Below are 55,424 nucleotides of genomic sequence, written 5' to 3'. Positions count from 1 at the left end.
GCACCCCGGGCTCGCTTTCGCTCTGCCGAAAGTAGGCCTGCAGGGCTGCGGCGTCGTTGGCTTGGAAGGCGGCGGCCGTCTGCGGGTCGATGGGCCGGCCGGAGGCCTCACCCCAGCGCCGCACGAATTCAGCCATGCCGCCGTCGCTGATCGCCTGGTCGTAGCCGGGGAAGAACACCCGCTCGATCTGGCCGGCCAACGGGCGGTGCGTCCCTCCGGCGGAGACAAAGGAGAGCATCCGCTCCGGATGGCTGTCAGCCAAGGAGAAGCCCACCCTTGCCCCGAAGGAGTACCCCAGGAGGTGGGCGGCGTCGACGCCGGCGGCATCCAGCACGGCGAGCAGGTCCCCGACCACCAGCTCCATCCGGTAGTCCTGCTCCCGGTGCGGCTTGTCGCTGCGGCCGTGGCCGCGCAGGTCGACGGTGATGACCCGGTAACTGCCGCGCAGCGCCTTCACATAACCGAAGCCGCGCCAGATCGCGCGGGACAGCCCCGAGCCATGGACCAGCAGCACGGCCGGACCCTCCCCCGCTTCTTCGAACGAAATCCGGGTCCCGTCCGCCGCATTGAACGCATCAGCCATGGCTCCAACATAACCCGGGCCACCCGACGTTGCCGCATACCCCAGGGGGTATTACACTGGAAGCACCACGACGGTCCTTGCGGCCGTCCCACGCTGAGACGAAAGAGAGCACCATGCTCATCGAGCGCATCTACGACGAGGATCTCGCCCAGGCCAGTTACTTCATCGGCTGCCAGGCCAAGGGTGAAGCGATCGTCGTCGACGCCCGCCGCGACATCGAAACGTACCGCTCCCTCGCAGCGGCCAACGGCATGAGGATCGTGGCGGTGACCGAGACCCACATCCACGCCGATTACCTCTCCGGCACGCGCGAGCTGGCCGCTGCCACCGGCGCGACGATCTACGTTTCCGGCGAGGGCGGCCCGGACTGGCAGTACGAGTTCGCCGGCGAACTCCTTTACGACGGCGACACAGTCAGCCTCGGCAACATCACCGTGAAGGCCGTCCACACCCCCGGGCACACCCCGGAGCACCTGTCCTTCCTCATCACCGACGGAGCCTTCAGCGACCAGCCTGGATACCTGCTTTCAGGCGACTTCGTCTTCTCCGGCGACCTGGGCCGTCCGGACCTGCTCGACGAGGCGGCCGGCGGCGTCAACACCCGGTTCGAAGGCGCCCGCCAGCTGTTCTCCAGCCTGCGGGACAAGTTCCTGACCCTCCCCGACTACGTCCAGGTGCATCCCGGCCACGGCGCGGGCAGCGCCTGCGGGAAGGCCTTGGGCGCCATCCCGTCCTCCACGGTGGGCTACGAGCGGCTGTACGCCTGGTGGGGACCCTACCTGGCGGCCAATGACGAGCAGGGCTTCATCAATGAACTGCTCGACGGCCAGCCGGACGCCCATGCCTACTTCGCGCGGATGAAGCGGGAGAACCGCCAGGGCCCTGCAGTGATGGGCGAACGCGCTCCGCTGGCAGAGCTCGACCCGGCCGCCGTCGCCGCGGACCTGGCCGCGGACACGGTGACCTTCGTGGACACCCGGCCGCACACCCAGGTCCATGAAGGCACCGTCGCCGGCTCGCTCAACATCCCCGACGGCAAGTCCGTGGCCAGCTTCGGCGCCTGGGTGGTCAACCCTGAGACCGACAAGAATCCGCTCGTCCTGCTGGCCGGAAGCGCGGCCCAGGCCGAGCGCATGCGGGACCACCTGGTCCGCGTGGGCATCGACTCGGTAGCCGGCTACGTCACGAGCCTCGCGGGCCTGCCCACGGCCACCCCGAAGCTGATCCAGCCCGAGGAGCTGGAAGGCTTCGACGCGGCGCTGGTGCTCGACGTGCGCAACCGCACCGAACACACCGCAGGCCACATTCCCGGCTCCGGCCAGCTCAGCGGCGGCCGGGTCATGTGGCACCTCGACGAACTTCCCGCCGAGGGCACCATCGTGACCTACTGCCAGAGCGGCGTGCGCAACTCGGTTGCGGCGAGCGCCCTGCGCCGGGCCGGGTACGACATCGTCGAGCTCGACGGCAGCTACGCCGGCTGGTCGGCGCGGAAGGCCGCCGTCGCGGCCACGCGCTGACCAGGAGGCTTCCCGCGGTCCCCGGCAGGGACCGCGGGAAGCCTAGCCCGCGCGGGTCTGGTACAGCTTGATCGCGTCACGCATCGACGAGCGGGCGCGTTTGCGGTCCCCCGCGGCGTCATAGGCGCAGGAAAGCCGGAACCAGGACCGCCAGTCCGCCGGGGCCGCCTCCGCCTCGGCCTTGTACTTCTGGAACTCCCGGTCCGCCGCCTCCCGCACGATCCGTCCGCCCGGTGTGCGGGGGAGGTTGTCTTCCGGCAGGCCGCCCTCGGCTTCGAGCTCCTTGGCCAGCCGCTCGGTCCGGGCGCCGAAGAGAATCTCGCGCACCAGCGCCCACGCGCCGACGACCGGCAGCACCAGGTACGCTGCGCCGAGGCCCTTCGCGGTCCAGTTCGGGTCCGCGAGCAGCCAGAAGGCCTGCTGGACCATGACGACGAGGTAGAACACGAGCAGCAGGGCGATGAGGCCCACCCAGATCTTGGTGCGCATCGGGGCCTACGCGTCCAGGTCCAGGTAGCCGTCGAGCCCGACCGTCAGTCCGGGCCGGCCCCCGACCTGGCGCACGCCCAGCAGCACGCCGGGCATGAAGGACTCCCGGGTGAACGAGTCGTGCCGGATGGTCAGCTGCTCCCCCGGCGCGCCGAACAGCACTTCCTGGTGCGCCACCAGCCCGCTGAGCCGCACGCTGTGCACCGGGATCCCCTCCACACTGGCACCGCGGGCGCCGTCGAGCTGCGTCTCGGTGGCGTCCGGGGCCGCGGCCACCCCGGCATGCCGGCGTGCTTCGGCAATCAGCTGGGCGGTGCGCACCGCTGTGCCGGAAGGGGCGTCAACCTTGCGCGGGTGGTGCAGTTCGATGATCTCGACGGATTCGAAGTACTTCGCGGCCTTCGCGGCGAAGGCGGTGGCGAGCACGGAGCCGAGGGCGAAGTTGGGCGCGATCAGCACACCGACGCCCGGGTGGGACTGCAGCAGGTGGCGCAGCTCGGCCAGCGCGGTCTTGTCCCACCCTGTGGTGCCGACAACGGCGTGGATGCCGTGCTCGACGGCGAAGCGCACATTGGCCTGGGTGCTGTCCGGCACGGTCAGGTCCACAGCGACCTGAGCCCCCGAGGACAGCAGGGTGGTGAGGGGGTCACCGCGACCCAGGGCTGCGACCAGCTCAAGGTCTTCGGCAGCTTTCACGGCCTGGACCGCCGCGGTCCCCATCCGGCCCTGTGCGCCCAGCACGGCCACTTTCAACGTTGCGCTCATGGCTCCAAGCTTAACGGCAGCCCCGGTGCGGGGTTACGCGCCGACCCATTCGACGCTGCCGTCGGCAAAGAACTGTTCCTTCCAGATGGGCACCTCCGCCTTGATCCGGTCCACGAGTTCGGAGCAGGCGGCGAACGCCTGGCCGCGGTGGGCGGCCGCCACGGCGCACACCAGGGCGGCGTCGCCGATCTGCAGCGGGCCGACCCTGTGCGCGGCCCAGATCCTGACCCCGTCATGGGCGGCTGCCAGCTCCTGCACCACCGCGCTCATGACCTTGGCCGCGGTCGGGTGCGAGCTGTAGCTCAGTGAGTTCACCGCCCTGCCGCCGTCGTGGTCGCGCACCACGCCGCTGAAGCTCACCACCGCGCCGCAGTCGGCGCTTTCGACCGCGTCGATGGCTTCCTGCACGGTGATCGGGGTTTCGCTCAGCCGTGCCTCGAGGATGTCAGTGCTCATGGCTGCCTTCCAGTTGGTCGCAAAGATGGCCCAGGACGGGCCCGAGCACGGCGAGGCCATCCCTGACGCCGCCCGGCGAACCGGGGAGGTTGATGATGAAGGTCTTTCCGGCGACGCCGGCGTGGCCGCGGCTGAGGATTGCCGTGGGGGTGTTCCCGGCGCCAGCGTGCCGGATGGCTTCCATTATTCCGGGCACCTCGATGTCCAGCAGCGCCTTGGTTTGCTCCGGCGTCCTGTCATCCGGGCTCAGCCCGGTTCCCCCGCTGGTGACGACGACGGCGCAGCCGCCGCGGACGAGTTCCCGGAGCGTGTCCCCCACTGCGTCGCCGTCGGCCACGACGGCGACGGCCTCGACGTCGAAGCCGTTGCCGCGCAGCCACTCCTGGATGACCGGGCCGGTACGGTCCTCGTAGACGCCGGCGGCAGCACGGGTGGACGCAACGACGACGGCGGCGCGCCGGGATGCCCCCGCCAGGGACCCGCCGGCGGGCCTGGCGCCGTTCACAGCGCCCAGTCCCCGCTCTTGCCGCCGCTCTTGGCGAGTACCTTGATGTCGCTGAGCACCGCGTGCTTGTCCACGGCCTTGATCATGTCGTAGGCGGTCAGCGCCGCCACCGAGGCAGCCGTGAGGGCTTCCATTTCGACACCGGTCAGGCCCTTGGTCTTGACGGTGGCACGCACCAGCACCTCGCTCGCGCCGAGCTCGAAGTCGATGGTCACCTTGGAAATGGGCAGCGGGTGGCAGAGCGGAATCAGCGTCGACGTCTGCTTGGCCGCCATGATGCCGGCTACCCGGGACACGGCCAGTGCGTCGCCCTTGGGCAGGCCGCCCGAGGTGAGCAGCCCCATCACCTCCGCGGTGGTCCGGAGCACCGCCTGCGCGGTTGCCTCCCGGCTGGTTTCCGGCTTTCCCGAAACATCCACCATCTGGGCGGTGCCGTCGGCCCGCAGGTGGGTAAGCGCAGGCGCCTCTTCGTGTGCACGCTCGTCAGTCATAGCAACCATGCTGTCACGTCTTCGCCGGCCTCGACGGCGCCCCGGCCCTCGGGAATGTGCACGAGCGCATTCGAGGCGGCGAGGGCACTGACCAGGTGCGAACCGGGGCCGCCGACCAGCCGTACCGTCCCTTCCGCGTACACGCCGCGCCGGACCTGGTGCTTGTTCGGGGGCGAGTCCGTGCGTTCCGCGAGCCGGGCGCGGACCACAGGACGCGGTTGGGGCAGCCCCCTGAGTTCGCTCAGCGCCGGGCGCAGGAACATCTCGAAGGACACCAGCGCACTGACGGGGTTCCCGGGAAAGCCGAGGAAGGCCGTGCCGTCGACGGTCCCGATCCCCTGCGGGCCCCCCGGCTGCATGGCCACGGAGAGGAAGTCGACCGGTTGGTCCGCCATGGCCTGCCGGACCACCTCGTAGGCGCCCATGCTCACCCCGCCGGTGGTGAGGACCAGGTCCACCGAGGGTGCGTATTCCCTGATCAGCTGCCTGAGCACGCCGGGGTCATCGGGCACGAGGCCGCCGTCGACGACCTCGACGCCTGCTTCGGCCAGGGCGGCGTGCAGGATTGTGCCGTTCGCGTCGAAGATCTTGCCCTCCGGCAGCGCGGTGCCGGGGGCGACCACTTCGTCGCCGGTGGCCACCAGCAGCACCCGGGGCGCCGGGGCGTCGCGCACCGGGGCCGTGGTGAGACCGAGGGCCGCCAGCAGGCCCAGCTGGGCGGGGCCGAGGACCGTGCCGGCGGGCAGGGCCCGTGCGCCGGCGGCAATGTCGCTGCCCGGCTCCCGGACGTAGGTTCCCGGCGCCGTCTGCGGCAGCAGCACCTCCGCCGCGGCGGAAGCGTCAGGGAACCGCGGCGGGTCGGCGCGCTCGACCGGGACGACGGCGTCCGCCCCGGCAGGCATCTTGGCTCCGGTCATCACCGGCGCGGCCCAGCCGGGCCGCAGCGGCCCCGGGTCCGCGCCCGCCGGCACGGGTTCGGCAACGGGCAGGGGCCGGCCGGCGGCCAGGTCCGCCGAACGGACGGCGAACCCGTCCATCTGCGAATTGGCGAACGGCGGCAGGCTCACCGGCGCGGTGACGTCGCGGGCCAGGACGAGACCCCTGGCCCGGGCCAGCGGGAGCTCAGCAGCCGGCCCGGCAGCCGACAGTGGCGCCTGAAGCAGGCTGCGCACGGCCTCCTGGTGGGCGCTGACAGACCTGGGCACGGTGCTCCTCTCCCGCGTCGCCCGGCCCCGGCCACGGGATGGCGGCGGCAAAGACGACTGCATGACTGATTGTAGGGAACGCGGGCGGCTGCGAACGGGTGATGCCCAAACGCTCGACGGTGGCGTAGCGTGGACGCATGACTGTTCCCCTCGGCATGCCGCGCCCGGACGCAGGGCTGGTGGACCGTTTCGGCCGCCGGGCCACCGATCTGCGCATCTCGCTGACGGACAAATGCAACCTGCGCTGCACCTACTGCATGCCCGCGGAGGGCCTCGACTGGCTTGCGCGCGACCAGGTCCTCACGGCCGGGGAAATCGCCCGGCTCGTGCGCATCGGCGTGGACAGTCTGGGGGTGCGCGAGCTGCGCCTGACCGGAGGCGAGCCGCTGGTCAGGGCGGACCTGGTCGAGATCATTGCCGCACTGCGCAGCGAGCACCCGGACCTGCCGATCTCCCTGACGACCAACGGCGTCGGCCTGGACAAGAAAGCCGCCGCGCTCCGGGAGGCGGGCCTGACCCGCATCAACGTCTCCATGGACTCGCTGCATCCCGGCACCTTCGCCCAGCTCACCCGCCGCCCGTTCCTGGACCGCGTGCTCAAGGGCATCGAGGCCGCCGCCGAGGCGGGCCTGGGCCTGGTGAAGATCAACGCCGTGCTGATGCGCGGCATCAACGACCATGAGGCTCCCGCACTGCTCGAGTGGGCCGTCGCCCGGGGCTTCGAACTGCGTTTCATTGAACAGATGCCGCTGGACGCCGACCACGGCTGGACGCGCGAGGGCATGATCACCGCGCGGGAGATCCGCGAGTTGCTCGGCCGCAGCTTTGTGCTCACCCCGGACCCGAGAAGCCGCGACGGAGCCCCGGCCGAGCGCTTCGAGGTCCGGCGTGCCGGGTCCCCCGACGTCGTGGCAGGAACCGTGGGCATCATTGCCTCCGTCACGGAGCCTTTCTGCGCCGACTGCACCCGCACCCGGATCACGGCGGAGGGAAAGGTGCGCAGCTGCCTGTTCAGCCACGAGGAAACCGACCTGCTCGCGACCCTGCGCGGGGGTGCCTCGGACGCCGACATCGCCGCTGTCTGGCAGCAGGCCATGTGGGCCAAGCCCCGCGCGCACGGCATGGACCATGTGGGGCTCGGCGCGCCGGACTTCGTGCAGCCCGACCGCTCGATGAGCGCCATCGGAGGCTGAACCGGTGCTGATCCGCTATTACGGTGCCGCGCGTGCCGCAACGGGCCGCGACGAGGAAACCGTCGACCTCGCCGCCCCCACGCTTTCTTCGCTGCTGCAGGACCTGGTGACACGCCATCCGGACGGTTCGCCCACGCTGGAGTCAGTGATCCGGCGCAGCAGCTTCCTGCTCAACGAGACAGCACTGCGGGACCACGGGCGGGTGCTCGCACCCGACGACGTCGTGGACATCCTGCCGCCCTTCGCCGGCGGCTGAGGGACCGCAGGAAGGGCCGCACGACCGCACCGAAGGGCCGCGGCAGCGTCAGAGGCTGAAGTCGGCGTCTTCCTCGAAGGGTCCGACGACGGTGACGGTGCGGGGCGCCGCGGCGAGCTCGGCCGCCAGCTCACGGACCTCCTCCACCGTGACTGCCTTGATCCGGGCGAGCGTCTCGTCGATGTCGAGGAACTCCCCCGAGACCAGCTCGGATCGGCCCAGCCGGGACATCCGCGAGCCGGTGTCCTCCAGCGCCAGCACGATGCCGCCGGAGAGCTGGCCGACGGCCTTGCCCAGTTCGTCCTCGGTGATGCCCTCGGCTGCGAGCTTATCCAGTTCCGCCGCGAGCAGGGCGATGACCTGCTTCACCTTCGAGGGCGTGCAGCCGGCGTACATCCCGAAGTACCCCGCGTCCGCGTAGGCGGAAGCGAACGAGTAGGTCGAGTAAACCAGCCCGCGCTTTTCCCTGATCTCCTGGAACAGGCGCGAAGACATGCCGCCGCCGAGCACCGCGTTCAGCACGCTCATCACGAACCGGCGTTCGTCCGTGGCCACCAGCGACGGGCAGCCCAGGATGATGTTCGCCTGTTCCACCGGCCGTTTGACCACATGGGTGCCCGCGGTTCCGCGGATCTCGGCCGGGGCGGTGCCCCGCCGGGCCACCGGGGAGGCACCCTCGGCCATCTGCCAGCCGGCACCGCGCAGGGCGTCGAGCACCTGCGCGCAGACTTCGTCGTGGTCAAGGCCACCGGCCGCCGTGATGACGAGCTCGTCGGGACGGTAGTAGCGCTGGTAGTGGGCCCACACCGAGTCCCGGGAGACGGCGCGGATGGCGTCCGGCGTCCCGCCGATCGGGCGGCCCAACGGATGCTCGCCAAGAACGGCAGCGACGAACTTCTCGTGCGCGACGTCGGTCGGGTCATCGCTGTCCATGGCGATTTCCTCGAGGATGACGTCCCGTTCCTGCTCGAGCTCGTCCGGGTCGAGCACGGCGGAGGTGACCATGTCCGCGATCACGTCGATCGCCATCGGCAGGTCCGTGTCGAGCACCCTAGCGTAGTAGCAGGTGCTCTCCTTCGCGGTCGCAGCGTTGGATTCGCCGCCGACCTCGTCGAACGCCGAGGCGATCTCCAGCGCAGTGCGGCGCTTGGTGCCCTTGAACAGCAGATGCTCAAGGAAGTGGGTGGAGCCGTGCTGGCCGGGCGCTTCGTCCCGTGAGCCGACCCCCACCCAGAAGCCGATGGTGGCCGAACGCTGGCCCGGCATCGACTCGGTGAGCACGCGGACGCCTCCGGGGAGGACGGAACGGCGCACCACGGCGCCGCCCGCCTCCCCGGAGATCAGCGAAGGATCATTGCCGCCGTTCAGCGGCAAGGACACAACTGCCATTTACTCTGCTGAACCCTCGGCGGGCTCCTGCGCGTGAGCCTCTTCGGACCCGCCCGCGGCAGCGTTCTCATCCTCGGCCACGACCGGGGCGAGGGAGAGCTTTCCACGGTCGTCGATCTTGGTGATTTCCACCTGGATCTTCTGGCCCACGGAGACGACGTCGTCGACGTTGTCAACCCGCTTGCCGCCGGCGAGCTTGCGCAGCTCGGAGATGTGCAGCAGGCCGTCCTTGCCCGGGGTCAGCGACACGAAGGCGCCGAACGTGGTGGTCTTCACCACGGTGCCCAGGTAGCGTTCGCCAATTTCGGGGATCTGCGGGTTGGCGATCGCGTTGATCGCCGAACGCGCAGCTTCCGCCGAGGGGCCGTCCGTCGCGCCGATGTAGACGGTGCCGTCGTCCTCGATGGAGATGTCCGCTCCGGTGTCTTCCTGGATCTGGTTGATCATCTTGCCCTTCGGGCCGATGACCTCGCCGATCTTGTCCACCGGGATCTTCACCGCGATGACGCGCGGGGCAAACTCGGACATTTCATCCGGGCGGTCGATCGCGGCGTTGATGACGCCGAGGATGTGCAGGCGGGCTTCGCGGGCCTGCTTCAGCGCGGCGGCCAGCACCGACGCGGGAATGCCGTCGAGCTTGGTGTCGAGCTGGATCGCGGTGACGAACTCGGAGGTTCCGGCGACCTTGAAGTCCATGTCGCCAAAAGCATCCTCGGCGCCCAGGATGTCGGTCAGCGCCGCGTACCGGGTCTGCCCGTCCACCTGGTCGGAGACCAGGCCCATCGCGATGCCGGCGACCGGAGCCTTCAACGGCACACCGGCGTTGAGCAGCGACAGCGTCGAGGCGCAAACCGAACCCATCGAGGTAGAGCCGTTGGACCCGAGGGCCTCGGAGACCTGGCGGATGGCGTAGGGGAACTCTTCGCGCGAGGGCAGGACCGGGACGATCGCACGCTCGGCGAGGGCGCCGTGGCCGATTTCGCGGCGCTTGGGCGAGCCCACGCGGCCGGTCTCACCGGTGGAGTACGGCGGGAAGTTGTAGTTGTGCATGTAGCGCTTGTGCGTGACGGGCGACAGCGAGTCGATCTGCTGCTCCATCTTGAGCATGTTCAGCGTGGTGACGCCCATGATCTGGGTCTCGCCGCGCTCGAAGATGGCGGAACCGTGCACGCGGGGCAGGACCTCGACCTCGGCGGTGAGCTGGCGGATGTCCGTCAGGCCGCGGCCGTCGATGCGGACCTGGTCCTTGAGGATGCGCTGGCGCACGACCTTCTTGGTGACCGAGCGGAACGCTGCGGAGAGTTCCTTCTCGCGGCCCTCGAACTGGCCGGCCAGCTGGCCCAGGACCTCGTCCTTGAGCGCGTCGGAGGCGTTGTCGCGCTCCTGCTTGTCGGCGATCTGGAAGACCTCGGAAAGCTTGGCTTCGGCAGCGGACTCAACGGCGTTGTACGCGTCGTCCTGGTAGTCCAGGAAGATCGGGAACTCGACGGTCGGCTTCGCGGCGCGGGCGGCCAGGTCGGCCTGGGCCTCGCACAGGGCGCGGATGAACGGCTTGGCGGCCTCCAGGCCGTCGGCGACGATCTCTTCGGTCGGGGCGGTGGCGCCCTGTTCCTTGATCAGGCTCCAGGAGTTGTCGGTGGCCTCGGCCTCGACCATCATGATGGCGACGTCGTCACCGGCAATGCGGCCGGCGACCACCATGTCGAACACGGCGTTCTCCAGCTCGGAGTGCTTCGGGAAGGCAACCCACTGGCCGTCGACCAGCGCCACGCGGACGCCGCCGATCGGGCCGGAGAACGGCAGGCCGGAGAGCTGGGTGGACATCGAGGACGCGTTGATCGCAACGACGTCGTAGAGCACGTCCGGGTTGATGGCCAGGACGGTCACCACGATCTGGACCTCGTTGCGCAGGCCCTTCACGAAGGCCGGGCGCAGCGGGCGGTCCATCAGGCGGCAGGCCAGGATGGCTTCCGTGGACGGGCGGCCTTCGCGGCGGAAGAACGAGCCCGGGATGCGGCCCGCGGCGTACATGCGCTCTTCGACGTCGACCGTCAGCGGGAAGAAGTCGAAGCCTTCGCGCGGCTGCTTGCCCGCGGTGGTCGCGGACAGCAGGGCCGTGTCTTCGTCGATGTAGACCATGGCCGAGCCGGCGGCCTGCTGGGCGAGGCGGCCGGTTTCAAAGCGGATGGTGCGCTTGCCGAAGCGGCCGTTGTCAATAACGGCCTCGGCGAACTGGATTTCGGGACCCTCCAAGAGAGTCACCTCCGTTTCTGTGTTGCGGAGGCAACCGCCGCGACACCCGGTCTTCGATCGAGACCCACGGCGCTGCCGCTGGGGCTGCTCCGGAAGTCACTACCGAGGACCGCGAATGTTCGGGCCGGTTGGCTCCAGTGTTGAGTTGTTCAGGAGGTGGAAAAGCGGCCCTTCCCGCACCGGTGAGGTGCTGAAAGGGCCGTTCCCAAGCTAACTATCGACGCAGGCCGAGGCGCTCGATGAGCGAACGGTAGCGGCTGATGTCAGTGTCGTGCAGGTACGTCAGCAGGCGACGGCGGCGGCCAACCAGAGCCATCAGACCACGACGGGTGTGGTGGTCGTGCTTGTGCTGCTTCAGGTGCTCGGTCAGGTCGGAGATGCGCTTGGAGAGCATCGCGATCTGGACCTCCGGCGAACCGGTGTCACCCTCACTGGTGGCGTATTCCTTGATGATTTCCTGCTTGAGAGCGGCGTCCAATGCCACATTAACTCCTATGAGTTGTCCCGTGATCAATACAAAACAAAATCCAGCCACCACGGACTGCAGCAGGATTCTTCCGCCAGTTTACTAGGCGCGCAGAGACAATGTCGAAACACGGCGGCGCTTGAGCTGCCGCCACTCCCGCCAGACGAGCCAGATGATGGCGATGTCCAGCAGGGTCAGCAGGGCCATCCCGACGCTGGGTCCGGTGATCAGGACATACACCTGGTAGACGGCGAACAGCACCAGCACCGCAATCGCGTACGGGTAGACGCGGACGTATTCGCGCAGCAGGCAGTACACGAGGACGAGTTTGATGATGCCGTGCGTGAGCAGGAACAGGACGATGAAGGTGTGCGGGCCGTTGCTCAGGTCATGGTCCAGCTTCCCGGCCCAATGCGCGATGAGGTTGCGCACCGGATGGTCGCCGTCGACCGTACCGGTGAGCGGCCGGAGCACCTTCTCCAGCAGGTCCGGGGTCAGCCACAACAGCAGCCCGGCGACGAACTCGGCGAGTCCGTCCAAGCCCTTGAGCACGACACCGATCCGGTAGAACCGGTCCAGAAGGGCCCCGCCGCGGGTGCTCATGCGGTCGTGGGAACCAGGATGCGGCGGGTCTGCGCCACGTCAAGGCGCATCTGCTCGATCAGCGCCTGCGGTCCGGTGTAGGCCACCATCCCCCGCAGCCGCGCCACGAATTCGAGCACCACCGACTGGCCGTAGAGGTCGAAGTCCTCCACGGCCTCGTCCGGACGGTCTATCACGTGCGCCTCGACCTGGCGGCTGACCCCGTCGAAGGTCGGGTTCGATCCGACTGAAATCGCCGCGGGCCAGCGTGTTCCGGCGTCGTCTACCAGCCAGCCGGCGTAGATGCCGTCCGCCGGAACATAGCCGGTGGCCGCAACGGCGAGGTTGGCCGTGGGGAATCCCAGGGCCCGGCCGCGGGCGGCGCCGTGCACCACCTCTCCGCGCATCCGGTGCGGCCTGCCCAGCACCGCGGCGGCCGTGGCCACGTCCCCCCGCGCGAGGGCTTCGCGGACCCAGGTCGACGAGCAGCGGCGCTCCTCGTCCTCCGCCTCCGCTTCCCGGGCGTGCGCCGGCAGCTGCGAGCCGAATTCCTCAATCACCAGCACCTCGAAACCGAGCCGGGCCCCCAATTCCTGCATCGTGCCCAGGTCTCCGGAGTTGCCCCGGCCGAAACGCACGTCATGGCCGATGACAACGTGGCTGGCATGAAGCCCGTCCACCAGCACCGACTTGACGAATTCCTCCGGCGTCAGGCGGGCGAAGTCGAGGCTGTAGGGCAGCACCAGCACGGCGTCGACGCCGGTCTCCCCCATGGTTTCGAGCCTGTCCTGCAGGCCCATGATCAGTTCCGGGGCGCTCTCGGGCCGGTGCACCTTTGCCGGGTGCGGGTCGAAGGTCACGGCGACGGCCTTGCCGCCGGTGGCGCGGGCGGTCTGCACGAGCTGTCCGAGGACCTTCTGGTGGCCCCGGTGCACGCCGTCGAAGTTGCCGATGGTCACCACGGACGGACCGAACCCGGCAGGAACTTCCGCCAGGCCATTCCAGAAGTGCACCATCAACCTCGCCTACGATTTCGCTTCCGTCAGAACTCTCCCTAGGGTACCCGCTCCCCGGAAACTTCCTGCCGGGGGCCCAGCCGGGGCGCAGCGGTCAGCTCTGTCCGGCCGACGGCCCGTCCCAGGGCATCCGGGGGCTCCGGGGATCTCCGGCCGCCAGGCTGAGCATCCACAGGTCCGCCGAGGCGCCCCGGTCGTTGGCGAAGCCGCGCAGCTCGGCGTCGAACCGGAAGCCCAGCTTCCAGGCCAGCTTCCGGCTTGCCCAGTTGGGCACCAGCGCCTGCCAGTACAGATACTGAAGATTCAGCTGGTCGAACGCGTACTCCAGCAGCAGCCGGGCCGCCCTTTCGGGCAGTCCCGTCCCGCGCGCCGCGGGGCCGAAGTTCAGGCCCGCTTCGGCCGTTCCGGCCCGGAAGGCGTGCAGGCCGACGGTGCCCTGCAGGGTGTCGGTGGCCGTGTCGGCGGCGGCGAACACGAGCCGCTCCCCCGTCCGCCAGCCCTCGGGCACCATCTCGCGGATGTACGCCTGGCCGTCCTGCTCGGTGTAATCCGGGGGCACCGTGGTCCAGCGAACCGCCGCTTCGTCCCGGCAGATGGCGACCAGCTGCGGCAGGTCCTGCGGCCGCAGCGCACGCAGGCGCACCGTGCCGTCGTCGAGCTCCGGCACGACGGGGATGACGGAGAGGCCCTCCGCCCCGCTCATTCCGCGGCCGGCCGCGTCCGGCGCAGCCAGAGAAGGCCCAGCACCGGCAGCAGCAGCGGCACGTACCCGTAGCCGCGGCCGAATCCGGACCAGACCGTGTCGTGGGGAAAGGCCTGGGCGTCAGCGATGCTCAGCGCGCCGATGACCAGCACACCGGCCAGTTCCACCAGCACCGCGGCCAGCGACACCCGGAATGCGCGGGTGCCCGGCCGGGCCAGCGAGACCGTCGCCACAATGTAGACGACGGCGGCGAACGCCGAGAGCAGGTACGCCAGCGGGGCGTCGGAGAACTTGGTCGCGATCTGAAATCCGGCCCGCGCGGTGGCGGCGATGGCGAAAACCGCATAGACCACGATCAACAGGCGGCCCGGGCCGGTGGCGCGCGTGTTGGCAGGCCGGGCGCGCTGGTCCGGGGCGGTGGCCGGTAGGCGTCTCATGGGTTTCCTCTTCCTCAGTACCAGATCTGGTTCATCCGCGCGGCCATCACCAAGGCGATGACGCCGACGGCGGCCAGCACGAAATTGCTCCACCGGGTGCGCTCCAGCAGCGCCCAGTACACGGCGCCGACAGGGATGATCAGGGCCGTCGCCATGTAACCCCAGAACTCCCACGGCTCCCCGGCGATGTGCTCGCCGGCGATGACCCGGATGACGGAGCCGATGAGGTACACCGCCAGGGTGAGCTCCACCGCAGCCACGGAAAGGATAGTGATGTCGTTGGGGTTCTTCTTCAGCACAGCGGCCCCGGCGCAGATTACTGTCGAGATCAGCCCCACGATGAGGACCGCGAAAAAGTAGCCGTCCACCTCAGCCCTCCGCTGCCGGGCTGCTTGCCGGCGGGACGGGTGCCGCCGCTGGTTCGAAGACAATGACCGGTTTGGCGTGCCGCCCGGCGTCGGCGAGCAGCGCCACGAGGGTGCCGTCCGGGGCGAAGGCCGCCGCAGGGTGATCGGCAGTCGCCGTTCCTTCCGCGGAGGCGGCGATCCGGCGGCCGAACGAGATCTCGGCCGCTTCGGCCGCGCTCAGGTCCCGGTTGGGCATCAGCCGGCGGGCGGCCTCGGACATGTCCAGCACCTCGAGGTCCTCCGCGTGCTCCTCGAGCGTGCGGGCGGCGTCGATACCGTACGGTCCGACGGCAGTGCGGCGCAGCGCGGTGAGGTGCCCGCCCACGCCGAGGCCCGCACCGAGGTCCCGCGCCAACGCCCGGATGTAGGTGCCCGAGGAGCAGTCGACGGTGACGTCCACGTCGACCGTGGCACCGTCGCGGCGCACCCGGTGGATCTCGAAGCGGGAGACGGTGACGGGCCTGGCCTTCAGCGCGACCTCCTCGCCGGACCTGACCCGGGCGTAGGAGCGCTGGCCGTTGACCTTGATGGCGCTGACGCTGCTGGGAACCTGCTCGATGTCGCCGGTCAGGAGGCGGACGCCGGCGCGGATGTCCTCGTCCGTGACCGCGGAGGCGTCGGCAGACGCCGTGACCTCGCCCTCGGCATCGTCCGTGACCGTGCTCTGGCCCAGGCGGATGGTCGCCTCGTAGGTCTTTCCGGTGCCGACAATGTACGTGAGCAGCCGGGTGGCCTTGTTCAGTCCCAGCACCAGCACGCCGGTCGCCATCGGGTCCAGAGTCCCGGCGTGGCCCACCTTGCGGGTACCGGCGAGCCGTCGCATGCGGCCGACCACGTCATGGCTGGTCCACCCCTGTGGTTTGTCCACGATCACCAGTCCGGAAAGCACGCTGTCCAGTATAGGGCGCGGCGCGTCGGCCCCGGCGCTGGAGGCCGCTGCGGCAGGGCTAAGCTCGACGGTATGCCCTCGTTAGCGTCCCAGGCGCAGCAGCTGCCGCCGAACCAGATCCGTGAAATCACCGAAGCCGCCTGGGCGCGGCCGGGAGCCATCGTGCTGAGCCTGGGCGAACCCGGCTTCCCGACGCCGCAGCACATCCTGGACGCTGGCAAGGCCGTCTTCGACCGGGATGAAACCGCCTACACCCCCAACGCGGGGATCCCGGTCCTGCGGGCCGCGTTCGCGGAGCGGGTGCGCAGCGCGAACGGCATCGACGCGGATGTGTCGCGAGTCTTCGTCGTCGCCGGCGCCCAGCAGGGGCTGCACCTGGCGATGAGCTCGCTGCTCGACGTCGGCGACGAAATCCTGGTGCCGAACCCGGGCTACCCGACCTTCGCGATGACCAGCCGGCTGCTGCATGCCGTGCCCGTGGAGTACCCGCTCTACCCGGCCAACGGTTTCCAGCCGCGGATCGCGGACATCGAAGCGCTCATCACGGAGCGCACCAAGGTGCTGGTGCTCAATTCGCCGTCGAACCCGCTGGGCGCCGTCTTCACCGCCGGGCTCACCGAGGAGCTCGTCGAGCTCGCCCGCCGCCACGACTTGTGGGTCATCTCGGATGAGTGCTACGAGGCCTTCACCTACGACGTCGAACATGTCAGCCCGGCCCGCTTCGACACGGACGGCCGCGTCTTCAGCTCCTTCACGCTCTCGAAGACGTACGGTCTGACCGGCCTGCGCATCGGGGCGCTCATCACGCCGCCGGGCCTGGAGAAGAACCTGGCCACGGTGATGGAGTCCACGGTCTCCTGCGTCAGCACTCCGGCCCAATACGCCGCCGTTGCAGCGCTGACCGGGCCGCAGGACTACGTCCGCGAGGCGGCGGCGCACTACCGGGCGAACCGGGACGCCGCCTCGGCCGTGCTGGACGCCAAGGGCATCAACTATCTCGGGGCGAAGGGGGCGTTCTACCTGTGGGCGGACCTGTCGCACGCGACCGGGGGCAATGTGCGGGCCTGGGTGCACGGCTTCCTGGCCGAGCACGCCGTGTCCCTTGCGCCGGGCACCGCGTTCGGTTCCATCGGCGAAGGGTGGGTGCGCATTGCCCTCTGCGGCGACCGGGACCAGCTCACGGAGGGCCTGGGCCGGCTGCCGGCCCGCACCTAGGCCCTGGCGGACGGCATGATCGGCACAGTGCCGGCAGGCTGGGCCCTAGTCCCGCGGGCGGCCCGGGGGCATTAGTCCCGGGGGCGGTCCGGGTTCAGGCCCTTGGCGTAGGCGGCCTGCCCTACGTGCTGGAGGCAGTCTGCGAGCGAGCTGACCAGCCGCACGCCAAGGGTGACGGGCGGGTTCCAGCGGGTGTCGACGATCCGGTCCAGATCCTCGTCAGCCAGCGTCCTGATGAACGCCGCCGTCTGCTCGTGCACGGCGTCATAGTAGGCAAGCAGGAGCTCGGGCGACGCCTGCACGGCATCCACCTGGTCCGAGCTGTGGCCGTAGCCGGTGTCCCTCTCAGCCAGCGGGAGGCCGAAGCGGTCTGCGAATCCCTGCGAAGTCCAGACCTGCTCCTGGCCGGCGACCGAAGCGAGCTGCGCGTCCTCGACCCGGCCCAGATGCCAGAGCAACCATGCGATCGAGTTCCCGTTGCCCGCCGGCCGCCTGGCCAACGCGGCTTCGTCGAGTCCTTCGAGGGTGGCCGCCACGGCCTCGCGGATCCGGCCAAACTCGTCAAGCAGCAGTTCGTTGGTTTTCATTACAGTCCCCTCCCGGCGCCTTGTCGCAGAGCCTCATGCTTGCACGGCGCGAACCCGTTGCGCCATTGCTCGCAGCCATGGTCCGGACGGCCGCCAAGAACCGGGGATCCGGGAAACCGGGTCAGGCAGGAACGCGGCTCGCTGCGATCGACGGCGCGTCAACCGCCGGCACGCCGTCGCCGTGCTGGCCGTAGAGCCAGTCGTTGTACTGGAAGTCGTTGTCCTTCCGGCTCTTGAAGAGCAGGTTGCGCAGCGTCCGGCCGAGCCCGGCGACGTGCCAGGACTCGCCCCAGACGCGGGCCGTGCGCTGGACCCGGGCGGTCCGAGCGGCGCGGACGTCGTTGAACTCCCTGATCGCGGTCTCCCACGCCCCTGGATGCACACCGTCCTCGGCGAACACCGTGCCGCTGCTGGCATCCTGCAGCGCGGCAGCGTCCTCAAGCGCCTGGCATGCGCCCTGGGCCAGGTACTGGAGCATCGGGTGGGCCGCATCGCCCATCAGCACCATCCGCCCGGCGACCCAGTTCTCGATCGGCTCACGGTCGTACATGGGCCAGCGGATGCCGGTGGCCAGGTTCTTGAGCGCGGCCTGGACCTGCGGGACGCAGTCCTCGTACGCGGCTTCGAGCTCATCCACCCCGCCGTACTGCTCCTCGCCGCGCTCGAAGGACGGCGATTTGAACACAGCGACGGTGTTGAGCAGCTCGCCTTTGCGCAGCGGGTACTGCACCAGGTGGCAGTCCGGGCCCAGGTAGACGATGACATCCTCAAGATCGGCCTTCGGGGTGTCCTCGGTGATCGGGACGGTGCCGCGGTAGGCCACGTACGCGGAGGAGACGGGCTCGTCATCGGACACCAGCGGGCGCAGCGCGGACTTGAGTCCGTCGGCAGCGATGACGACGTCGGCTTCGTAGTCCGTGCCCCCGGCAGTCCGTGCCACGCCGCGGCCGTTCACGGTCTCGACGCTCTCGACGGTGACGTCGTTGACCAGCGTGACGCCGGCGGCCTCGCAGCCTTCGAGCAGCACCCGGTGCAGGTCGCTGCGGTGGATCACCACATACGGCGCGCCGTAGCGTTCGGCGAACTCGCCGCCCAGCGTCTGGCGCGTCAGCTCCTCGCCGGTCAGCGCGTCACGGAAGACCAGGTGCTTGGGCTGGACGCCGATCTCGAGGGCCTTTTCGAGCAGCCCCCAGCGCTTGAGAACGCGGGAGGCGTTGGGCGCCATCTGCAGCCCCGCGCCGACCTCGCCGAATTCGGGGGCCCGCTCCACGAGGGTGACGTTGGCGCCGTTTTCCCGCAGCGCGAGGGCTCCGGCCAGTCCGGCCATTCCGCCGCCGACGACGAGGACGTCGGTGGACGTGGCGTGCTCAAACATTGCTTGCTCCTTGAGGGATTGAGGGGGTGGTCTTGAGGTTGATGCCGACGGCGACCAGCAGCACCGCGGCGATGGCGGCTGCGCCGGCGAAGGCGAGGAAGTTGGAGTTGACGCCGAGGCCGGCAGCCAGCAGGAGGCCGCCGATCTGCGGGGCGGCGACGGCGCCGATCCGGCCCGTGCCCAGCGCCCAGCCAAGGGCCGTCCCGCGCAGGTGCTCCGGGTAACGGTTCGCGACGGCGGCGATGATCAGGCACTGGGTGCCGTGGGTGCCAACACCGGCGAGCACCAGCATGAGGTAGACGACGCCGACCGGGGGCCCGCTCACGAGCACCACGAGGGCGACGGCGGCGACGGCCGCTGCGGCGATCGCCGTCGGAACCGGGCCGAAGCGCGTCCCCGCCCAGGCGGTCAGGACCGAGCCGGCCACCGCGCCGAGGTTCAGGGCCAGCGCGAAGGTGAGGGCGGAGCCGAGGTTGTAGCCGGCCAGCTGCATGAGGTTGGGCAGCCAGGTGCCCAGTCCGTACCAGGCAAAGAGGGTGGCAAGCGTCGCGAGGGCGAACAGCACGCTGACCCCGAGGTACGGCGCACGCAGCAGGGAGGAGAAGCCCGAGCGCCTCCTGGGCGCCCGGAGCGCCTGCCCGGCAGAAGCCGTTCCTGTCGCGGCAGTGCTGGCTGTCCCGGCAGTGCTGGCTGTCCCGGCAGTGCTGGCTGTCCCGGCGGTGCCGGCCGAAGCCAGCGTTTCGGGAAGGTACTTCAGTCCGAGCGGCACGACGATCAGCATGGCGAGAACTGCCACGAGGAACATGGACGGCCAGCCGAAGGCAGGGATCAGCGCGATGCCCACGAGGGCCGCGACGGAACCGCCGATCGGGACGCCGGACATCATCAGGGTCGCGATCGTGGACCGCCATTTGGTGGGGACCAGCTCGGCGACGAGGGCATTCGCCGAGGGAACCAAACCACCAAGGCCAACGCCGGCGAGGAGCCGAAGGGCCCCGAAGACGGGTGCGTTGGGCGCAAAGGCGCAGAGGATGGTGAAGAGCGAAAAAAGGATGGCGCATCCGAGGATGGTCCGGCGCCGGCCCCAGGCGTCGGCCATCCGGCCGGCGAAGATCGCACCGATCATCATGCCGAGGAATGCCATGGAACCGATGGTTCCGGCGGTGGCCTTGGTCAGCCCCCAGCCGGTCTGGGAAATCAGGGAGGACTGGACGGTCCCGTAGACGATGAGGTCGTAACCATCAAAGACCACGAGGAGCCAGCAGACGAGGACGGCAGCGGCCGACGCTTTGGAAAACCGGGGAGCAGGCTGGCGGGCAGGTTCGGCGGCCTGGGAGGCGGGCCGCTCCGGCGCTGCAGCGGAAGTTGTGTGATGCATGCCACTACTGTGGTGGCGCCTATATCGGGGTCACAATACAATTCTGTTGTGCAGAACACATCCCCGGCCCGGTCCCCCCGCAAGCCGATCCAGAAACGGCCGACCTACTCCATTGAGGCGGTGGACAATGCCCTGCAGCTGCTGCAGCTGCTCCGCGACGGAGGAGCCCTGCGGCTCAAGGATGCCGCCGCAGAACTGGGGGTCGCACCCTCGACCGCCCACCGCCTGCTCGCGATGCTGGTCTACCGCGGGTTCGCCGTGCAGGACGAAACCCGGCGCTACGTACCCGGGCCGGCGATGGGAGTCGGTCCCGCCGGGCTGGGCTGGACCAGGCTGCTGCGCACGCTTGCCCAGCCGCACATGGAACTGCTCTCCGCCCGGCTTAACGAGACGGTCAATCTGATGGTGCGGGTGGGCACCAAGGTCCGGTTCCTGGCGACCGTGGAGGGGACCAACGTGCTGCGCGTCGGCGACCGCCAGGGCACGGTGATGCCGGCCAACAGGACCTCCGGCGGCAAAGCGATGCTGGCCGAGCTGGACACGGCGATGATCGACCAGCTCTTCCGCAGCCACAACGCGGAGATCGGCGGAGACACCATTGACGATGACGAATACCCGGCCTTCCTCCGGGAACTTGAGACAGTGCGCAGCAATGGTTTCGCGGCGAATTTCGAGGGCACCGAGGAGGGTGTCAGCGCGCTCGGGATCGCACTGCACAACAAACGCGGCGCAGTGGTGGGGGCACTGAGCGTCGCGACGCCCGCCACCCGCTTCCGGAAGGTGTTCGATGCGGGCCTGCTGCCGGCGCTGCGGGAGACCTGCCGCCAGCTGGAGATCGACATCGCCGCCAACCCGGCCGAGGAGGGCTGAGCCCGGCAAACCTCAATTCTGGCAGCCAGAATATGTTGGAGATCACACCGCGGCCTGCGTAGCGTCGGGAGTACGTCGAAGAACGTTCCCATGAACCTAGGAGGCTCCCGTGTCCATCAGCGCCGAGAACACGACTCATGAAACAGTGGCCGCGGGGCACGCAGCCCCGGAACCGACTACCGAGGAGGCTGCCCAGCTGGAGCAGCTCTACCGCGACTTCGACCGCGGGAACCTGATCCCGCTCTGGACCGAGATCGCGGACCTGATGCCGATGGTTCCCTCCCCCAGGGCGGTCCCGCACGTCTGGCGGTGGAACGACCTGTACCCGCTGGCGGCCCGTGCCGGCGACCTGGTTCCCGTCGGCCGCGGCGGCGAACGCCGCGCAATCGCCCTCGCCAACCCGGGCCTGGGAAACACCCCGTACGCCACACCCACGCTGTGGGCCGCCATCCAGTACCTCGGGGCACGCGAGACCGCCCCGGAACACCGCCACTCGCAGAACGCGTTCCGCTTCGTCGTCGAAGGTGAAGGCGTTTGGACCGTCGTCAACGGCGACCCGGTGCGGATGTCCCGCGGAGACTTCCTGCTTACCCCGGGCTGGAACTTCCACGGCCACCACAATGACACGGACCAGCCGATGGCCTGGATCGACGGCCTGGACATTCCGTTCGTGCACTACGCCGACGCCGGGTTCTTCGAGTTCGGCACCGAGCGCGTCACCGACGAGGCCACCCCGGACATCTCCCGCTCCGAGCGGCTGTGGGCCCATCCGGGGCTGCGTCCGCTCTCCGGCCTGGACGACACCACCAGCTCCCCCATCGCGGCCTACCGCTGGGAGTACACCGACAGGGCCCTGCGGGAGCAGCTGCTGCTCGAGGACGAAGGCCACCCTGCCACTGTGTCCCAGGGCCACGCCGCGGTCCGCTACACGAACCCCACCACCGGCGGCGACGTCATGCCGACCATCCGCGCCGAGTTCCACCGCCTCCGCGCCGGAGCCGCGACGGAGACCCTGCACGAAGTCGGCTCAAGCGTCTGGCAGGTCTTCGAAGGCCGCGGCTCCGTGGTGCTCAACGGCGAGACCCGGACGCTGGAGAAGGGCGATCTCTTCGTGGTTCCGTCCTGGGCTGCCTGGTCCCTCCAAGCCGAGACCGAGTTCGACCTCTTCCGCTTCAGCGACGCCCCGATTTTCGAACGGCTGAGCTTCAACCGCACCTACACCGAAGGACGCAAGAACGCATGAAACTCCTCACCCTGCGCACCGTCAACGGGACGAAAGCGGTCCGCCAGGACGGCGATACGCTCACCGAGGTCGACGGCTTCGCCGACGTCGGCGAGTTGCTCCGCTCCGCGGACTGGGAAGCCACCGCGCGCGCCGCGCACGGTGCCACCCACCCGTTCGAAGGCGCGGACCTCGACCCCGTCGTCCCCTCCCCCGGCAAGATCATCTGCGTGGGCCACAACTACCGCAACCACATCAAGGAAATGGGCCGGGAAGTCCCCGGGTTCCCGACCCTGTTCGCCAAGTACCCCGAGTCCCTGATCGGCCCCTACGACGATCTGGCACTGCCGCGGGAATCGGACGCCGTGGACTGGGAAGCCGAGCTCGCCGTCGTCATCGGCAAGAAGGGCCGCCGGATCAGCGAAGCCGACGCCGCGGACCACATCGCCGGCTACGCGGTGCTCAACGACGTGAGCATGCGGGACTACCAGTTCCGGACCATCCAGTGGCTGCAGGGAAAGACCTGGGAGAAGTCGACCCCGTTCGGGCCGGCACTGGTCACCAAGGACGAGTTCACGACCGGTCCGCTGATGACCTCCGAGGTCGACGGCGAGATCCAGCAGCAGACCCCTACGGGGGACCTGGTCTTCACGCCCGAGTTCCTGGTTTCCTACATCTCCACCATCATCACGCTGAACCCCGGGGACGTGATTGCCACAGGGACGCCCGGCGGCGTGGGCCACGCCCAGGAGCCGAAGCGCTACCTGCAGGACGGCGAGCTTCTGGTCACCACCATCGACGGGCTGGGACAGCTGAAGAACCGCGTGGTCAAGGAAGCCTGATGGTTGCCCGCCACGACCTGACAACGGACCCGGAGCTGCTGGCGGCGCTGCTGCAGGCGCGGCGCGGCACAGCTTTCTTCGCCCGCAAGCTCAACGAGCTCTCGGACTCGGACCTCGACGGTGCGTCGCTGCTGCCGGGCTGGACCCGCCGCCACGTCACCGCCCACATCGGCTATAACGCCCGGGCCGTCGCCCGGCTGATCGAGTGGGCGGCAACCGGGGTGGAAACACCGATGTATCCCTCGCCCGAGGTGCGCAACCACGAGATCGAGTTTGGCGCCACGCTGAGCCCCATCGCGCTGCGGCACCTGTTCGACCACTCGGCGGTGCACCTGAATGTGGAATGGCGCGACCTGCCGGAGGACGCGTGGCGGCACACGGTGCGCACGGCGCAGGGCCGCGAAGTCCCGGCCAGCGAGACGGTCTGGATGCGCAGCCGGGAAGTCTGGATGCACGCCGTCGACCTGGACAACGGCGCGTCCTTCCGCGACATCCCGGTGGCCGTGCTCGAGCGGCTGCTCTTGGACATCACCGGCGCGTGGAAGGCCCGCGGCACCGACAAGGGGCTGGCAGTCAAGGTCACGGACCGGGACCTTGCATTCGGGGACACCGCGTCGGTGGACGCCACCGTCGTCACCGGCACCCTGGCAGCCATCGTTGAGTGGGCAGCGGGCCGCGGCGACGGCGGCGTGACCGCGGTCGCGCCGGGCACCGGTGCCGCTCGCACCGCGCCGGCCGCGCCCAAGTGGATCTGAGCGGCCGCAGACCTTCGCGCATATACAAGTGATGCCGCCTCCGCAGGTGCGGAGGCGGCATCAGCTGCATATTCGCGAGCCGCAGCGTGGAATGACCCCGCCGGCAGGCTTCGGCCCTGAGCCGGCGTCAGTCCTCGAGGCGGTCTTCGTCGATACGGCGGTCCCCCGCCGCCTCGGCGTTGGCGTCCTCGTCGATCTCTTCGTCCCGCTTGTACGGGTCCGCGTCGCCGGCGTGGCGCGCGTTGGCCGCCAGCCGGGCTACCTCGGCGTCGCGCTCCTTGGCGGTGCGCAGCAGCTCCTCGAGGTGGCTGGCGTTCACCGGGATCTCATCCGGCACGAACTCGAGCGTCGGGGTGAGCCGCACAGTGATGTTGCGGCCGACCTCCTGGCGGAGCACACCCTTCGCCGATTCCAGCGCACGGCGGGTGTCCGCCTGCTGGGTGTCGTCCCCGAAGACCGTGTAGTACACCGTTGCGTGCTGCAGGTCGTTGGTCACCCGCGCGTCCGTGATGGTCACGAACCCCAGGCGGGGGTCCTTCACCCGGCGCTCCAGCGCCTGCGCCACCACAACCTTGATCCTGTCCGCCAGTTTGGCGGCGCGAGCCGGATCAGCCATTGTTCTTCTCCTCCTGGTTGGTTCCGCGCGCGGGGGCGGACAGCCGAAGCCATCCGCCCCCGTGCGACAGGCCGGGCGTCCCCGGAGGCACCGAGGTGCTCCCGGGGACCCGCGGGGCTAGGCCCGCGGCTTCTCCCGCATCTCGAAGGTCTCGATGATGTCGGCTTCCTTGACGTCGTTGAACGACCCCAGGCCGATACCACACTCGAAGTCCGCCCGGACCTCGGTGGCGTCGTCCTTGAAGCGGCGCAGCGACTCGATGGTGAGGTTGTCCCCCACCACGACGCCGTCCCGCACCAGGCGAGCCTTGCTGTTCCGGCGGATGATGCCGGTGCGCACGATGGAACCGGCGATGTTTCCGAACTTGGAGGAACGGAAGACCTCGCGGACCTCCGCGGTGCCCAGCTGGGCCTCCTCGAACTCCGGCTTGAGCATGCCCTTGAGGGCGTTCTCAATATCATCGATGGCCGCGTAAATGACCGAGTAGAAGCGCATATCCACGCCCTCGCGGTCGGCCAGTTCGGCAACACGTTCCGCCGGGCGGACGTTGAAGCCGATGATGATGGCGTTGTCGACGGTGGCCAGGTTGACGTCGTTCTGCGTGATGGCACCCACGCCGCGGTGGATGACGCGCAGCTGCACGTCCTCGCCGACGTCGATCTTGAGCAGCGAGTCCTCCAGAGCTTCGACCGCACCGGAAACGTCACCCTTGAGGATGAGGTTAAGCGTGTCGACCTTGCCTTCGGCCACAGCCTTGTCGAAGTCCTCGAGGCTGATGCGCTTGCGGCGCTTGGCGAGCTGGGCGTTGCGGTCCGCGGCTTCACGCTTCTCAGCGATCTGACGGGCCGTGCGCTCGTCGTCGGTCACCAGGAAGGTGTCACCGGCACGCGGCACGGACGAGAGGCCGAGCACCTGCACGGGGCGCGACGGGCCCGCCTCCTCCACGGTTTCGCCGTCCTCGTCGAACATTGCACGGACGCGGCCGTGAGCCGTGCCCGCCACAATGTTGTCGCCGATGTGCAGCGTTCCGGACTGGACCAGCACGGTGGCAACCGCGCCGCGGCCCTTGTCCAGGTTCGCTTCGATGGCCACACCGCGCGCGTCCTTGTTCGGGTTCGCACGCAGGTCCAGCGCGGCGTCCGCGGTCAGCAGGACGGCCTCGAGCAGTTCCTCGATGTTCAGGTTCTGGCGTGCGGAGACGTCCACGAACATCGTGTCGCCGCCGTACTCTTCCGGAACCAGTCCGTACTCGGTCAGCTGGCCGCGGATCTTGTCCGGGTTGGCGCCTTCCTTGTCGATCTTGTTCACGGCCACGACGATCGGCACATTGGCCGCCTGGGCGTGGTTGAGAGCTTCCACCGTCTGCGGCATGACACCGTCGTCGGCGGCGACCACGAGGATCGCGATGTCGGTGACCTTGGCACCACGGGCACGCATGGCGGTGAACGCCTCGTGGCCCGGGGTGTCGATGAAGGTGATTTCCCGCGGGATGCCCTCGTGGTCGTGCACGATCTGGTAGGCACCGATGTGCTGGGTGATGCCGCCGTGCTCGCCGGCCACGACGTCCGAGTTCCGGATCGCATCCAGCAGGCGGGTCTTACCGTGGTCGACGTGGCCCATGACGGTCACAACCGGAGGACGTGCCTCCAGTTCCTCGTCGCCTTCGGCTTCCAGTTCGGCGTCAAGGTCGATGTCGAACGAGTCGAGCAGCTCGCGCTCCTCGTCCTCGGGGGACACCACCTGGATCTTGTAGCCGAGTTCGGCGCCCAGCAGTTCGAACGTTTCCTCGTCCAGCGACTGGGTTGCCGTTGCCATCTCACCAAGGTGGAACAGCACGGTCACCAGTGCGGCGGGGTTCGCCTCGATCTTGTCGGCGAAGTCCGTGATGGAGGAACCACGGCGCAGACGCACGACGGTGTTGCCGTCGCCACGGGGCACACTCACGCCGCCCAGCGACGGTGCGCTCATCTGCTCCAGTTCCTGCCGCTTCGCCCGCTTCGACTTGCGCTGCTTGCCGCGGCCGGCGCCTCCCTTACCGAAGGCACCCTGGGTACCGCCGCGTCCGCGGCCGCCCTTGCCGAAGCCGCCGCCGGCGGGAGCTCCGCCGCCGCCGGTACCGGGCGCACCCGGACGGCCGCGGCCCGGACCGCCGGCACCGGGGCCGCCACGGCCCGCGGGAGCCGGACGCTCCGTGCGGTTGGGCATCATGCCCGGAGTCGGACGAGGACCGCCAGGACGCGGTGCGCCCGGACGGGGAGCACCGGGACGGGGTGCGCCCGGACGCGGGCCGGCTGCACCGGGAGCCGGACGGGGGCCACCCGGACGCTCGCCGGCTTCTCCGCCGCGGCCCGGACGGGGCATGCCCTGGGAGGTCGCGAACGGGTTGTTGCCCGGACGCGGACCGCCGGCACCCTGGCCAGCGGGCCGGGGAGCACCGGGACGGGGTGCGGACGAACGCTCGCCGTCGCCTCCGCGGCTGCCCGGACGGGGCATGCCCTGGGAGGTCGCGAACGGGTTGTTGCCCGGACGCGGACCGGCACCGTGGCCGGCCTGGGCCGCCGGAGCCTGAGGTTCAGCCGGGCGCGGGCCGGGGCGCACGCCGGGCTTCGCAGCCGGAGCGCCAGCCGCAGCCGCGGGAGCGGCCGGAGCTGCCGGAGCTGCCGGAGCAGCAGGCTGGGCGGCCTGCGGGGCCTCGGCGGCAGCCTTGGCCGGAGCCGAGGGCGCGGGAGCGGAAGCTGCCGGAGCCGAGGGCGCCGGCGCTGCAGCACGTGAAGGCGCAGCCTTGGGCGCTGCGCCGTGGGGGTAGGCGTCGCGAAGCTTCTTCACGACGGGCGCCTCGATTGTCGAGGACGCGGAGCGAACGAATTCGCCCAGTTCCTGCAGTTTTGCTACTGCATCTTTGGAAGTAATACCGAGCTCTTTGGCGAGCTCATGTACGCGGACCTTGGCCACATTTCTCCTGTCTCGGTCCGCACCGAGCCAGGTACGAACCGTCTAATTCTTACTGCTGCGCGCAGCGCCCTCGAGGAGGACACCCGCGCCGGCGGCAGAGCACAATGAAGTACTCATCGCTGGGAACTCATCGGGTTTCCATCAGTTTTCTGACCCGCTTTCAGGTTGGACGGTTGTTGCAGCGGACGCCGGAGCGTCCTTGGTTGCGCTGAACCGGCGTTTGAGGTCCGCAGTCTCAGCCTCGCCTCGGAAGGCACGGTTGAAAGCACGCTTCTTAATTGCCAGGGACAGACAGGCCGGGTCGGGGTGCAGCCAAGCGCCCCGTCCGGCTATGCAACGCCGGGTGTCGACGACGACGGTTTTCACGCCGCGTTCGTCGACAGCCCGGGCAGTCCGCAACAGTTTCGACTGGATCTCCCGACGTCGGCATCCGACACAGGTGCGCACTGGTTCTGCTGGAGCAGTAGACATGGTGTCCGCCTCCTGCTCACTGGAACCGTGCTGAGAACCCGCGTGACGCTCAGTCGATTGATCCGGCCTTATCTATTCTACGCCTTCCCGCAGGCTGGCCCTTAACCGGCCTGCCGGACGGCGTCGGAGACGATGTCGATGCGCCAGCCCGTCAGCTTGGCGGCCAGACGCGCGTTCTGGCCTTCCTTGCCGATCGCAAGCGAAAGCTGGTAGTCCGGGACGACGACGCGGGCGGAGCGCGTGTCGGGATCGACGATGGTGACCGAATTCACCCGGGACGGCGAGAGCGAGTTGGCGATGAACGTCGCAGGGTCCTCGCTGAAGTCGACGATGTCGATCTTCTCGTCATTCAACTCGGTCATCACGGCCCGCACGCGGGATCCCATTTCGCCGATGCAGGCGCCCTTGGCGTTGATGCCGGGGATGTTGGCCTTCACCGCGATCTTGGTGCGGTGGCCGGCTTCCCTGGCAAGCGCCACGATCTCGACGGACTTGTCCGCAATTTCCGGCACCTCGAGTTCGAAGAGCTTGCGCACCAGGCCCGGGTGCGAGCGCGAAAGGGTGATCGAGGGGCCCTTGTTTCCGCGGTGCACGTCCACCACGTAGGCACGCAGCCGGCTGCCGTGGGTGTACTTCTCCCCCGGCACCTGCTCGGGCGGCGGCAGCAGCGCTTCCACGGTGCCCAGCTTGACCTGGACCATGTGCGGGTTGTGGCCCTGCTGGATCTGCCCGGAGACCAGCTCGCCTTCCTTGCCCCGGAATTCCCCGAGGACGTGGTCGTCCTCGACGTCGCGCAGGCGCTGAAGGATGATCTGCCGGGCGGTGCTGGCGGCGATCCGGCCAAAGCCCACGGGAGTGTCGTCGTACTCGCCGACCGGCACGCCGTCGTCGTCGAGCTCGCTGGCCCAGATCGTCACGTGGCCGCTCTTGCGGTCCAGTTCGGCCCGGGCATGCTGCTGGGCGCCGGAGGTCTTGTGGTAGGCCACCAGCAGGGCCTGCTCGATGGTGGGGATGAGCAGGTCCAAGGGGACATCGCGCTCCCGCTCCAACAGTCTGAGCGCGCTCATGTCAATGTCCAATTCAGGCCTCCTCTTCCTTCTCGCGTGTACTTGCCGCTGCCACCATTTCCTCGTGCGGGATGACCTCGTCCATGTGGGTGAACTCGACCTCCACATTTCCGCGGCGGATCTTCCCGTACGGGATGCGCACCGGATCACCCTGCTTGGGCTTCATGCCCTTCTTGACCGCGACCTCGGGCCTGACGGTCACCGCTTCGTCGTCGACGTCGATCAGGCGGCCGGTGACGTTTTCCCCCTGCAGAACGTTGACCTTCACCATGCGGCCGCGGGCTCGGTGCCAGTGCCGGGGCTCGGTCAGCGGACGGCTCACGCCCGGGGAGGAAACTTCAAGATCGTAGGGCCGGCTGTCCTGGTTGGGGTCGCGGTCCAGGTCGGCGGAGAGCTCTTTGGAGATCTCGGCGATCACGTCGAGGCCGACACCGCCGGACTCGTTCTCGGGCAGGTCCACCACCACGTGGACCGTCCGGTGCGAGCCGGCAATGTTGACACTGACGTCTTCGAGGAAGAGCCGGTGGGATTGAACGGTGGGTTCAAACAGTTCGCGCAGCCGTGCGGCCTCCGCTTTCGTGTCGCCTTGACCAGGCGCACTGCCGCGTACGGGTGCGTTGTCAGGACTGGGCTGGACTGTCATTGCCGCCTCCCATTAGATGATGTTGTGGGGTCTAGCCTACCGAGTTTCGGAGCAGCCCGCGCACCAAATATGCGCCGGGGCGCGGGAGCGTTGGTGCGGCGGCGCCACCCCGCCGATCATGAGATCATCGACTGTTGTGAGTAAAGCCGATCCCGCCGAGACAGCTGCCAAAGCGCCTGCCGCCAAACGACCGGGATCGCGCAGAGTCACCGTTCCGGCCGGGCCGCCCGCCGGCGCCGCGCAGGCCGAGCCCGCGCCCCTTGCGCAGCGCGAACCCGAGCCCCCGGCCGTTGCGGATCCGCAGCCGGAGCGGGAACCGGAACCGAAACCCGCCTCCAAGGCCGAGCCCGCGCCGGCCGCGGAGGCTGTGGAGCCGGAACCCGAACCCCAGCGCGAACCCGAACCCGAGCCGGTTGCGGAGCCCGAGCCCGCACCTGCCGTCGCGGAACCCGAGCCGGAACCCGAGCCCGCACCTGCCGTCGCCGAACCGGAACCGGAACCGGACACCGAGCCGGCTCCGGCAGGGTCCGGCGAGGCTCCCGCTGCCCCGGTGTTCACATCCAGGCGCGAGCGACGCAACGGCGAAGCGGCCCTGCGCGGGCCGGCTCCTGCCCCTGAGAAGGGCCAGCGCCCTGCCCCCAACGGCAACGCCGACCGCGACGCCGACCGCCTACAGCCCAGCAGCCCGGCACCCGCAGCCGTGCCCGCCCGGCGCAAGCATTCGGGAGCCGCCACCGCCGTGCGGGTGGCCCTCTTCGCGCTGTTGGCCGTGCTCATCATCAGCCTCGGTTCGGGTGTCTTCCGGGACCGGACGCTGCGTTCCTCCAACCCGGACGCCACCGAGCAGGCCCGGTCGGCCGCCTGGCAACGGACGTTGTCGCTCGCTTCCGATGCGGGCGCCCTGGCTGCCGCGAAACCCGCCCTCGGCGCCGTCCTTGGACCCCTGAAGCAAGCCCTCAGCGAGGAGGCAGCGGATTTGGCACCCGGAGCCGCTTCCTCATCCCCGGCAACCTCAGCATCCCCTTCCCCGGCACCCTCGCCGGCTGCCCTCGTCGCAGCCCTCGCGGACAGCGGCCGCCGGTCGCTGGCGGACGCAGTCACCGTTGACGGCGGAGTCGCCCGGGTGCTCGCCGCGTCCGGCACCGGCCAGCTCCTCCAAGCGCAGTCGCTGGCCACGGCGGCGGCCCTCCCCGCGCCCGGCCTTCCGGCCGTGGCCGCGGCCCCCGTCCCGGCTTCCCCGGAAGCCGATCCGGCGACGCCGCTGCCCGGAGCCTCCGGTTCACCCTCGGCGGGGCAACACTGCGACGCCCCGGTCACCCCGAGTCCAGGAGTGAATTCCGCCACCGCGCTGCAGGCCGCCGTTGCTGCGGAGTTGAAGGTCGTCTACGGCTACCAGGTCGCCACCACCCGGCTGCCCGAACCCGGATTCTCATCTGCCATGCGGATGCTCGACCAGCACCGCGTCGCGCTCGACTCCGCCCGGGCGGTCCTCGCGTCGCGGTGCCTGGCGATACCGCGAACAGAGCCCGGCTACGCCCTTGCCCCTGGATTCACGGATCATCCGGCAGCTGCGCTGGCCTCGCTCGAACAGGACCTTGCTGCTGTCTACGGCGATCTGGTGGCAGTCAGCACCGGCGAGGACCGGCAGCAAGCCATTGCCGGTCTGGTGGGCGCCGCCGAGCGCAGCCACGCCTGGGACGGCCGCCTTCCGGCCGCGCCCGGGCTCGGTTGAGGCCCAGGAAGGGAATCCTCACCTTCCTAGCGCCGGGCACGGCCCCATGCTTTGCTGGGTCCATGGCAACCACCGAACCTGTCACCGTGCACGACGACGAACCGCACCGCACCGACCTCGCCACGCGGCTGAACTGGCTGCGCGCCGGCGTGCTCGGCGCCAACGACGGCATCGTCTCGGTTGCGGCGATCGTCGTCGGCGTCGCCGGCGCCACCACCGAGTCGGGACCCATCCTGACCGCGGGCATGGCGGGCCTGGTTGGCGGCGCGATCTCCATGGCGCTGGGCGAATACGTCTCGGTCAGCAGCCAGAGCGACAGCCAGCGGGCACTCATCGAGAAGGAACGCCGGGAACTGGCCGAGCAGCCCGACGAAGAGCTTGCTGAACTGGCCGGCATCTACCGCCAGAAGGGCCTGAGCCCGGAGACGGCGCACCAAGTCGCGCTGGAACTCACTGAGCACGACGCGCTGGCCGCGCACCTGTCGGCTGAACTGCACATTGACGAGAACGACGTCGTCAGCCCGTGGCACGCCGCCTTCGCCTCCGCGGTCAGCTTCATCGTTGGCGCCATCCTGCCACTGCTGGCCATCCTCCTGCCGCCGGCGGCCTGGCGCGTTCCGGTGACGTTCGCGGCGGTGCTGGTGGCCCTGGCCATTACCGGCGGTCTTGGCGCCTTTATCGGCGGCGGTTCGAAGACCCGCGCCGGTGTCCGCGTGGTAGTCGGCGGCGCGCTGGCCCTGGCCGTGACCTTCCTCATCGGCCGCCTGCTCGGCGCCAGCGGCATCGTCTGACGCGGTGCCGGGGTCCGGGCCGCACGGCGTCGAGGTGCCGGCGGGCCTCCGCGCCCGTTACTCAACGACGCCGGAGCGGCGGAACTGGCTGCATCGTCTGCCTGGCCTCTTGGAACGGGCTTTCGACCGCTGGTCCCTGACCTTGGAACCGATGGCAGGACGGACCGCTTTCAGCGGCTACGGCGCCATCGTCGTGCCGGTGCTGGCATTCGGTCGGCAAGCTGTGCTGAAGGTGGCTTTCCCGCACGAGGAAGCCGCTGTGGAAGGCCACGCTCTGCGGCTGTGGAAGGGCCGGGGAGCGGTGGAAATGCTTGCCGACGACATCGGCGACTGCGCGATGCTGCTGGAGAGGCTGGACCCTCTGCACTCACTCGGGAACGAGCCCTTCGACACCGCCACCGCAGTCTGGGGAGCCATCGTCCGGGAACTCTCCATCGTCCCGGATGCCCGGCCCGAATGGGCTTCCCTGCCGTCCATAGCGGACCGATTGGAACGCTGGTCCGATGACCTGCCGGCAACGTGGGAGGAGCTCGGCAGGCCGTTCGGGCGGCGCCTGCTGGAAGCCGGGCTCGAAGTCTGCCAGACCCGCGGCGCCGTCGGCCGGCGCGGCGGCACCGATGTGCTGGTGCACACCGACCTGCACTACGAAAACATCCTCGCGCGCCCGCGCGCGGACGGCGGCTTCCTCGCGATCGACCCGCAACCCGCCGTCGGCGAAGCGGAGTTCGCGGTCGCGCCGATGCTCTGGAACCGGCTGGAGGGCCTTGAGCCGTCCAACCCGGAAGCGGCCCTCCGCATCCGGCTCGACGCCCTGTGCGCGGCAGCCGGGCTCGACGCCGGCGCCGCCACTGCATATGCAATCGCGCGGGAAGTCGACAACGCGCTCTGGTACGCGGCCAAGCCGCACCACGAACGCGAGCTGGCCCGCTCGGTGTGGGTCGCCGGCGCCCTCGCTGCGCGCTAGGGCCCCGGGTTACTGTCCGCCGTGGCCCAGGTTCTCGGCCCACACGTCGGCGCCGAGCTTCACGATCAGCACGGCCACCACCACGAGAAAAACCACCCGGATGAAACGGTTGCCGCGGCTGACCGCGGTCCGCGCACCAAGGTAACCCCCGGCCATGTTCGCACCGCCCAGCACCAGGCCCACGCCCCAGAGCAGCGAGCCGTGCGGCAGGAAGAACAGCAGCGCTCCGGCGTTGGTCGCCAGGTTCACGATCTTGGCCTTGGCGCTCGCTTCGAGGAACGCGTAGCCGAGCAGGCTCACCAGGGCTATCACCAGGAAGGAACCGGTCCCGGGCCCGATCAGCCCGTCGTAGAAACCGATCACGGCCCCGATCAGCATTGCCAGCAGGTAGTGCCGGCGGCCGCTGTGGCGCAGGGCCGTCAGTTCCCCGATTGCCGGTTTGAACAGCGTGAACAGCGCCACCGCGATCAAGGCGGCCACGATGATGGGCTTGAACACGGACGCCGGAAGGTTCGCCGCCAGGAATGCGCCGCCGAAACTGCCGGCCAGGGCCACCAGCGCCATGGGAACGGCCGTGCGCAGATCCGGTCCCACCCGGCGGTAGTAGGTGACCGCGCTGGTGGTCGTGCCGAAGATGGAACCCATCTTGTTCGTTGCCAGCGCCTGCACCGGCGAGATGCCCGGGAGCATCAGCATCACCGGAAGCTGCAACAGGCCGCCTCCCCCGACGACGGCATCGATCCAGCCGGCCGCGAAGCCGGCCACAATGACCAGCAGGAGGGTGCCGAGCTGGATCGACTCAAGTCCTGTCGCCAACACCTCCGCGGCTTAGCGGGCGGCCGCGAGCACGTACCGGACGGCGTCCGCCACCGGCACGTTCTCGGCTGCGCCGGAAGCGCGGTCCTTGATTTCGACGACGCCGTCGGCCAGTCCGCGTCCGACCACGAGGATCGTGGGCACGCCGATCAGCTCGGCGTCGCCGAACTTCACGCCCGGGGAGACCTTGGGGCGGTCGTCGTAGAGAACTTCCAGTCCCGCGGCGTCCAGCTGGGCAACCAGCTCTTCCGCCGCTGTGTAGAGCGCCTCGTCGCGCCCGGCGGCTACGACGTGGACGTCCGCCGGTGCCACGGCACGCGGCCAGGTGAGGCCCTTCTCGTCGTGGTTGGACTCGGCCAGCGCTGCGACCGCGCGGGTCACACCGATGCCGTAGGAGCCCATGGTCACCGTGACGAGCTTGCCGTTGCGGTCCAGGACCTTCAGCTCCAGCGCCTCGGCGTACTTGCGGCCGAGCTGGAAGATGTGGCCCATTTCGATGCCGCGGGCTGCCTCCAGCGGGCCGGACCCGTCGGGCGCCTCGTCGCCGGCGCGGACTTCGACGGCTTCGATGGTGCCGTCCCAGCCAAAGTCGCGTTCGGCCACCAGGCCGAAGACGTGGACGCCCTGGATGTTCGCCCCGGTGATCCAGCTCGAACCCGGCACCACTCGCGGGTCCACCAGGAAGAGCAGCTTGGAGCTGCCCTCGAGGCCGAGCACCGAAGCGTCCTTGCTCAGGCCCGGGCCGATGTAGCCCTTGATCAAGGCCGGGTTCTTCTTCAGGTCATCCTCATTGGCCGCCTCGACGGCGAGTTCGCCGCCGATCTCCAGGTGCGCCCCGATGTTGGCTTCCACGCGCTTGAGGTCGACGGCGCGGTCCCCTGGAACACCGATGACGACGACGCGGCGCTCGCCGGTGGGCAGTGTGACCGCCAGGACGACGTTCTTGAGCGTGTCAGCGGCCGTCCACGGGTTGCCCGCCCGGGGGAACCGGGCGTTCGCGTCCGCGACCAGGGTCTCAATCGTGGGCGTGTTGGGGGTTTCCTCGACGTGCGCGGCGGGCGCGTCGGTGTAGTCGATGGCCGGCGGCACGACAGTCGTCACGGCCTCGACGTTGGCGGCGTAGCCGCCGGCGGAACGGACGTAGGTGTCCTCGCCCACGGCCGTCGGGTGCAGGAACTCTTCGCTCTTGGACCCGCCCATGGCGCCGGAGACGGCGGAGACGGCGACGACCTCCAGCCCAAGACGCTCGAAGATGCGCACGTAGGCGCGCCGGTGCGCCTGGTAGCTCGCTTCCAGGCCCTCGTCGTCAATGTCGAACGAGTAGGAATCCTTCATCACGAACTCACGGCCGCGCAGCAGGCCGGCGCGGGGCCGCGCCTCGTCCCGGTACTTGTTCTGGATCTGGTACAGGCTCAGCGGCAGGTCCTTGTAGGAGCTGTAGAGGTCCTTGACCAGCAGGGTGAACATTTCCTCGTGCGTGGGGGCCAGCAGGTAATCGGCACCCTTGCGGTCCTGCAGCCGGAACAGGTTCTCCCCGTACTCGGTCCAGCGGTTGGTCGCCTCGTAGGGCTCACGCGGCAACAGTGCGGGGAAATGCACTTCCTGGGCGCCGATGGCGTCCATCTCCTCGCGCACGATCGCCTCGACCTTGGCCAGCACCTTCAGGCCCATCGGCAGCCAGGTGTAGATGCCCGGGGCGGCACGGCGGATGTAGCCGGCGCGCACGAGCAGCTTGTGGCTGGCCACCTCGGCGTCGACAGGGTCTTCCCGCAGGGTGCGCAGGAACATGGTGGAAAGGCGAAGGACCACAGCGGGAATCCGTTTCTTGGGCTGGCCGGACAGCGGGCGGCCCGGCGGAGGACAAACAACCGTGTACTAATGTATCGGCTCCCCGGCCCGCACCCGAACCGGTGACCCGAATCAGCCCGCAGGGCGGCCCCGCCGGTTGGCCAAACTAAAACAGAACGGTGGCGAACGTTCCGACCTGTTCGAAGCCGACCTTCTCATACGTGGCCCGCGCGCGGTGGTTGTAGTCGTTCACATACAGCGTGGTGGTGGGAGCGTACCGGCGCGCGAGGTGCACGACGGCGGCCATGTACCCGGCGCTGAGGCCGCGGCCCCGGTACCGGGGGTTCATCCAAACCCCCTGCACCTGGGTGGCCTGCTGCGACACAGCACCCAGTTCGGCTTTGAAAACCACATCGCCGGCGCCGTCGAGGTGCAGCAGGGAATGGCCGCGCTGGACCAGTCCGGCCACCCGGCGGCGGTAGAAGTCCTCGCCGCCCAGGAACGGCGAATACCCGACCTCCTCCTCGAACATCGCCACGCAAGCCGGCAACAGGTCCTCGAACTCGTCCATCGTGCCGAAGCCCAGCGCAGGGTTCGGCACAACCGGCGACTCCCCTGCGATGCTCAGCAGCGGCTGGTTGGACCTCACTTCGAGGGCCTGGGCGCCAAGCCCCTGCCACTGCGCGTAGATCGACATGACGGCGTTGGCCGGGCCGAAGATCGAGGAATAGCGCCGGCCGGAGCGGGCCAGCGCTCCCGCGTAGGCCGCTGCCTGCGCCGGTTCGACCTGCACCGGAACCACGTTGGCCCCGGCCCAGCAGGCACTGGCGAGCTCGCCGTCGTCGAAGTAGCCGAGGATAAGGGCGCCGGTGCGCGTGGGAGAGGCGCTGCCGCTGCCTTCCAGGTACGACGCGAGGAAGACGTTCGCCACGGGGTCTCGGTCCACCAGGCGGCGCAGGGAGGCCGTGTCCTCGGCGTCGAGGACACGAACAGGCTCCGCGGACTTAGCTGACGCTAACCACGGGGCCACCTTCGACAGCATTTTCGCCATCGCCCTCACCCATCTCCTCGGCAATCCTCATCGCCTCTTCAATGAGTGTCTCAACAATCTGGTCCTCAGGAACAGTCTTGATGACTTCACCGCGGACGAAAATCTGTCCCTTGCCGTTCCCGGAGGCGACGCCGAGGTCCGCTTCGCGCGCTTCGCCTGGCCCGTTGACCACGCAGCCCATGACCGCGACGCGCAGCGGCACTTCCAGGCCTTCCAGCCCTGCGGTCACCTGGTCGGCCAGCGTGTAAACGTCCACCTGCGCCCTCCCGCAGGAGGGGCAGGAGACGATTTCGAGCTTCCGGGGCCGCAGGTTCAGCGACTGCAGGATCTGGTTGCCGACCTTGACTTCCTCCACCGGCGGCGCGGAGAGGGAAACCCGGATAGTGTCGCCGATGCCCTGCGAGAGCAGGGCGCCGAAGGCCGTGGCGGACTTGATCGTGCCCTGGAAGGCCGGGCCGGCCTCGGTCACACCGAGGTGCAGCGGCCAGTCGCCACGCTCGGCCAGCAGCTGGTAGGCACGGACCATGACCACCGGGTCGTTGTGCTTGACGGAGATCTTGAAGTCGTGGAAGTCGTGCTCTTCGAACAGCGAGGCCTCCCAGACGGCGGATTCCACCAGCGCCTCAGGGGTGGCCTTGCCGTACTTCTGCAGCAGCCGCGGGTCCAGCGAGCCGGCGTTGACGCCGATCCGGATGGAGGTGCCGTGGTCCTTGGCCGCCTGCGCAATCTCCTTGACCTGGTCGTCGAACTTGCGGATGTTGCCCGGGTTCACCCGGACGGCGGCACAGCCGGCCTCGATGGCGGCGAAGACGTACTTGGGCTGGAAATGGATGTCCGCGATCACCGGGATCTGCGACTTCTTCGCGATGATCGGCAGTGCCTCGGCGTCGTCGGCGCTGGGGCAGGCGACGCGCACGATGTCGCAGCCCGACGCCGTCAGCTCCGCGATCTGCTGCAGCGTCGCGTTGATGTCCGTGGTTGGGGTGGTCGTCATGGACTGGACGCTGATCGGCGAGTCCGAGCCGACGCCGACCGATCCGACCTTGATCTGGCGCGTCTTGCGCCGCGGTGCGAGGACTGGCGGCGGTGCGGCTGGCATTCCCAAGTTGACCGAGGTCACTGTGTGCTCCTCAAAAGAGACATTCGAAAACTGCAGGTCCGGATCCGGGCTGGATCAGACCAGATGGGCGAACGCGCCGATGACGGGCTGCCATTCGGTGACCTTCAGGCCGGAGATGCCCCCGGCGTCCGCGAACGGGTCCTGGGCGAGGGTCGCGTTCAGGGCTGCTTCATCCTGCTCGGCGAAGATCAGCAGCGCCCCGGCTCCGTCCTTGAACGGGCCGGTGGCCAGCACCTTCCCCCCCTCGACCAACGAGGCCAGCCAGGCGCGGTGCGCGGGGCGGTGCTCGTTCCGCAGCGCGTCGGACTCGGCGTCGTACACATACTCAACGGCGAAGATAGTCATGGCTTCACAATATCCCGGCGCGGGCATGTGCAGGAAAGCGGGCCCTCCGGCTTCGTCAGCGCAGCAGGAACAGCCGGGCCAGCACCGCGCACGCGGCAGCCCACAGCAGGGAGGCGAGGGTGCCGATGATGAACCGCTCGGAGGCCGCAGGGGACTCCCGCAGTTCCGCGTACCTGCCCAGGCCCTTGACCGCGACAATGTAGGCGATCGCGACCGGCTCGTCGGTGAGAATTGCCACCGCGACGGCGAGGCGCTCCAGCAGCCCGATCACCAGGCCGCCGCGCAGCACGCGCCGGGCGGTCTCGGGGTCGGCTGCAGGCGGCTCCTCGGATTCCTCGCCGCTCGCCTCGCTCTCGCGGGCGTCCACCGTGCGCGCCAGGGAGAGGATCCCCGTTGTCACCGGCCAGCCGAGGCCGGCTGCCGCAACCAACGTCAGCAACACCCAGAGCACCGCCATCAGTTCTCCCCTCCCCGCCCGGCCTGGCGGTCCGCGCGCTCGAGCAGCACCGCCGCCGCCGGCCGCGCGGCCCATTCCTCCTGCCAGCCGGAGCGCAGCACCGCTTTGGAGACTGCCTGCGGCGTGATGCCCAGCTCGGCCGCCACCACGGCCTGGCGGCCCCGCACGCCGGGGCTGAGGCGGTCCAGCACGCGCCACTCGGCAGGAGTCCGGTGCGAGACGAGGGCTCCCAGCAGGCCCAGGACTGCCTCGGCGTCGGCGGCCGCCGGCGAGCCCTCGGCCGCCAGCGGCACGCGCTCGCCGCTCTTCTTCGCGCGTTCCACGGCCCGGCGGGCGGCCACGAAGGCCGGCCCCGAGGCTTCCCGCGGGCTGGCGGGCAGCGGCAAATCCACGTCCCCCACCCCGATGCCGACGTACCAGTTCCGGTCCCGCAGGGCGCGCAGGCATGCGTCGACGACGGCGTTGGCGTCCTTGAAAACAGCCTGGACTTCGTCGCCCACGGAGCGCTCAAAGCCGAGCTCCGCCGGAACGGAGCCTACGAGATCGAGCAGGGCGGGGACGAGGTCGCCGCGCTGCCGGCTCCCCCGCTGGTCCATCGTCACCACGAACATGGGTCAACCGTATCCGACTGACTCGAGGAAATCAACCTATTTCGGGTTCATTTCCGATATCAACCGCGCGGGATCAGCCGAGGGGCGGGATCAGCCGAAGATGTTCACCGGCTTGACGATGTCCGCGTAGATCAGCAGGGCGCTCATGCCCAGCAGCAGCGCGCCCACCACATACGTCAGGGGCAGCAGCTTGGCGATGTCCACCGGTCCCGGGTCGCGGCGGCCGAACAGCTTCGCGATCCGCCGCCGGGCCCCCTCATAGAGGGCTCCGGCGATGTGGCCGCCGTCCAAAGGCAGCAGCGGGACGAGGTTGAAGACGAACAGGGCCAGGTTCACCCCGCCGAGCAGGCTCACGAGCGTGGCAGCCTTTGCCACCGCAGGCACCTGGTCGAGGCTGGCCACCTCGCCGGCCACGCGGCCGACGCCGACCACACTGATAGGACCGTTCGGGTCCCGGGGTTCGTTGCTGAAAGCGGCCTTGCCGACCGCGACCACCCGCGCGGGCAGGTTGACCACAACCCCTGCCACCCGTGCGATGTTGTCACCCACGGCAGGCAGCACGGCACTGGCCGGCTGGGGCACGGTCTTCGAGGCGGCCCCCATGCCGACAAACCCGACGTCCTGGTACTGCTGCTTGCCGTTCGCGTCCAGCACCGGCTGCCCGTCCGCTCCCACCACCGGCCGCGAGGTCAGGACCGGGGTGATCGTGGTGTTCACCAGCTGGCCGCCGCGCTTGACGGTGAGCTTCTCCTGCTTGCCCGCGGAGGACCGCACCATCGCCGTGAACTGGTTCCAGCTGGTGACCGGCGTGCCGCCGAGGCTGACCACCTCGTCGCCGGGTTGGATACCGGCCGCAGCCGCGGGGGTGGGCTTGCAGGCGGCGGTGTCGGTGCCAGCGGTCCGGCCCTGCTGGACCTGGCACTTGGAGACGTCGGCGATGGTCGTCGTCGCCTGCGGTGTCCCGAACCCCATCAGCAGCACAGCGAACAGCACGACCCCGATGAGCAGGTTCATCGTCGGGCCGCCCAGCATGATGATGACTTTCTTCCAGACCGGAAGCTGGTAGAAGAGCCTGCCCCTGTCCTGGTCCGTGATCTCTTCGGCCGAGGCGGACCGGGCCTCCTCGGCCAGCGTCTGGAACATGCCGGTGCTGGAGGCCCGGACGGGGCCGCCCTCTTTGGCCGGCGGGTACATCCCGACCATGGAGACGTAGCCACCGAGCGGAATCGCCTTGAAGCCGTATTCCGTCTCGCCCTTGGTGCGCGACCACAAGGTGGGTCCGAAGCCGATCATGTACTTGGTGACCCGGACGTTGAAGAGCTTCGCGGGCAGCAGGTGGCCGACCTCGTGCAGCGCGATGCTGGCGGCAATGCCAACCGCCATGATCACGACGCCGAGGATGAAGAGGAGGACTGTCACGCTGGTTGCGGTTCCTTAATGCTCGAAAATGCCTGTGCGGTTCGTGGACTCGTCGTTCTGGGTCCCGGCTGCTGCCAGGAGGGCTTCATCAACGCAAACGTTCCCGGGTGCGCGATCGTGCCCACCGTTCAGCTTCCAGCACCGACTCAAGTGTCAGCTCCGAAGAGCCTGAGTGTTCGCTGAGCACGGACTCCACCGTGTCGACGATGTCGAGGAACCCGATGGACCCCCCGTGGAACGCCGCCACCGCCTCCTCGTTGGCCGCGTTGTAGACCGCGGGGAAAGTGGTTCCCTGCGTCGCGGCCGCCTTGGCCAGGCTGACGGAGGGGAAGGCCTCGGCGTCGAGCGGCTCGAAGGTCCAGCTGGTGGCGCGCGTCCAGTCGCAGGCAGCGGCGGCGCCGGCCACCCGGTCCGGCCACCCCATTCCAAGCGCGATCGGCAGCTTCATGTCCGGCGGGGAGCACTGAGCAATGGTCGACCCGTCCACGAACTGCACCATTGAATGCACGACCGACTGGGGGTGCACGACGACGTCGATCCGGTCCAGCGGGATGTCGAAGAGCAGGTGGGCCTCAATGAGTTCCAGGCCCTTGTTCACCATGGTGGCGGAGTTCGTCGTCACGACAGGGCCCATGTCCCAAGTGGGGTGGGCCAGGGCCTCGGCGGGCGTGACGCCGGTCAGCTCGCTGCGCTTCCGGCCCCGGAAGGGGCCGCCCGAGGCCGTGAGCACGAGCCGGTCCACCTCACCGGCGGCCCCGGAGCGCAGGCACTGGGCGAGTGCTGAATGCTCCGAGTCGACCGGAACCAACTGGCCGGGCCGGGCGGCGCGCTTGACCAGCGTGCCGCCCACAATCAACGATTCCTTGTTGGCGAGCGCCAGCACGTGCCCGGCCTCCAACGCCGCGAGCGTGGGAGCGAGCCCGATCGAGCCGGTGATGCCGTTGAGCACGACGTCGGCGTCCGGCCAGGCCGCGATGCGGGAGGACGCGTCAGGCCCGGTGAACACCTCGGGCCGGTAGGCGGTGAGCCCGGCCTGGACTGCGGCTTCGTCAATCAGCTGCCGAAGTTCCGCCGCGTCCCCCGCCGCCACCCCGACGGCCTGCGCCCGGGTGTGCACGGCCTGACGGGCCAGCAGCGGCAGGTTTCCGCCGCCGGCGCCGAGCGCGGTCACGGTGAAGCGCTCCGGCGCACCGTCCACTACGTCTATGGCCTGGGTGCCAATGGACCCGGTCGATCCCAGCAGGACGATTCTGCGTTGTGCATCGGAAGGCATGGTTCCAGTATCCCGCAGAACCGCCCGCGGCCCGGGCCGCCAGCAGAGTGGGCGCCGGTCCGGGTTCGCGGGCGCCGGGCCTCCCGCGCCGGTCAGGCCTTGAGGGCAGCGACCGCTTCGGCCACGGGGACGCCGTCGCCGACCACTTCCAGCACGAGCCGCGCGCCGGCGTCCTGTTCGAGCAGTTCGGCCACGACGTCGGCGACGTCCGCCCGTGTCACTGATGCGCGCGGCACGCTGAGGTCCAGCCGTACCGTTCCGGTGGGGGCGTCGTTGCTGAGCGCCCCCGGCCGCAGCACCGTCCAGTCCAGGCCGCTGCGGGCCGTCAGGTCCTCCTCGGCGGCCAGCTTGGCCTGCAGGTAGGCGTAGAACACGTCATCGACGCCGTCCGGACGCGCCCCGCCGCGCACGCTGTCGGTGCCCATCGAAGAGATCTGCACAAACCGGCGCACGCCGGCGGCTTCCGCGGCGTCAGCAAGGATCACCGAAGCACCGCGGTCCACCGTGTCCTTGCGGCCCGCGCCGCTTCCCGGGCCCGCGCCGGCCGCGAAGACAGCGGCGTCCGCGCCCTGCAGGGCGGCGGCCACCTCGTCACGGGTCGCGTTCTCGAGGTCCACGAGCGCAGCGGCAGAGCCGTCCTGCTCGACGTCGGCGGCGTGCTGCGGGTTGCGGATCAGCGCCGTCACGCTGTGCCCGTCGCGCACGAGCCTGCGCGCGAGCAGACGGGCGATCTGACCATGTCCTCCGGCAATCACAATTCTCATACCTGGGCCAGCACGCACCCGGCGGGGATTATTCCCCGCCGGGTGCGTCGGCCTGGAAACGGGCGCGCCGGAGCGTCTGTTCGGCGTGCCGCAGCACAGGCCCGTCGACCATCCTGCCCTTGAACTGGAAGACTCCGGTGCCCGCCGCTGCGGCGGCGTCGAGGAGTTCGCGCGCGGCGGCGACCTCCTCGTCCGCGGGAGCGTACGCGGCCCGGACGGCAGCTGCCTGGCTGGGGTGGATGCAGGCCTTCGCGGCGAAGCCCGACGCCGCGGCGTCCCGCGCCTCGGCTTCCAATCCGGCCAGGTCAGGGATGTTGACGTAGACCGAGTCGATGGCGGGCTTGCCGTACGCCCCGGCGGCGAGCAGCACCGTGGAACGCGCCTGCAGCGCCACCGCGCGATACAGACCGTCCTCGCCGCGGCTGGAGGTCCCGCCCAGGGAGGCGACCAGGTCTTCGGCGCCCCACATCAGGCCGGCCACGTTCGGCTCGGCGGCAATCCGCCCGGCATTCAGGACACCTTCGGCGGTCTCGACCAGGGCGAGCACGTGGAAACCGGCAAGCGCCCGGACGTCGTCGGGGCCTGCGGTCTTGGCCAGCATCACCGTCCGGTACGGAGTGTGCTTGAGCATGTGCAGGTCCTTCTCGAACTCCTCGGTGCCGGCCGGGTTGACGCGCACGATGGTGCGCGCGGGGTCCAGTTCGGGGCCGTCGACGATCTGGGCGAGGACCGCCCCCCGCGCGCGCTGCTTCGCGTCGGGGGCGACGGCGTCCTCCAGGTCGAGGATCACCGCATCCGCGCGGTCGGCGGCCTTGGCATACCTTTCGGGCCGGTCCGCCGGGCAGAACAGCAGGGCCGGTCCCATCAGGAAGGGCATGATCAGGTCTCCTTGGAAACGTCGGGGGCAGCGGGCATTGCGTCGCGGCACCACATCAGGGCGCTGCGCGTCGCCGTGGCCACGACCACGCCGTCCTGGTTGCGTCCGGTGTGCTTCATGGTCACGACTCCCTGGCCGGGGCGCGAGGCGGAGAGCCGCTTCTGCACCACCACCGTCTCGGTGTACAGGGTGTCTCCATGGTAGAGCGGATGCGGGAAGGTGACGTCGGTCAGCCCCAGCTGGGCCACGATGGTCCCCTGCGTCAGCTGCGCCACGGACTGGCCCACCACAGTGGCGAGCGTGAACATCGAGTTCATCAGCCGCTGGCCGAACGGCTGGCTGGCGCTCCACGCCGCATCGAGGTGCAGCGCCTGGGTGTTCATGGTGGCGGTGGTGAACAGCACATTGTCAGTCTCCGTCACCGTGCGACCGGGCCGGTGGGCGTAGACCACGTCGAGGTCGAACTCCTCAAAGAACAGTCCGCGCTGCTCGACGACCCGCGGCGCGGGCCCGGGGGACGCGCTCACGGTTCCTGCTCGTGGATCTCGACCTCGAGCTCGGCCCCGGTGGCCGCGGCCACCTGCTGTTCGGTGACGCCGGGAGCGAGCTCGCGCAGCACTAGGCCGTCCGCGGTCACGTCGATGACGGCCAGATCCGTGATGATGCGGTTCACGCAGCCCTTGCCGGTCAGCGGCAGGGTGCATTGAGGCAGGATCTTCGGCGCCCCGCTGCGGTCCACGTGCTCCATCATCACGATCACCCGCTTGGCGCCGAAGACCAGGTCCATGGCGCCGCCCATGCCCTTGACCATCTTGCCGGGAATCATCCAGTTCGCCAGGTCCCCGTTTTCGGCCACCTCCATGGCGCCCAGCACGGCGACGTCGACGTGCCCGCCGCGGATCATCCCGAAGGACTCGGCGGAGTCGAAGAACGAGGCACCCTTGTTGACGGTGACGGTCTCCTTGCCCGCGTTGATCAGGTCCGGATCCACTGCACCCTCGGCCGGGTAGGGCCCGACGCCGAGGATGCCGTTCTCGGAGTGCAGCACGACTTCGACGCCGTCGGGAATGTAATTGGGGATCAGGGTGGGCATCCCGATTCCCAGGTTCACGTACTGTCCGTTCTTCAGCTCGCGGGCCACGCGGGCCGCGAGCTCGTTGCGGGTCCAGGCCATGGCTAGTCCACCTTCTTCGTGCCGTCGGCGAGCGCCACCGTGCGTTTCTCGATCCGCTTCTCACCGTGGGGCACGTGCACCACCCGCTGGACATAGATGCCAGGGGTGTGGATCTGCTCCGGGTCCAGCTCCCCCGGCTCCACCAGCTCCTCCACCTCGGCAATGGTGATCCGGCCAGCCATCGCGCACAACGGATTGAAGTTCATGGCGGCGGCGTGATAGACGAGATTGCCGTGCCGGTCCCCCCTGAGCGCATGGACGAGGGCGAAGTCCGGGGCAACCGATTCCTCCAGCACATAGTCCTCGCCGTTGAACGTGCGCACCTCCTTGGGTTCGGAGGCGACGGCGACGGTACCGTCCGGGTGGTAGCGCCGGGGCAGGCCGCCTTCGCTGATCTGGGTGCCCACTCCGGCCTTGGTATAGAACGCGGGGATGCCGGCACCGCCGGCGCGCAGCTTTTCGGCGAGCGTGCCCTGCGGAGTCAGCTCCACCTCCAGTTCGCCGCTGAGGAACTGGCGCGCGAATTCCTTGTTCTCCCCGACATAGGAACTGATCGTGCGGCGGATCCGGCCGTCGGCCAGCAGCACACCCAGGCCCCACCCGTCCACGCCGCAGTTGTTGCTGATGGTCTCAAGGTTTCCGGTGCCCTGCTCATGGAGCGCCTCCAGCAGGGCCACGGGGATCCCGCAGAGTCCGAACCCGCCGACGGCGAGCGAGGCTCCGTCGGGAATGTCCGCCACGGCGGCCCCGGCACTGGCAACAACTTTGTCGATCACAGTTCCTCCTCGCTACAGCCCCAGGTCCCGGGCGATCAGCATGAGCTGGACTTCCGTCGTCCCCTCGCCCACCTCGAGGATCTTGGAATCACGATAATGCCGGGCCACGAGGAATTCATTGATGAACCCGTAGCCCCCGAAAATCTGGGTGGCATCCCGGGCGTTGTCCATCGCAGCCTCGCCACCCACCAACTTAGCGATCGACGCCTCGGTCTTGAAGGGCTTTCCGGCCAGCATCCGGGACGCGGCGTCGTAGTAGGCCAGGCGCGCGGTGTGGGCGCGGGCCTGCATCCTGGCGATCTTGAAGGAAATGGCCTGGTTTGCGCCGATGTTGCTGCCGAAGGCCTGGCGCTCCTTGGCGTAGCGCAGTGCGGCGTCCACGCAGCCCTGCGCGGCACCGGTCGCCAGGGCCCCGACGGCGATCCGGCCCTCGTCAAGGATCTGGACGAAGTTAGCGTAGCCGCGGCCGCGCTGCCCGAGCAGGTTCGCTTCGGGCACGCGCACGTCCTTCAAGGTCAGCGGGTGCGTGTCGGAGGCATTCCAGCCGACTTTGTTGTACGCCTTTTCCGCCGTGAACCCGGGCGTATCCGTAGGGACGAGGATGGTGGAGATCTCCTTCTTCACCGAGCCGTCCGGCCGTTCCTGCTGGCCTGTCACCGCGGTGACAGTGACAAGCCGGGTGATGTCGGTGCCTGAGTTGGTGATGAACTCCTTGTTGCCGTTGATCACCCAGTCACCGCCGTCGAGCACGGCCGTGGTCCGGGTGCCCGAGGCGTCGGACCCCGCCTCGGGTTCGGTCAGGCCGAAACCGGCGAGCGCCTTGCCGCTGGCCAGCGGGGGCAGCCACTGCTGCTTCTGCTCGGGGGAACCGAACCGGTAGATCGGCATCGCCCCGAGCGAGACGGCGGCCTCCAGGGTGATGGCGACCGACTGGTCCACCCGTCCCAGCTGCTCGATGGCCAGGCACAGCGCGAAATAGTCCCCGCCCATGCCGCCGTACTCCTCCGGAAACGGCAGTCCGAAGAGGCCCATCTCCGCCATTCCGGAGACGACCTCGTAGGGGAAGCTGTGTTCGGCGTCGTGCTTGGCGGAGACGGGCGCGACGACCTCGTCCGCGAACTCACGGACCGCGTCGCTGAGGTCCTGGTAGTCCTCGCTCAGTTCGAACATTGTCAGGCTCCTTCTTCCGGCTGCGGTGCAGCCTCGGTGGGCGCCGGGGTGGCGGCGTGGATGACGGCGAGCAGCTGGTCCGCTTTGACCAGGTCGCCGGTGGATACGTTGAGTTGGACGGTGCCGTCCGCGGCAGCCGTGAGCTGGTGTTCCATCTTCATGGCCTCGACCGAGAGCAGCAGTTGCCCGGCCTCCACCGCTTCCCCCGAGGCGACGGCGACGGAGACGACCGTGCCCGGCATCGGCGAGCGCACTTCCGGGTCGGCGGTTCCCTCGGGCCGGTCGATGGCGGCGAGCATCGCAGCGGTGCGCTCCTGGCGGCCAAGCACTGTCAGCTGGCAGGACCAGCCCCCGCGCCCGAGCCACAGCTGGCTGCCGTGCACCGCATGGTGCCAACGGGTAATCCGTCCGTCGTACTCGAGGCTGAACGCAGCGGCGCCGGAGGGGCCGCTCAGCTCGGCGGGGACCCGCGCTCCGCCGCCGACGCTGACTGTCCCGTCGTCGTACACGAGGACGTCAATGCCGCCGGCCGGGGCGTGCGCGGCACCGAAGCTGTAGCGGACGGGATGTGGCTGCCCGAGCCGCCAGCCGTTGCGCCGGTGCCAGGGGCCGCGGTCCGCGTCGGCCAGGAGCCGGCGGTGCAGCAGCAGGGCGGCAGCGGCCAGTTCCTGCTCCCCCGGGACATGGAAGCGGATGCCGTGCAGCTTCCGCTCGATCAGGGTGGTGTCCAGCCTTCCGGCCCGCACCTCGTCGTCCGCGAGGAGCTGGCGCAGGTAGTCAATGTTGGTTTGCAGGCCCAGCACTGCCGTGCCCGCGAGCGCGGCGTCGAGCCGGGCGAGGGCCTGCCCGCGGTCCTCGCCCCAGGCGATGATCTTGGCGAGCATCGGGTCGTAGGCCGAGCCGACCACCAGGCCCGGAACCAGCGAGCTGTCGACCCGGACGCCGTTCCCCGACGGTTCCTCCAGGTGCAGGATCTCGCCCGCGGTGGGGAGGAAGCCGCGCTCGGGGCTCTCCGCGTAGACGCGGGCCTCAACGGCGTGGCCGCGCAGGACGACGTCCTGCTGCCGCAGCGTCAGCGGTTCCCCGGCGGCAACCCGGACCTGCGCCTCGACCAGGTCCTGGCCGGTGACCAGTTCGGTGACCGGGTGCTCGACCTGAAGCCGGGTGTTCATCTCCATGAAGAAGAACTCTTCGGGCGAATCCCCCGGCACAAGGAACTCCACGGTGCCGGCGCCCGTGTAGTCCACGCTGCGCGCAGCGTTGCAGGCGGCCTCCCCCATCAGCGCCCGGGTGCGCTCGTCCAGCAGGGCTGACGGTGCCTCCTCGACGACCTTCTGGTGCCGGCGCTGCAGCGAGCACTCCCGTTCGCCGAGGTGGATCACGTTGCCGTGCGTGTCGGCCAGGACCTGCACCTCGATGTGCCGCGGGGCGTGCACCAGCCGTTCGAGGAAGAGGGTGTCGTCGCCGAAGGACGCCAGCGCCACGCGCCGCGCGGTGACCAGCGCGCCGGCGAGGTCCTCCGGCCGCTCGACAACGTGCATGCCTTTGCCGCCGCCGCCCGCGGAGGGCTTGATCAGCAGCGGGTAGCCGATGCCCGGTGCCGCCTCGGCCAGGTCCGCGTCGGTCAAACCCGCCTTTGCGATCCCGGGCACGACCGGGACGCCGTAGCCTGCGACGTGGTTCTTGGCCCGGATCTTGTCCCCCATCACGGTCAGGGCGTGCACGCCGGGGCCGATGAACGCCACGCCGGCGTCGCCCAGCGCCCGGGCGAAGTCCGCGTTCTCGCTCAGGAACCCGTAGCCGGGATGCACGGCCTGCGCCCCGCTGGCCTTCGCGGCGGAGACGACGGCGTCGATGTTGAGGTAGCTCTCCTGGGCCGGTGCCGGGCCGATGCAGAAGGCTTCATCAGCCAGGCGCACGTGCCGTGCGTCCCGGTCCGCCTCGCTGTACACGGCGACGGCGCGGATGCCCAGGCGGCGAAGGGTGCCAATCACCCGGCAGGCGATTTCGCCGCGGTTGGCCACCAGCACGGTGTCGAAAAGGGCAGCGGTCATCTGCGGCTCACATCCTGAACAGGCCGAAGGAGGTTTCCGGCAGCGGGGCATGGGCGCAGACGTCCAGGGCCAGTCCCAGCACGGTCCGGGTGTCGCCCGGGTCGATGACGCCGTCATCCCAGAGCCGGGCGGTCGAGTAGTACGGGCTGCCCTGGTCCTCGTACTGGCGGCGGATCGGTTCCTTGAATGCCGCCTCCTGCTCGTCGGTCCACTGCTCCCCCTTGGCCTCGATGCCTTCCCGGCGGATGGTGGCGAGCACGGAGGCGGCCTGCGCGCCGCCCATGACAGAGATGCGGCTGGCGGGCCAGGTGAACAGGAACCGCGGCGAATAGGCGCGCCCGCACATGGAGTAGTTGCCGGCGCCGAAGGACCCGCCGATGACGACGGTGAGCTTGGGGACGCGGCAGGTGGCCACCGCCGTGACCATCTTCGCGCCGTTCTTGGCGATGCCCCCGGCTTCGTAGTCGCGGCCGACCATGAAGCCGGAGATGTTCTGCAGGAAGATCAGCGGGACGCCACGCTGGTCGCACAGTTCAATGAAGTGCGCCCCCTTGAGCGCCGACTCGCTGAACAGCACGCCGTTGTTGGCGACGATACCGACCGGGTGCCCGTGCAGCCGGGCGAAGCCGGTGACGAGGGTGGTGCCGTATTCCTTCTTGAATTCGTGGAACTCGCTCGCATCCACCAGCCGGGCGATGACCTCGCGCACGTCGTAGGGTGCCTGCACATCGACCGGGACGACGCCGTACAGCTGGCTCTCGTCGGCCGCCGGGGGCCGGCTGTCCGCGATGTCCCAGGCCGGCGCGGCCGGCGGCGGCAGGGTGGCGACGATGTCGCGGATGATCTGCAGCGCGTGCCGGTCGTTCTCGGCCAGGTGGTCCGTGACCCCGGAAACCCGGGCATGCACGTCGCCGCCGCCGAGCTCCTCGGCGGTGACGACCTCGCCGATCGCTGCCTTCACCAGCGGCGGTCCGCCGAGGAAGATGGTGCCTTGGTTGCGCACGATGACGGTTTCGTCGCTCATCGCCGGGACGTACGCGCCGCCGGCCGTGCAGGAGCCGAGCACCGCGGCCAGTTGCGGGACCTTGGCGGCGGACAGCCGGGCCTGGTTGTAGAAGATCCGGCCGAAGTGGTCCTTGTCCGGGAAGACCTCGTCCTGCTTGGGCAGGAACGCCCCGCCGGAATCCACCAGGTAGATGCACGGCAGCCTGTTCTCGAGGGCGATTTCCTGCGCCCGCAGGTGCTTCTTGACGGTCATCGGGTAATAGGTGCCGCCCTTGACGGTCGCATCGTTGGAGATCACCAGCACGTGGCGTCCGTGAACGAGCCCGATGCCCGCGATCACCCCGGCGCCGGGGCACTCGTCGTCGTACAGACCGTTGGCCGCCAGCGGGGCGATTTCGAGGAAGGGGCTGCCGTCGTCGAGCAGTTCATCGATGCGTTCGCGCGGCAACAGCTTGCCCCGGGCCACGTGCCGCTCCCTGGACCGCTCCGGGCCGCCCAGCGCCGCGGCTGCGAGGCGCTGCTGCAGGTCGGCGGCCAGGGCGCGCTGCGCCGACTCGTTCTCGACGAAGGCGGCGGCGGTGGAGTCCGTGCCGCTGAGGATTGTCTGCATTGACGTCTTCCTGGAACTGCGCGATCGGGGTCATTGGGTTAGTGACCACTAACCGAAATTTAGGTTAGTCTTTATTAACTGTGATGTCCAACACACCGGAGGCCCGCATGAGTGACCGTGCCACCGCGCCGACGCTCCGCAGCCGCGCGAAAGCCAACCGGCGCCAGGCCATCCTCTCCGCGGCCGCCCACCAGTTCGCGCAGCGCGGGTTCAACAAGGTGTCCCTGGAGGACCTGGGCGCCGCGGCCGGTGTCAGCGGGCCTGCTGTCTACCGGCATTTCTCCGGCAAACAGGCTGTCCTCGCCGCGCTCCTGGTGGATGTGAGCGAGGAACTGCTCGAGGGCGGCCGCGCCGTCGTCGCCGAAGCCGGCGGCGTCTCGGAGGCCCTGCGCGGACTGATCCGGTTCCATGTCGACTTCGCCCTCTCCAATCCCGACGTGATCCGGGTGCAGGACCGCGACCTGGCCAACCTGGCGGACGAGGACCGGGCACGCGTCCGCCGGCTCCAGCGCGACTACGTCGAACTCTGGGTGGACGTCCTCGGCGGCATGCACCGCGGCACGGACACCCCCTCGCTGCGCATCCGGGCGCACGCGGCATTCGGGCTGATCAATTCGACCCCGCACAGCGCGCGCGCCCACGGCCGGCGCGTGGACACCCGCACGGCGCGTCCCATCCTCGAAGGCATGGCCTGGGCCGCGCTCACGGCCCCGGTGGAACCCGGCCGGCCATGACCGGAGTGCGGCTGCGCGGCGTCGAGCCGGGCGATGTGGAGGCCTTCTTCCACATCCAGCTCGACGCCGAGGCGGCCGCCCTGGCCGCTTTCGGACCGGCCGATCCGGGGAACCGCCAGGCTTTCGACCTGCGCTGGCGCAGGATCCTGGCCGACCCGGCTGTCACCGCGCGCACCATCACCGACGAGGCCGGCGTCGTCGTCGGGCACATCCAGAGCTTCCTGGACGAGGGCACGCCCGAGCTCACCTACTGGGTGGACCGGGCGCGGTGGGGCGAGGGCATCGGCACCGCCGCCGTCGCCGCCTTCCTCAAGCTCGACCGGCGTCGGCCGCTGTGCGCCCGCGTGGCCGCGGACAACAGCCGGTCCGTCGCCGTGCTCGAGCGCCATGGCTTCCGGCACATTCAGACCTCGGCCGGTTTCGCCCCTGGCCGCGGCAAGCAGGTCCTCGAGCACACCTACCGGCTGGACTGAGCCGCCCCTGCTCCTGGCAGCGTCCGCGGACCCGCTGCTGGAAGAGGAGCGGGAGGCCTCAGACCATGGTCAGGACCATGGCAGGGTCGGAGAGGATGGTGCCGATGTCGGCCAGGAAGCGCGACCCCTGCTCGCCGTCGACCAGCCGGTGGTCGAAGGAGAGGCTGAGCGTCATCACCTGCCGCAGCGCGATCCCGCCCTCGTGCTCCCACGGCTGGCGGCGGACGGCACCGGTCGCCAGGATGGCGGCTTCGGCCGGGTTCAGGATGGGCGTGCCCGCATCGATGCCGAACACCCCGATGTTCGTGATCGAGATTGTCCCGCCGGCCAGGTCCGCCGGTGCGGTCCGTCCGGCCCGGGCCGTCTCCGCCAGCGACCCGAGGGCTGCGGCGAGGTCGGCCAGGCTCATCCGGTCCGCGTCCTTGATATTCGGCACGGTCAGCCCCCTGGGCGTGGCCGCGGCGATGCCGAGGTTGACATACCCGAACTGCACGATCTCCTGCGCCTGCTCGTCCCAGCGCGAGTTCACCGACGGGTTGCGCCGCACTGCCAGGCACAGCGCCTTGGCCGCAATCGTCAGCGGCGTGAGCTTCAGCCCGGCGAAGGCCCGGCTGGCGCGCAGCCGCTCCAGCAGCTCCATCGTTGCGGTGACGTCGACCGTCAGGAACTCCGTTGCATGCGGAGCGGTGAAGGCGCTGGCCACCATGGCGGCGGCGGTATGTTTCCGAACGCCCTTGATCGGGAGGCGGGTCTCGCGCGGCACGGCCGACGGCGGAGCCTCCTCCTGCGGGGCCTTCGCCTGTGATGCCTTCTCTTGTGAGGGCCCGGCGGCGGCGCGCACGTCCTCGCGGGTGATGAGGCCGTACTCGCCGGTGCCTCTCACCGAGGCGAGGTCGACGCCGAGGTCCCTGGCCAGCTTGCGCACCGGCGGCGCGGCGAGCGGGCGCTCCCGGGTTTCCGCCTGCGCCGGGAGGGGCGCCGGGATGCCCGGTGAGACGGCTGCTGGAGCCGGCAGCGGAGCCGCAGGCGACGGCGACGCGGGTGTGGCCGCGGGCACCGGCGCTGCCCCGGGCAGGACCCGCGCCCGGCGCTGAGGCCGCTGACCCGTCTCGGCGGCCGGGCCGTACCCCACCAGCACGGCCTGCCGGGCTGCCGGCACGGCTCCGGCAGCAGCGCCCGCCGGCGCGGCTGCCCCGGCCGCTCCCGCAGCCGCGGCGTCGTCGGGCACCTCGAAGGAGACGATCGGAGCGCCGACCGGCACCGTCGCGCCCGGCTGCTCGTACAGCCGGGTGACGGTGCCCGCGAACGGAGACGGCAGCTCGACGACCGCTTTGGCGGTTTCCACTTCGGCGATGACCTGGTTCAGCGCTACCGTCTCCCCCACCGCGACGCGCCAGCTCACCAGTTCCGATTCAGTCAGCCCCTCACCGAGGTCCGGGAGGCAGAAGTCCTTGATCATGGTGTTCACGTCCCCTTACAGCCCCTGCCCGCTGAGCGAGTTCGGTCGCCCCATGACCCTGTCCACGGCGTCGAGGATGCGGTCGAGGTCCGGGAGGTAGTGCTCCTCGAGCTTGGCGGGCGGGTACGGGACATCGAACCCTGTCACCCGCTCCGGGGCTGCCTCCAGGTGGTAGAAGCAGCGCTCCGTGATGCTGGCCGCGATTTCGGCCCCGATCCCGAAGGACTGCTGCGCCTCGTGCGTGACCACGAGCCGGCCCGTCCGCCGGACCGACGCCTCGACCGTGTCGAAGTCGATCGGCGAGAGCGACCGCAGATCGATCACCTCCAGCGAGATGCCCTCGTCCGCGGCAGCGGTTGCCGCATCCAGCGCCGTCTGCACAAGAGGACCGTAGGCGACGAGTGTGGCGTCCGTTCCGGCGGCCGCGATCCGGGCGCTTCCCATCGGGAAGGAGTCCAGCGCCAGGGATTCGTCGACGTCGGCCTTGGTCCAGTACCGCCGCTTGGGTTCGAAGAAGAGCACCGGGTCGTCGCAGGCGATGGCTTGACGGATCATCAGGTGCGCGTCCTGCGGGTTCGAGCAGCTGATCACGCGCAGGCCCGCCGTGTGCGCGAAGTACGCCTCAGGGGACTCGGAGTGGTGCTCGACGGCACCGATGCCGCCCCCGAACGGTACGCGGATGGTGATGGGCATCTTCACCGCGCCCCGCGTCCGGTAGTGCAGCTTCGCGACCTGCGAGACGATCTGGTCGAAGCCCGGGTAGATGAACCCGTCGAACTGGATCTCGCACACCGGCCGGTAGCCGCGATAGGCCAGCCCAACGGCGGTACCAATGATGCCTGCCTCGGCCAGCGGAGTGTCGATGACCCGGTGCGCGCCGAAGTCCTTCTGCAGCCCGTCCGTCACGCGGAAGACCCCGCCCAGTTTGCCGATGTCCTCGCCGAGGAGCACCACCTTCGGATCATCGTCCATGGCCCTGCGCAGGCCGCTGTTGATGGCTTTGGACAGCGTCAGCGTGCTCATCGGTTCCCTCCTTCGATCGTGGCAAGGTACTGGGTGTAGCGGGCTCGTTGCCGTTCCAGCGCCGGGTGCGGACTGCTGTAGACATGCTCGAAGACCGTCATCGGCTCCGGGTCCTTCAGGCTGTGGCAGCCGGCGCGGAGCCTCGCCGCGGCGTCGTCCGCCTTGGCTTTCACCCCGTCGCGGAACCCGTCGGAGAAGAAGCCCGCCGCGGCCAGATGCGCCTCCACGCGGGCCAGCGGGTCCCGGCGGACCCAGTCCTCGCGCTGGTTGGAGTCCTCGTAGCGGGTCGGATCGTCCGACGTCGTGTGCGGGCCGACGCGGTAGGTGACGGCCTCGATGAAGGTGGGGCCTCCGCCGCTGCGGGCACGGTCGAGGGCGATCCGGGTGGCGGCCAGGACCGCGAGGACATCGTTGCCGTCGACGCGCAGGCTCGGAATGCCGAACCCGGGAGCCCGCCCCGCGATGGGCCTGCGCGCCTGCAACCCGACCGGTTCGGAGATGGCCCATTGGTTGTTCTGGCAGAAAAAGATGACGGGCGCCTGGAAGCTGGCAGCGAAGACCATCGCCTCGTTCACATCACCCTCGCTCGTGGCACCGTCACCGAAATAGGCGATGGCGGCCGAATCAACGCCGTCCTGCTGGCAGCCGAGCGCGTAACCGGTGGCGTGCAGCGTCTGGGCGCCGATGATGATCTGCGGCGTGGCCATGTTGATCGAGTAGGGGTCCCAGCCGGAGCCGGAGTTGCCGCGCCAGACGCGCAGGATGTCTTCGAAACCGACGCCGCGGCAGTAGGCGACCCCGTTCTCCCGGTAACTGGAGAACACGAAGTCGTCCTCGCGGAGCGCCCGCGCAGACCCGATCTGCGACGCTTCCTGGCCGAGCAGCGGCGGCCACAGCCCGAGCTCGCCCTGGCGCTGCAGCGCGGTGGCTTCGACGTCGATGCGGCGGGCGATTGCCATGTCTTCGTACAGAGCGCCGAGCTGGTCCGTGCTCACATCCTCAACCCAGCGTTCCAGCTCGGGGTCCGGCACCCGCCGGCCGTCCGCGTCCAGCAGTTGGAGGAGCTTGGCTTCCTCAGGATGGGCCTTCTCGCCCGGGGCCGTCATGGGGCCCGTTCCGCCATTAAACACAGTTGCACGCAACCTTCGTTGTGGTCCGCAGGCGCCTGTCACGGCCCCTTGTGGGGGCCGGTTCAGGCTGACCGCCGGCTCCGTTGCCGGCGGTGATTGTGACCCTACTCACAACGGGCACCCGGCACAACCGTACGAACCATAATTGAGCAGAATGCCCTGTTCGCCGTCACCGAGCGGTGCTAATCTTGCGCATTATGCACCCCTTGGATG

General features: G+C 69.5%; 58 protein-coding genes (2 of these 58 only partly in view). 14 read left to right on the top strand and 44 right to left on the bottom strand.

Going from position 1 to position 55,424, the window contains the following annotated elements:
- Positions 1 to 583, bottom strand: partial view of an alpha/beta fold hydrolase gene (locus tag KIH31_RS08895; protein ID WP_214426713.1) — the 5' portion only. 239 nt of this gene lie to the left of the window's left edge; the window shows 583 of its 822 coding nt (coding positions 1–583); the start codon lies at positions 581 to 583; the stop codon falls past the left edge of the window.
- A gap of 113 nt (positions 584 to 696) precedes the next feature.
- On the opposite strand from KIH31_RS08895, the gene KIH31_RS08890 reads away from it, so the two are divergent.
- Positions 697 to 2,100 (top strand): rhodanese-like domain-containing protein, encoded by a 1,404-nt coding sequence (locus tag KIH31_RS08890; protein ID WP_214426712.1) that lies wholly within the window; start codon positions 697 to 699, stop codon positions 2,098 to 2,100.
- Between the two features lie 42 nt (positions 2,101 to 2,142).
- Here the strand turns inward: KIH31_RS08890 and KIH31_RS08885 are convergent, their stop codons facing one another.
- The 6 genes from KIH31_RS08885 to glp are packed head-to-tail and all read right to left on the bottom strand — an operon-like array spanning position 2,143 to position 6,074.
- A complete protein-coding gene (locus tag KIH31_RS08885; protein WP_214426711.1) occupies positions 2,143 to 2,589 on the bottom strand; it encodes a hypothetical protein in 447 nt (148 codons plus the stop codon).
- Between the two features lie 6 nt (positions 2,590 to 2,595).
- Entirely contained in the window at positions 2,596 to 3,354 is a 759-nt protein-coding gene (dapB, locus tag KIH31_RS08880) for a 4-hydroxy-tetrahydrodipicolinate reductase (RefSeq protein WP_214426710.1), read from the bottom strand.
- Between the two features lie 33 nt (positions 3,355 to 3,387).
- The gene (locus KIH31_RS08875) at positions 3,388 to 3,810 is read right to left on the bottom strand and encodes a molybdenum cofactor biosynthesis protein MoaE (protein WP_214426709.1); all 423 of its coding nucleotides are present in this window, start codon (positions 3,808 to 3,810) and stop codon (positions 3,388 to 3,390) included.
- Positions 3,800 to 4,315 carry a molybdenum cofactor biosynthesis protein B gene (locus KIH31_RS08870; RefSeq protein ID WP_214426708.1) on the bottom strand — a complete coding sequence of 172 codons (516 nt, stop codon included), beginning with the start codon at positions 4,313 to 4,315 and terminating at the stop codon, positions 3,800 to 3,802. The genes KIH31_RS08875 and KIH31_RS08870 overlap by 11 nt, the downstream gene beginning before the upstream one ends.
- Positions 4,312 to 4,806, bottom strand: a complete 495-nt coding sequence (gene moaC / locus KIH31_RS08865; protein WP_214426707.1) for a cyclic pyranopterin monophosphate synthase MoaC — start codon at positions 4,804 to 4,806, stop codon at positions 4,312 to 4,314. Before moaC ends, KIH31_RS08870 begins: the two co-directional genes overlap by 4 nt.
- A complete protein-coding gene (glp, locus tag KIH31_RS08860; protein WP_214426706.1) occupies positions 4,803 to 6,074 on the bottom strand; it encodes a gephyrin-like molybdotransferase Glp in 1,272 nt (423 codons plus the stop codon). The genes moaC and glp overlap by 4 nt, the downstream gene beginning before the upstream one ends.
- Before the next feature lie 74 nt (positions 6,075 to 6,148).
- On the opposite strand from glp, the gene moaA reads away from it, so the two are divergent.
- Both moaA and KIH31_RS08850 read left to right on the top strand, forming a co-directional pair.
- Positions 6,149 to 7,204, top strand: a complete 1,056-nt coding sequence (moaA, locus tag KIH31_RS08855; RefSeq protein ID WP_214426705.1) for a GTP 3',8-cyclase MoaA — start codon at positions 6,149 to 6,151, stop codon at positions 7,202 to 7,204.
- 4 nt (positions 7,205 to 7,208) lie between these two features.
- Positions 7,209 to 7,460: a MoaD/ThiS family protein gene (locus KIH31_RS08850; RefSeq protein ID WP_214426704.1), complete on the top strand. Its 252-nt coding sequence runs from the start codon at positions 7,209 to 7,211 to the stop codon at positions 7,458 to 7,460.
- Between the two features lie 48 nt (positions 7,461 to 7,508).
- Here the strand turns inward: KIH31_RS08850 and KIH31_RS08845 are convergent, their stop codons facing one another.
- From KIH31_RS08845 to truB, 9 genes are all read right to left on the bottom strand, one after another.
- The gene (locus KIH31_RS08845) at positions 7,509 to 8,849 is read right to left on the bottom strand and encodes a pitrilysin family protein (RefSeq protein ID WP_214426703.1); all 1,341 of its coding nucleotides are present in this window, start codon (positions 8,847 to 8,849) and stop codon (positions 7,509 to 7,511) included.
- Positions 8,850 to 11,102 carry a polyribonucleotide nucleotidyltransferase gene (locus KIH31_RS08840; RefSeq protein WP_214426831.1) on the bottom strand — a complete coding sequence of 751 codons (2,253 nt, stop codon included), beginning with the start codon at positions 11,100 to 11,102 and terminating at the stop codon, positions 8,850 to 8,852. It lies immediately after the preceding gene.
- A gap of 214 nt (positions 11,103 to 11,316) precedes the next feature.
- Complete coding sequence (rpsO, locus tag KIH31_RS08835; protein ID WP_214426702.1) at positions 11,317 to 11,586, bottom strand: 30S ribosomal protein S15; 270 nt, start codon at positions 11,584 to 11,586, stop codon at positions 11,317 to 11,319.
- Between the two features lie 84 nt (positions 11,587 to 11,670).
- The gene (locus KIH31_RS08830; protein ID WP_214426701.1) at positions 11,671 to 12,171 is read right to left on the bottom strand and encodes a DUF2127 domain-containing protein; all 501 of its coding nucleotides are present in this window, start codon (positions 12,169 to 12,171) and stop codon (positions 11,671 to 11,673) included.
- On the bottom strand, positions 12,168 to 13,166 hold the full coding sequence (locus KIH31_RS08825; protein WP_214426700.1) for a bifunctional riboflavin kinase/FAD synthetase: 999 nt from the start codon (positions 13,164 to 13,166) through the stop codon (positions 12,168 to 12,170). The genes KIH31_RS08830 and KIH31_RS08825 overlap by 4 nt, the downstream gene beginning before the upstream one ends.
- Before the next feature lie 94 nt (positions 13,167 to 13,260).
- A complete protein-coding gene (locus KIH31_RS08820) occupies positions 13,261 to 13,869 on the bottom strand; it encodes a GNAT family N-acetyltransferase (protein ID WP_214426699.1) in 609 nt (202 codons plus the stop codon).
- Complete coding sequence (locus KIH31_RS08815) at positions 13,866 to 14,306, bottom strand: hypothetical protein (RefSeq protein WP_214426698.1); 441 nt, start codon at positions 14,304 to 14,306, stop codon at positions 13,866 to 13,868. The genes KIH31_RS08820 and KIH31_RS08815 overlap by 4 nt, the downstream gene beginning before the upstream one ends.
- 14 nt (positions 14,307 to 14,320) lie before the next feature.
- On the bottom strand, positions 14,321 to 14,674 hold the full coding sequence (locus KIH31_RS08810; protein WP_214426697.1) for a hypothetical protein: 354 nt from the start codon (positions 14,672 to 14,674) through the stop codon (positions 14,321 to 14,323).
- Position 14,675: 1 nt separating this feature from the next.
- A complete protein-coding gene (truB, locus tag KIH31_RS08805; RefSeq protein ID WP_214426696.1) occupies positions 14,676 to 15,602 on the bottom strand; it encodes a tRNA pseudouridine(55) synthase TruB in 927 nt (308 codons plus the stop codon).
- Positions 15,603 to 15,674: 72 nt separating this feature from the next.
- Between truB and KIH31_RS08800 the strand changes: the two genes are divergently transcribed.
- Positions 15,675 to 16,817, top strand: coding sequence for a pyridoxal phosphate-dependent aminotransferase (locus KIH31_RS08800; RefSeq protein ID WP_214426695.1), 1,143 nt, complete (start codon positions 15,675 to 15,677; stop codon positions 16,815 to 16,817).
- Between the two features lie 71 nt (positions 16,818 to 16,888).
- Here KIH31_RS08800 and KIH31_RS08795 read toward each other — a convergent pair whose 3' ends face one another.
- From KIH31_RS08795 to KIH31_RS08785, 3 genes are all read right to left on the bottom strand, one after another.
- Positions 16,889 to 17,404, bottom strand: coding sequence for a DinB family protein (locus KIH31_RS08795; protein WP_214426694.1), 516 nt, complete (start codon positions 17,402 to 17,404; stop codon positions 16,889 to 16,891).
- A 121-nt stretch (positions 17,405 to 17,525) separates the two neighbouring features.
- Positions 17,526 to 18,779 (bottom strand): FAD-dependent oxidoreductase, encoded by a 1,254-nt coding sequence (locus tag KIH31_RS08790; protein ID WP_214426693.1) that lies wholly within the window; start codon positions 18,777 to 18,779, stop codon positions 17,526 to 17,528.
- On the bottom strand, positions 18,772 to 20,157 hold the full coding sequence (locus KIH31_RS08785) for an aromatic acid/H+ symport family MFS transporter (RefSeq protein ID WP_214426692.1): 1,386 nt from the start codon (positions 20,155 to 20,157) through the stop codon (positions 18,772 to 18,774). Before KIH31_RS08785 ends, KIH31_RS08790 begins: the two co-directional genes overlap by 8 nt.
- 48 nt (positions 20,158 to 20,205) lie before the next feature.
- On the opposite strand from KIH31_RS08785, the gene KIH31_RS08780 reads away from it, so the two are divergent.
- From KIH31_RS08780 to KIH31_RS08765, 4 genes are all read left to right on the top strand, one after another.
- Entirely contained in the window at positions 20,206 to 21,027 is an 822-nt protein-coding gene (locus KIH31_RS08780; RefSeq protein ID WP_214426691.1) for an IclR family transcriptional regulator, read from the top strand.
- A gap of 109 nt (positions 21,028 to 21,136) precedes the next feature.
- The gene (locus KIH31_RS08775) at positions 21,137 to 22,270 is read left to right on the top strand and encodes a cupin domain-containing protein (RefSeq protein WP_214426690.1); all 1,134 of its coding nucleotides are present in this window, start codon (positions 21,137 to 21,139) and stop codon (positions 22,268 to 22,270) included.
- Positions 22,267 to 23,091 (top strand): fumarylacetoacetate hydrolase family protein, encoded by an 825-nt coding sequence (locus tag KIH31_RS08770; RefSeq protein ID WP_214426689.1) that lies wholly within the window; start codon positions 22,267 to 22,269, stop codon positions 23,089 to 23,091. The genes KIH31_RS08775 and KIH31_RS08770 overlap by 4 nt, the downstream gene beginning before the upstream one ends.
- The gene (locus KIH31_RS08765; RefSeq protein WP_214426688.1) at positions 23,091 to 23,846 is read left to right on the top strand and encodes a maleylpyruvate isomerase family mycothiol-dependent enzyme; all 756 of its coding nucleotides are present in this window, start codon (positions 23,091 to 23,093) and stop codon (positions 23,844 to 23,846) included. The genes KIH31_RS08770 and KIH31_RS08765 overlap by 1 nt, the downstream gene beginning before the upstream one ends.
- A gap of 127 nt (positions 23,847 to 23,973) precedes the next feature.
- Here KIH31_RS08765 and rbfA read toward each other — a convergent pair whose 3' ends face one another.
- From rbfA to rimP, 5 genes are all read right to left on the bottom strand, one after another.
- On the bottom strand, positions 23,974 to 24,462 hold the full coding sequence (gene rbfA / locus KIH31_RS08760) for a 30S ribosome-binding factor RbfA (protein WP_214426687.1): 489 nt from the start codon (positions 24,460 to 24,462) through the stop codon (positions 23,974 to 23,976).
- A gap of 117 nt (positions 24,463 to 24,579) precedes the next feature.
- The gene (gene infB, locus KIH31_RS08755) at positions 24,580 to 27,414 is read right to left on the bottom strand and encodes a translation initiation factor IF-2 (protein WP_214426686.1); all 2,835 of its coding nucleotides are present in this window, start codon (positions 27,412 to 27,414) and stop codon (positions 24,580 to 24,582) included.
- A gap of 141 nt (positions 27,415 to 27,555) precedes the next feature.
- Positions 27,556 to 27,885 carry a YlxR family protein gene (locus KIH31_RS08750; protein WP_214426685.1) on the bottom strand — a complete coding sequence of 110 codons (330 nt, stop codon included), beginning with the start codon at positions 27,883 to 27,885 and terminating at the stop codon, positions 27,556 to 27,558.
- 101 nt (positions 27,886 to 27,986) lie between these two features.
- A complete protein-coding gene (nusA, locus tag KIH31_RS08745; protein ID WP_214426684.1) occupies positions 27,987 to 28,964 on the bottom strand; it encodes a transcription termination factor NusA in 978 nt (325 codons plus the stop codon).
- A gap of 1 nt (position 28,965) precedes the next feature.
- A complete protein-coding gene (rimP, locus tag KIH31_RS08740) occupies positions 28,966 to 29,595 on the bottom strand; it encodes a ribosome maturation factor RimP (RefSeq protein WP_214426683.1) in 630 nt (209 codons plus the stop codon).
- Between the two features lie 136 nt (positions 29,596 to 29,731).
- Between rimP and KIH31_RS18310 the strand changes: the two genes are divergently transcribed.
- The 3 genes from KIH31_RS18310 to KIH31_RS08725 all read left to right on the top strand — a co-directional run bounded on the left by KIH31_RS18310 (position 29,732) and on the right by KIH31_RS08725 (position 33,082).
- Positions 29,732 to 31,327, top strand: a complete 1,596-nt coding sequence (locus KIH31_RS18310; RefSeq protein WP_214426682.1) for a DUF4439 domain-containing protein — start codon at positions 29,732 to 29,734, stop codon at positions 31,325 to 31,327.
- Positions 31,328 to 31,389: 62 nt separating this feature from the next.
- The gene (locus KIH31_RS08730) at positions 31,390 to 32,118 is read left to right on the top strand and encodes a VIT family protein (protein WP_214426681.1); all 729 of its coding nucleotides are present in this window, start codon (positions 31,390 to 31,392) and stop codon (positions 32,116 to 32,118) included.
- A 151-nt stretch (positions 32,119 to 32,269) separates the two neighbouring features.
- Positions 32,270 to 33,082, top strand: coding sequence for an aminoglycoside phosphotransferase family protein (locus KIH31_RS08725; RefSeq protein ID WP_214426680.1), 813 nt, complete (start codon positions 32,270 to 32,272; stop codon positions 33,080 to 33,082).
- Positions 33,083 to 33,091: 9 nt separating this feature from the next.
- Here KIH31_RS08725 and KIH31_RS08720 read toward each other — a convergent pair whose 3' ends face one another.
- From KIH31_RS08720 to KIH31_RS08640, 17 genes are all read right to left on the bottom strand, one after another.
- Positions 33,092 to 33,898, bottom strand: a complete 807-nt coding sequence (locus tag KIH31_RS08720; protein WP_214426830.1) for a TSUP family transporter — start codon at positions 33,896 to 33,898, stop codon at positions 33,092 to 33,094.
- A gap of 12 nt (positions 33,899 to 33,910) precedes the next feature.
- Positions 33,911 to 35,707, bottom strand: coding sequence for a proline--tRNA ligase (locus KIH31_RS08715; protein ID WP_214426679.1), 1,797 nt, complete (start codon positions 35,705 to 35,707; stop codon positions 33,911 to 33,913).
- Between the two features lie 145 nt (positions 35,708 to 35,852).
- The gene (locus KIH31_RS08710; protein ID WP_214426829.1) at positions 35,853 to 36,728 is read right to left on the bottom strand and encodes a DUF4081 domain-containing GNAT family N-acetyltransferase; all 876 of its coding nucleotides are present in this window, start codon (positions 36,726 to 36,728) and stop codon (positions 35,853 to 35,855) included.
- Complete coding sequence (gene ispG / locus KIH31_RS08705; protein ID WP_214426678.1) at positions 36,691 to 37,857, bottom strand: flavodoxin-dependent (E)-4-hydroxy-3-methylbut-2-enyl-diphosphate synthase; 1,167 nt, start codon at positions 37,855 to 37,857, stop codon at positions 36,691 to 36,693. The genes KIH31_RS08710 and ispG overlap by 38 nt, the downstream gene beginning before the upstream one ends.
- Positions 37,858 to 37,911: 54 nt before the next feature.
- Entirely contained in the window at positions 37,912 to 38,202 is a 291-nt protein-coding gene (locus KIH31_RS08700; RefSeq protein ID WP_214426677.1) for a YciI family protein, read from the bottom strand.
- 55 nt (positions 38,203 to 38,257) lie between these two features.
- Entirely contained in the window at positions 38,258 to 38,659 is a 402-nt protein-coding gene (locus KIH31_RS08695) for a hypothetical protein (protein ID WP_214426676.1), read from the bottom strand.
- Positions 38,659 to 39,270, bottom strand: a complete 612-nt coding sequence (locus KIH31_RS08690) for a MarR family transcriptional regulator (RefSeq protein ID WP_214426675.1) — start codon at positions 39,268 to 39,270, stop codon at positions 38,659 to 38,661. The genes KIH31_RS08695 and KIH31_RS08690 overlap by 1 nt, the downstream gene beginning before the upstream one ends.
- Before the next feature lie 90 nt (positions 39,271 to 39,360).
- Positions 39,361 to 40,653: an RIP metalloprotease gene (locus KIH31_RS08685; RefSeq protein WP_214426828.1), complete on the bottom strand. Its 1,293-nt coding sequence runs from the start codon at positions 40,651 to 40,653 to the stop codon at positions 39,361 to 39,363.
- Between the two features lie 124 nt (positions 40,654 to 40,777).
- Entirely contained in the window at positions 40,778 to 41,962 is a 1,185-nt protein-coding gene (gene dxr / locus KIH31_RS08680) for a 1-deoxy-D-xylulose-5-phosphate reductoisomerase (RefSeq protein ID WP_214426674.1), read from the bottom strand.
- 92 nt (positions 41,963 to 42,054) lie between these two features.
- A complete protein-coding gene (locus KIH31_RS08675; RefSeq protein WP_214426673.1) occupies positions 42,055 to 42,726 on the bottom strand; it encodes an NAD(P)H-binding protein in 672 nt (223 codons plus the stop codon).
- A 28-nt stretch (positions 42,727 to 42,754) separates the two neighbouring features.
- Positions 42,755 to 43,603: a CoA ester lyase gene (locus KIH31_RS08670; RefSeq protein WP_214426672.1), complete on the bottom strand. Its 849-nt coding sequence runs from the start codon at positions 43,601 to 43,603 to the stop codon at positions 42,755 to 42,757.
- 2 nt (positions 43,604 to 43,605) lie between these two features.
- A complete protein-coding gene (locus KIH31_RS08665; protein WP_214426671.1) occupies positions 43,606 to 44,130 on the bottom strand; it encodes a MaoC family dehydratase in 525 nt (174 codons plus the stop codon).
- Complete coding sequence (locus tag KIH31_RS08660; protein WP_214426670.1) at positions 44,127 to 44,777, bottom strand: CoA transferase subunit B; 651 nt, start codon at positions 44,775 to 44,777, stop codon at positions 44,127 to 44,129. The genes KIH31_RS08665 and KIH31_RS08660 overlap by 4 nt, the downstream gene beginning before the upstream one ends.
- A 2-nt stretch (positions 44,778 to 44,779) precedes the next feature.
- Positions 44,780 to 45,553 (bottom strand): CoA transferase subunit A, encoded by a 774-nt coding sequence (locus KIH31_RS08655; protein WP_214426669.1) that lies wholly within the window; start codon positions 45,551 to 45,553, stop codon positions 44,780 to 44,782.
- Between the two features lie 12 nt (positions 45,554 to 45,565).
- Positions 45,566 to 46,729: an acyl-CoA dehydrogenase family protein gene (locus KIH31_RS08650; RefSeq protein ID WP_214426827.1), complete on the bottom strand. Its 1,164-nt coding sequence runs from the start codon at positions 46,727 to 46,729 to the stop codon at positions 45,566 to 45,568.
- The gene (locus KIH31_RS08645) at positions 46,726 to 48,777 is read right to left on the bottom strand and encodes a biotin carboxylase N-terminal domain-containing protein (protein ID WP_214426668.1); all 2,052 of its coding nucleotides are present in this window, start codon (positions 48,775 to 48,777) and stop codon (positions 46,726 to 46,728) included. The genes KIH31_RS08650 and KIH31_RS08645 overlap by 4 nt, the downstream gene beginning before the upstream one ends.
- Positions 48,778 to 48,784: 7 nt before the next feature.
- Positions 48,785 to 50,392 (bottom strand): carboxyl transferase domain-containing protein, encoded by a 1,608-nt coding sequence (locus KIH31_RS08640; protein WP_214426667.1) that lies wholly within the window; start codon positions 50,390 to 50,392, stop codon positions 48,785 to 48,787.
- A gap of 83 nt (positions 50,393 to 50,475) precedes the next feature.
- Here KIH31_RS08640 and KIH31_RS08635 point away from each other — a divergent pair, with 83 nt between their 5' ends.
- Both KIH31_RS08635 and KIH31_RS08630 read left to right on the top strand, forming a co-directional pair.
- Positions 50,476 to 51,126 (top strand): TetR/AcrR family transcriptional regulator, encoded by a 651-nt coding sequence (locus KIH31_RS08635; protein WP_214426666.1) that lies wholly within the window; start codon positions 50,476 to 50,478, stop codon positions 51,124 to 51,126.
- Complete coding sequence (locus KIH31_RS08630; protein WP_214426665.1) at positions 51,123 to 51,599, top strand: GNAT family N-acetyltransferase; 477 nt, start codon at positions 51,123 to 51,125, stop codon at positions 51,597 to 51,599. Before KIH31_RS08635 ends, KIH31_RS08630 begins: the two co-directional genes overlap by 4 nt.
- A gap of 58 nt (positions 51,600 to 51,657) precedes the next feature.
- Here the strand turns inward: KIH31_RS08630 and KIH31_RS08625 are convergent, their stop codons facing one another.
- Genes KIH31_RS08625 through pdhA form a run of 3 tightly spaced genes read right to left on the bottom strand, consistent with a single transcriptional unit; the run spans position 51,658 to position 55,187 of the window.
- Positions 51,658 to 53,058 (bottom strand): dihydrolipoamide acetyltransferase family protein, encoded by a 1,401-nt coding sequence (locus KIH31_RS08625; protein ID WP_214426826.1) that lies wholly within the window; start codon positions 53,056 to 53,058, stop codon positions 51,658 to 51,660.
- Positions 53,059 to 53,073: 15 nt separating this feature from the next.
- Positions 53,074 to 54,081 carry an alpha-ketoacid dehydrogenase subunit beta gene (locus tag KIH31_RS08620; protein ID WP_214426664.1) on the bottom strand — a complete coding sequence of 336 codons (1,008 nt, stop codon included), beginning with the start codon at positions 54,079 to 54,081 and terminating at the stop codon, positions 53,074 to 53,076.
- The gene (pdhA, locus tag KIH31_RS08615) at positions 54,078 to 55,187 is read right to left on the bottom strand and encodes a pyruvate dehydrogenase (acetyl-transferring) E1 component subunit alpha (protein ID WP_214426663.1); all 1,110 of its coding nucleotides are present in this window, start codon (positions 55,185 to 55,187) and stop codon (positions 54,078 to 54,080) included. The genes KIH31_RS08620 and pdhA overlap by 4 nt, the downstream gene beginning before the upstream one ends.
- Before the next feature lie 221 nt (positions 55,188 to 55,408).
- Between pdhA and KIH31_RS08610 the strand changes: the two genes are divergently transcribed.
- Positions 55,409 to 55,424: the 5' portion of an Lrp/AsnC family transcriptional regulator gene (locus tag KIH31_RS08610; protein WP_214426662.1), read on the top strand. It continues 461 nt past the right edge of the window; the window shows 16 of its 477 coding nt (coding positions 1–16); its start codon is at positions 55,409 to 55,411; its stop codon lies beyond the right edge, outside the window.

Source organism: Paenarthrobacter sp. DKR-5 (assembly GCF_018531425.1).
Classification (GTDB): domain Bacteria; phylum Actinomycetota; class Actinomycetes; order Actinomycetales; family Micrococcaceae; genus DKR-5.
This window is presented reverse-complemented; position numbering and strand designations above follow the sequence as displayed.

Coding starts and splice junctions, on each gene's coding strand:
- KIH31_RS08795 (WP_214426694.1), bottom strand. CDS start 17,404: ATGAAAACCAACGAACTGCTGCTTGACGAGTTTGGCCGGATCCGCGAG.
- KIH31_RS08785 (WP_214426692.1), bottom strand. CDS start 20,157: ATGCATCACACAACTTCCGCTGCAGCGCCGGAGCGGCCCGCCTCCCAG.
- glp (WP_214426706.1), bottom strand. CDS start 6,074: ATGCAGTCGTCTTTGCCGCCGCCATCCCGTGGCCGGGGCCGGGCGACG.
- KIH31_RS08685 (WP_214426828.1), bottom strand. CDS start 40,653: ATGGCGGTTGGCATTGCCGCCAGCATCGCGCTGCACGAGGTCGGCCAC.
- KIH31_RS08690 (WP_214426675.1), bottom strand. CDS start 39,270: ATGTTCGTGGTGACGATGGACCAGCGGGGGAGCCGGCAGCGCGGCGAC.
- KIH31_RS08625 (WP_214426826.1), bottom strand. CDS start 53,058: ATGATCAAGGACTTCTGCCTCCCGGACCTCGGTGAGGGGCTGACTGAA.
- KIH31_RS08765 (WP_214426688.1), top strand. CDS start 23,091: ATGGTTGCCCGCCACGACCTGACAACGGACCCGGAGCTGCTGGCGGCG.
- KIH31_RS08890 (WP_214426712.1), top strand. CDS start 697: ATGCTCATCGAGCGCATCTACGACGAGGATCTCGCCCAGGCCAGTTAC.
- KIH31_RS08790 (WP_214426693.1), bottom strand. CDS start 18,779: ATGTTTGAGCACGCCACGTCCACCGACGTCCTCGTCGTCGGCGGCGGA.
- KIH31_RS08815 (WP_214426698.1), bottom strand. CDS start 14,306: ATGAGACGCCTACCGGCCACCGCCCCGGACCAGCGCGCCCGGCCTGCC.
- dapB (WP_214426710.1), bottom strand. CDS start 3,354: ATGAGCGCAACGTTGAAAGTGGCCGTGCTGGGCGCACAGGGCCGGATG.
- KIH31_RS08640 (WP_214426667.1), bottom strand. CDS start 50,392: ATGCAGACAATCCTCAGCGGCACGGACTCCACCGCCGCCGCCTTCGTC.
- dxr (WP_214426674.1), bottom strand. CDS start 41,962: ATGCCTTCCGATGCACAACGCAGAATCGTCCTGCTGGGATCGACCGGG.
- moaC (WP_214426707.1), bottom strand. CDS start 4,806: ATGACTGACGAGCGTGCACACGAAGAGGCGCCTGCGCTTACCCACCTG.
- KIH31_RS08885 (WP_214426711.1), bottom strand. CDS start 2,589: ATGCGCACCAAGATCTGGGTGGGCCTCATCGCCCTGCTGCTCGTGTTC.
- KIH31_RS08700 (WP_214426677.1), bottom strand. CDS start 38,202: ATGACTATCTTCGCCGTTGAGTATGTGTACGACGCCGAGTCCGACGCG.
- KIH31_RS08845 (WP_214426703.1), bottom strand. CDS start 8,849: ATGGCAGTTGTGTCCTTGCCGCTGAACGGCGGCAATGATCCTTCGCTG.
- KIH31_RS08875 (WP_214426709.1), bottom strand. CDS start 3,810: ATGAGCACTGACATCCTCGAGGCACGGCTGAGCGAAACCCCGATCACC.
- KIH31_RS08620 (WP_214426664.1), bottom strand. CDS start 54,081: ATGAGCACGCTGACGCTGTCCAAAGCCATCAACAGCGGCCTGCGCAGG.
- KIH31_RS08825 (WP_214426700.1), bottom strand. CDS start 13,166: ATGGTGCACTTCTGGAATGGCCTGGCGGAAGTTCCTGCCGGGTTCGGT.
- KIH31_RS08725 (WP_214426680.1), top strand. CDS start 32,270: ATGGCAGGACGGACCGCTTTCAGCGGCTACGGCGCCATCGTCGTGCCG.
- KIH31_RS08630 (WP_214426665.1), top strand. CDS start 51,123: ATGACCGGAGTGCGGCTGCGCGGCGTCGAGCCGGGCGATGTGGAGGCC.
- KIH31_RS08710 (WP_214426829.1), bottom strand. CDS start 36,728: ATGCTGTCGAAGGTGGCCCCGTGGTTAGCGTCAGCTAAGTCCGCGGAG.
- moaA (WP_214426705.1), top strand. CDS start 6,149: ATGACTGTTCCCCTCGGCATGCCGCGCCCGGACGCAGGGCTGGTGGAC.
- KIH31_RS08675 (WP_214426673.1), bottom strand. CDS start 42,726: ATGAGAATTGTGATTGCCGGAGGACATGGTCAGATCGCCCGTCTGCTC.
- KIH31_RS08695 (WP_214426676.1), bottom strand. CDS start 38,659: ATGGCGGTGCTCTGGGTGTTGCTGACGTTGGTTGCGGCAGCCGGCCTC.
- KIH31_RS08670 (WP_214426672.1), bottom strand. CDS start 43,603: ATGCCCTTCCTGATGGGACCGGCCCTGCTGTTCTGCCCGGCGGACCGG.
- KIH31_RS08830 (WP_214426701.1), bottom strand. CDS start 12,171: ATGAGCACCCGCGGCGGGGCCCTTCTGGACCGGTTCTACCGGATCGGT.
- KIH31_RS08635 (WP_214426666.1), top strand. CDS start 50,476: ATGTCCAACACACCGGAGGCCCGCATGAGTGACCGTGCCACCGCGCCG.
- rbfA (WP_214426687.1), bottom strand. CDS start 24,462: ATGGCTGATCCGGCTCGCGCCGCCAAACTGGCGGACAGGATCAAGGTT.
- KIH31_RS08750 (WP_214426685.1), bottom strand. CDS start 27,885: ATGTCTACTGCTCCAGCAGAACCAGTGCGCACCTGTGTCGGATGCCGA.
- rimP (WP_214426683.1), bottom strand. CDS start 29,595: ATGACAGTCCAGCCCAGTCCTGACAACGCACCCGTACGCGGCAGTGCG.
- KIH31_RS08660 (WP_214426670.1), bottom strand. CDS start 44,777: ATGGCCTGGACCCGCAACGAGCTCGCGGCCCGCGTGGCCCGCGAGCTG.
- KIH31_RS08730 (WP_214426681.1), top strand. CDS start 31,390: ATGGCAACCACCGAACCTGTCACCGTGCACGACGACGAACCGCACCGC.
- KIH31_RS08820 (WP_214426699.1), bottom strand. CDS start 13,869: ATGAGCGGGGCGGAGGGCCTCTCCGTCATCCCCGTCGTGCCGGAGCTC.
- KIH31_RS08770 (WP_214426689.1), top strand. CDS start 22,267: ATGAAACTCCTCACCCTGCGCACCGTCAACGGGACGAAAGCGGTCCGC.
- KIH31_RS08800 (WP_214426695.1), top strand. CDS start 15,675: ATGCCCTCGTTAGCGTCCCAGGCGCAGCAGCTGCCGCCGAACCAGATC.
- KIH31_RS08645 (WP_214426668.1), bottom strand. CDS start 48,777: ATGACCGCTGCCCTTTTCGACACCGTGCTGGTGGCCAACCGCGGCGAA.
- pdhA (WP_214426663.1), bottom strand. CDS start 55,187: ATGACGGCCCCGGGCGAGAAGGCCCATCCTGAGGAAGCCAAGCTCCTC.